Below are 57,671 nucleotides of genomic sequence, written 5' to 3' on the forward strand. Positions count from 1 at the left end.
GAAGACCGGGTCGTCTTCCAGACCTGCGACACGAATCGTAATGGGGTTCGCCCCTACTGCTGTCGATTCCTGGTGCTCCGAGACCGCCACGATGTAGTTGTCGTGGATGCAGGCATCGGTCACCTCAACGACCGCGATGCCCGCCCGAGCACTGCTTCCGATGGCACGCACCTCGTTGCTGTCTATGCAGACATCCGTGCCGTCCTGAACCAGGATGCCATAGGTGATCGCATAGATCTCCTTGAGGATCGAGACGTTGTTGTGGATGATCTCGATCGCGTCGGCGCCATGAGCATAGATCCCGACCCCGGAGGCGTTTTCGACCTTAAACCCGGAGAAGTTGACGTTGCTTGCGATGATCTCGACACCGGTATCCGCACCCATGGCGTCGATGGTCGTGCCGTTGAGGCCGGGACATTCAAGGTAGGAGGCGGTCGTGACGGTCATACTTCGGTCGATCACGACGGCCTCGTTATACGTCCCGTTGTAGACCCACACCTCGCCGCCGACCGCGACATTGTTGATGGCCTCCTGGATGGTCGAGAAGTTGTGGTAGCCGTAGTCGGGCGTTTCATCGTTATACGATGCGTTCACATAGACCCTGCTTGACTGAGGCAGGGAGTCTGCAGCTGCCGGTGCTATCAGCATCACGCAAATAAGCACGGTCAGAGCAAAAGAAAGCGTTATCGGGCGAATTCCCTTCACCCAGCAATTCTCCATTCCGATCACCTGAAACTTGTATTCACGGGAAGCTATCATAGAATAGTATTTAGAAGTATGGAAAATATCCGGGTAAGAAACGGAATTATTAGTGAATAGTATTGATTTTTGTAAGAATTACGGGAAAAAGAAGCGATAAGACATACGTCCCGGGAACAGTTCACTCTCTCTTTCTCCGTCCGCGCGCGGCGCCGCGATACGCGGAATCTCTGCCGGTTGAACCCCCCTCATCCCGCCGCACACCAGATCTGACCGGCATATCCCTCCAGGTATCAAACCTGTTCCGGGGATTTGCTTCACCTGTTTCTCCTGCGATTTATCGTTAATATCCTTTGAAGCGTGTTCAATACGATGTCATCTGTCCGACATCTATTTCCATATGGATAGAATTATATTTCTCGCTCATCCATCTTGATCTATGCTCGGCATCGTCCCGGAGATTGGCCCTGAGGCCTTCTCTCTGGTCATAATCCCGTTATTCATCTTCTTTGCGCGGATCTGCGATGTCACCATCGGGACGATGCGGATCATCTTCGTATCCCGGGGGATGAAGATGATCGCCCCGGTCCTCGGGTTCTTCGAGGTCTTCATCTGGATCATCGCCGTCGGCCAGATCTTTCAGAACCTCACGAACCCGCTCAACTACTTCGCCTACGCTGCCGGATTCGCCACAGGAAACTATGTCGGGATGATTGTCGAGGAACGGCTGGCGATGGGGCTTGCCATCGTTCGTATCATCACCCAGCGGGATTCGACGAACCTCATCGGCTACCTCCGCGGTGCCGGCTACGGGGTGACGGTCCTCGACGCCCAGGGAAAGATGGGTCCCGGCAAGGTCATCATCTCAGTGGTCAAGCGCAAGAACATCACGGATGTGGAGAACGCCATCCACGAGTTCAACCCGAAGGCCTTCTACTCGATCGAGGACGTCCGGCGGGCGGCCGAGGGGACGTTCCCGGTCGTTACGCCGGGCCCGACCCCGTTCCACTTCGGCAGGGGCTTGCGGAAGGGGAAGTGATCCCGGCGGCAGAGAACGATCATCGGTATATGCGACTGGCGCCTCACCGGTCGGGGAATAGCGTGAGTCCAAGTTTCCCGGCGATCCCCCGTACCTCCTTCGGTATCTCGGTCAGCTCTTTCTTCCTATCGTAGACTACAGAATGCACTGTTGAGAGTTTCAGAAGGAGTCCCCGGGGTGAGAGGTGTGCAGAGAGTCCTGCCCGTTCGATCAGGTTCAGGATCCGGCAGTGGAGGTAGAAACAGAGGAACCCGATGAAGATATGGCCGAGGACCGCCGTGGCATCCCGGAGGTAGGGTTTGTCCACCTGGATCAGGCTTTTGAACCCGGTAAAATAGTCGTCGACTGTGTCTCGCGATTTATATAGTCCATAGATCTCCTGCGGCTCTGCCACGATCGAGGAGAGGATCAGGATCCTGCCGGCCCGCTTCAGCCGCTGGTTCAGCGTCTCCCGGTCGATCTGCCCCTTCTCCAGCAGGCGGTAAAGGGTCTTCTCCTCCTCAACCGCGAGGTCGGCATCCTCATAGAGGTAGAACATCAGTCTCCCAACCTCGCGTTTGCCGGTACGGACGAGCTGTTTGTGGTAGAAGAAGTGGTCGGTGAGATGGATTCTAATAGCATACCGGACGCTGTTGCGGCGCTGGAGGATGACGAACGGGATCTTCGCCTCCTGGAGGAGGGTACCTTCCTCCGGGATAGACCTCCGGTCGAGGACGAGGGTCGTCCTCGCGGGATCGATCCCCGAGAGGGAGTCCACGAGGGCGGCAACGTCCCTGACCGGGCCCGGTTGGACCCGGAACATCACCGGGAGGCCGGTGTCCGTCGCGCAGGAGAGCACGATGTTGGCCTGCCGGAGCCAGACGTTCTCGGCGTTGTCGCTGACCTCGGCGATGTTGAGGGTATCCGAGTGGGGAAAGGCAAACGAGAGGTCGTAGGCGAGGTAGTGCGCTGGTGAGGAGAGGTGCCGGAAGACTGCCTCCCGGGCAGCGTCGTCGCCGCCGACTGCGGTGAGAACATGGGAGAGGTTCGCCGGGTCGCAGTCCGGGGCGATCGCGAGGATGTTGTCGAGTTTTCCCCAGGCATCCCCGACCCTGGAGAGCGGGGTATACCCGGCGACCCGGGTGAAGGTGAGTGCGACGATCTCCTGCCAGCAGGCGGGGAACGCCTCCCGGAGAACGGGGAGCATCTCGTCGAATTCTTCTGCCATCAAGGCGGCATTCCCATACTCCTGGATCCTGTGGAGATGTACCGGGTGATTCGGCCGTTTTTCTCCTTTGGCGATGAAGCCATCTTCTTTCGTGAGTCTGCCGAGGTAGGTGCTTATCTTCTTTGCCGATCGGGTCATCCGGTCGTAGGTGCTCGTCGAACGATAGACGTAGGGTTTGTTCTGGATATACTTGATCTCCAGGCACCTCTCACCTCTCCGCCGCTGCTCCTCCAGCCAGGCCCGAACCCACTCTTCCATAGGCGATCATAGTATTAGGGAATAGATCATATAGGTATTTCCGTTCTACACCGAATAATCATAAATATTGGGGGTATACCAGAGGTATATTCCCTAAATTTTGTTGGGCCGGGGATCGATGTCAGGCAGATCTTTACTCCCAGGAAATGGGAGTTTGACCTTTATTCTCTATAAGAAGCGATATATTATGAGGAAATGCAGGTTAATCAAAATGGGATAATATATATATGAAGGTCAGCGACTGGAACATTATGTCGGTTGATCATCCGATCGCTTCTGTGCCGATCGGGCGAGTATCGGTCGGCACAGGTCTATGAGCGTATCTCATGAGGCCCGCGTGAACCGGAGGTTCACGGAGAAACAGATGGAAGTGACCCATACATGGCAAAAAAAATTAAAGGCCTGGCAATGCTCAAGATCGGCGAGATCGGATGGATCGAAAAGGAAGCCCCAAAGTGCGGTCCGCTCGATGCAATCGTAAAGCCGCTTGCAGTTGCACCGTGCAGCTCTGATGTCCACACGGTCTGGGAAGGAGCTCTCGGAGAACGCAGCAACATGATTCTCGGCCATGAAGCTGTCGGAGAAGTCGTCGAAGTCGGCTCACTGGTGAAAGACTTCAAGCCCGGTGACCGTGTCATTGTTCCGGCAATTACTCCGGACTGGATGTCGAGTGAAGCGCAGAGCGGATTCCCGATGCACTCCGGCGGGATGCTTGCCGGCTGGAAGTTCTCGAACTTCAAGGATGGTGTCTTCGGCGAACTCTTCCATGTCAACGAGGCGGATGGAAACCTTGCAATCCTCCCGGATTCCATTCCAGTAGCAGAAGCATCCATGATCGCGGACATGGTCCCGACCGGTTTCCAGGCCGCGGAACTCGCTGAGATCAAACTCGGCGACACCGTCTGCTGTATCGGTATCGGCCCTGTCGGACTGATGGCGGTTGCCGGTTCAAACCTGATGGGTGCGTCCCACATCCTCGCGGTCGGTAGCAGACAGGACTGTGCAAACGCTGCACGGGGTTACGGCGCGACCGATATCATCAACTATAAGAACGGCGACATCGTCGAGCAGGTCCTCGAGAAGACCGACGGCAAGGGTGTCGACAAGGTCTGTATCGCCGGCGGCGACGTACACACCATGGAGCAGGCAATCAAGATGGTCAAGCCCGGTGGAATCATCGGGAACGTCAACTACCTCGGCTCCGGCGACCATGTCTTTATTCCGCGTGTCGAGTGGGGCTGCGGCATGAGCCACAAGTTCATCCACTGCGGCCTGATGCTCGGCGGCAGACGCCGGATGGAGAAACTCGCAAGCCTGGTTGAGGTCGGCAAGCTCAACCTTTCTCCGATGCTGACCCACCGGTTCAAGGGCTTCGACAAGATGGAAGAGGCCCTGCTCCTGATGAAGGAGAAGCCCCGCGACCTCATCAAGCCGGTCGTCGTGATCGAAGAATAAGCAATATCTCAATCCCTTTTTTTTCAATCGGACCGGGGCACCCCCGGGTAGGTTATCCGGTAGACAGCGTTCGCCCGGTCGTCCGAGACCAGGAGCGCTCCATCATGTGCGACCTCAACATCAACAGGCCGCCCCCATGTCTCGCGCCCCTGGAGCCAGCCCTCTGCAAAGACATCGTAGGAGCTGGGCGTCCCGTCCTCAAGCGTGACCATCGTCACCCGGTAGCCGATCGGATCCACCCGGTTCCAGGAGCCGTGCTCGGCGATGAAGATCCGGTCCCGGTACTCCTCCGGGAACGCTTCACCGGTGTAGAACCGCATCCCGAGCGCCGCGACGTGCGGTCCGAGTTCCTGTTCGGGCGGCGTGAACTCAGCACACGACCGCTCCGCTCCGAACTCCGGGTCGGGGATCGACGTCCCATGGCAGTAGGGGAACCCGAAGTGCATCCCGGCCTCCGGCGCCCGGTTCAACTCGTCCGGCGGGGCATCGTTCCCCAGCCAGTCCCGGCCGTTATCGGTGAACCAGAGATCGCCGGTCTCCGGGTGCCAGTCGAACCCCACTGTGTTCCGTATGCCCCGGGCGTAGACCTCGAGACCGGTCCCGTCGGGGTTCATCCGCATGATCGTCCCGAACCGTTCGTCGTCGGGGTCGCAGACGTTGCAGGGCGCGCCCACCGGGACGTAGAGTTTCCCGTCGGGGCCGAACGCGATGAACTTCCACCCGTGTGCGGCGTCATCGGGGAAGGCGTCGCTCACCACCGCCGGGTCGGGCGGGCTCTCGAGGTTCGCCTCGATATCGTCATACCGGAGGACGCGGCCGATCTCGGCGATATAGAGCGACCCGTTCTGGAATGCAACACCGTTCGGGGAGTCAAGACCGCTTGCGACGACGATCACCTCGTCTCCCCTTCCGTCGCCGTCGCGGTCGGGTATGGCGTAGACATTCCCGACACCGCGGCTCCCGACGAAGAGCGTGCCGTTCGGGGACAACGTCATCGACCGCGCCCCGGTGACGTTCCCGGCGTAGACCTCGATGGCGAACCCCGGCGGGAGGGTGATCGTATCGAGCGGCAGGGTCCCGGCAGGGCCGCCGGGCTGTAGCACGACGGCCACGACGATGCTGAGGAAGGCGAGGACCGCAACGGCGGCGAGGATGATAACGGTTCTCCGTGACATGGCAGGGTCATCTCCGGGACCCCGGATGGCAGGAGCGTATATAGCCGTTGCCCCTCCGGGACCCTCACCGCCTGAACCGCTCCCCGGTGTTCATATAGACGATGCCCCCGATGACGATTGCCACAAAGAGGAGCCATGGTATCCCCGCAGCGCCGGGAAGCAGCCCGCCGGCAAGGAGGACCAGGGACGCGGCGATGAGGAGGTTTCCCACGAACCTGGTCAGCGCTCTCTCGTCGTACAACGCCTGCTCCTCTGCCGATGCGGTGTTGTAGCCCGCGATGAGGCCGCTTGCGTTGAAGACCCGGATGATGAGCCCGAATAGAAGCGTGGCCGCTCCGCCGAGTATGTTTGCGACCCACACGGTATCCCGGGATCCTGTTGGCGCCGTTACCGGCAGGCTCTTCCGGTCTTGTGGGGTCGGGGCGCCGGGACCATGGTCATGAGGCTAATAGTTGCGACACCTGAAAGACCACCGTCACAACGGGTGGAACATACGCCACCACCAGAAGTCGGAGCACCGTCCAGGCATCAGCTCTGCTGCACCGCGAATGCCACTGCAGCAACTTCTCCCGTTCGGTACTGAAGGTGGTCAACGCCAGGTTAAGGTTGTTCACCTCCTTCTCCGAACTACGTATCTCATCCGGTGACATGGAGAGGAGGACCGCCAGGGAATCGTTGTACTTCGCGGTTATGGTGGCTATTCTCTCCTCGAGGTCGTTAAGGTAAAGTGAGGAGAGCCGATTCAATCCAACGATCGTTACAATAACCCCTACCAATGCAAGGAGCGAGAACAGAGAGAAACACAAGATAACACCGAAGAAGTCTATGAACACATTCGAGATGCTGCCAGAGAATGCAGAGAAGTCAAGGCTCGCGAACGCTACAATATCGGGTTCGAAGAACGCGGTAAAGAAGGGCAGCAGATTGAAGTAGCTGAGCATCAGCAGCGTAACGCTCACGAGGAATACGTACAGCGGGCGAAAAAGATACTCCTTAACCGGAGAAAGACCCCCGATCTGATCGGGGCAGTAGACTTCGATACTGCTGGATATTGTGGATCGGACACGCTTGATCTCGCCGATTGCGAGGACGGTACCGACGAGCACCCATAAGATGGTCCCGAGCAGGAAGTAGTTGGTGAACGTAACTCCGTAATTGAAGATGTAGTATGGAATCCCCAGCGGGGTTCTCTCCAGGAGATACATAACAGCGCTGATCTCCCCGAGAAAACTGACAGACTCGATAACGATAAACAGCAATAAGAAGAGGGCAATAAATCTGGTGAAGATGGTGCTGTCATGCAGGACCCGCCTCACTGCATGAGGCAGCCAATCACCGCCCGGATAACAGAACTTTTCCGGGATTCCCTCCAGAGAGACCCTTTCCACCCGGCAGAAGAGGTACCGGATACTGATAAGCTGAAACCCGATTGCTCCGCTCTGCGAAGCGATCGCAATGATATAGGAGAGATCAAGAGGGAAATTTTCTGGAAGAGCCATGCTGAACCCGCAATAGGTCAGGAAAATGACGGCAGTAAGGGCAATTGCAAGAGCAATCACGGTTCTGCCTGAGCAAGCCTGAATGATGACCCCTTTCTCCGGGTGAGTTATCCCGGTCACATAAGCCCATCTCCATCCATCCCGTCCGTCTCCTCCGGGATCAGGCTGATATTGACCGGCACATCTGAACTCACGGTGGTGACGTTTGGCTGGTATCCGTCAAGTGTTAACTCGAGCGTATATTCCCTTATAGGGATCCTATCCCAGAGGAACAGCGTCGTCCCCATAACCTTCCCCTCGACCGAGACGTTTGCACCTCGCGGGACGGAGTCTACGGTTATAGCCATGAGTGGTGTCACCGGACCTCCAGCCGGACCAGCCGCCTCTTTTTCGAGGTTTGCCACATAACTCATCGATGAGGAGACATTCAGCGTCGTCAGGCATGGTCTGAACCCCTTCTTCACGAGCTCGAGCTCATGAGTCGCGGGTCGATCGAAGTATACTGTCGCCGGCGTACGCCCCCGGGACTCGCCGTCTAGGAGTATATCGGCCCCGGAGGGAACGGAGTTGATTCGAACCGTATACGCCTGAGGCGTAGCGTTCGATTGAGGTGTGGTGCCAGGTCCCGGTTCCAGTGAATAGAGGTAGATGTTGTAGTTGCCGGTTCGGGCGTCATGCCAGATGATGTTGTTGCCATCAATGTCCGCCCAGACCTGGGCGACGGTATCGTCTGTAATTCGCATTGTCTTCTGTGTCGAGAGGTCATAGGCATAGATATCCTCATCCAGGAACCCGCACCAGACGATGACGTCGCCGGAGATCCGTGGCCAGAGCTGATGGATGGGATCTTCCGTGATCCAGGTGGTATTCCCCGATGAGATGGTATAGCAACAGATATCGTAATTGTGATCCCTCCATTCCGACCAGACGACGTGGTCACCTGAGATTGCCTGGTTCCTTCGCATGGCCGGAGCGCCAGTGATTCGTTCCTGCTCGCCTGAAGTCAGGTTATAAAGAAAGATGTTGTAACCCTCCATCTCGTATTGCTCTGCAAAGACCACCCGATCGCCCGAGATCGATGGATCGATCTCATCGCGGGGGGATGTGGTTATCGGCTCTTCCTGCCCTGTCGAGAAGTTGTAGTAATAGATATTCATATTCCCGTCCCTTCTATCATGCCAGACGATCCCGTTCTCCGAGAGGTCCAGCGTTGATATCGCATCCATCTTCAGGTACAGCGATTCGCTTGTCTGGGACGGCATGGCAGGGAACCCGGTCACCTGGATGATAGTGTCGTTCTGGATATCGTACGCCCGGATGACAGGGATGGAATCACCGGATGGGTCGCTCTGGTTCTCGACCCAACCGATCCAGTTCCCGGAGATCTCTGGATACGTCCTGAATGAGGAGATATCCGCGACTCTCTTCTCGGACCGGTTTGCCATATCATAGAGGTACAGAACCACGGCGCCTCTGCGTTCATTTTCCACCCACAGCATCCAGTTGCCCGACATGCGTGCATGATACTGGTCCTGCGTGCGGTTGGTTATCTGCACGATCTCGGGGGTATCCACACCTTCCCCGGTCCCAGTAACTGTTGTCAATGCAACGTTCCGGCTGTCAAGTTGATAGAGATCATTGGTTTTATCCGACTGTGCACCCTGCACGATTACGGAGATCATGGCTATGAGGAGAAAGAACCCAGCAACACGACGGATTCGAGTCATGCCCATCTACACCGGCGGATTGTATGCGTGTTGCAATATAATACTAACTGTATGGATGCGCGGTGATCTCAACGTGTTCTTGAGCAGGAGTGCCAGTGATGTTGCACGGATTGTGAAACACCCGGGGATCGGCGCTCCCGAGGAACGGTGTGTACACATGGCCGCCCGGTCAGATAACAACAGATCGCCAGGTCCGGGAACCGTCGCGTCAGCCGGGATCCGGGGGTAAGGTATTTAACCATCACCACGTCCAGGGTAGGGCCAGAGGCGATCATATGCTCCCTGTAACGACCCGTTCCCCCGGCTTTCTCGCCTGCTGGTTGATGATAGCCACCTTGCTGCTCTCCTGCTGCACACCTGCTCTGGCGCTCGGGGACCCCGACGACCTGTCATCCCGGACCAATACCTCACCTATCCAGTCTTCTGTAGAGACCAGGACGTTCTATCCGCTAGCCTGGCATAATGCAGGAACCACATGGTACCTGAACGAATCAGATCTCAGTTACACGATCCAGAACCCGACAACGGAGCCTGTTCTGGTTCGGCTCACATCGCAGTATCCCGGCTACAGTCACCCGGTGAATACCACCGTTCGGGTAGAGGCAAACAGCACCCTGGTGCATGACCAGTATATCAGGCTGAATCTCCCCCAGATCCGGGAGGTTGGGACAACAACCACCGCAGCCATCTATTACCGGATCGAATACCAGGATGGTGACACCTGGATCGTTGAAGAGGAGAAGACCAACCCGGTCACGTTCTACCCGATGAACCAGATGGTATGGGCAATTGAGGACCCGGACGGGAAGATCACCGTTTATCATGGATTCATCGCCGCGTTTGTCACCCCTCAATCCGGGGGCGTGATGGACCTGCTGGCGAAGGCAAAAGAATGGGCGAGAAGCGATCTCGATGAGCGGTATGCAAAGTATGGCCTTGAGCGGAGCCTGCGCGGATATTCTGGTAATATAACGTCATACAGTGAGGCAAAAGAGTGTACGGCTCTCCAGGTCAAAGCTATCTATAACGCGTTGAAGTACGACTACAACCTGAGTTACGTGCATACACCCGTTGCGTTCGGTGTGGGCGACATGCAACGGGTCAACACCCCGGATGAATCTCTGGAGAGAAGGAATGCAAACTGCATCGAAGGTGCCGTCCTCGTTGCTTCTGCCATAGAAGCGCTGGGGATGCGGCCGTACATCATCATCACCCCGGATCACGCGTACGTCGCATGGGATACCGACAGCTCCGGAACACAGCGAGAGGCTCTTGAAACGACGCTGATCAATGATTATGATTTCGAGGCGGCGAAAACGCGAGGGAATCAGATTCTGAAGGAAGATTCCGGGAGGACTGTCTTGTATCAATCCCTCTTTGACATGACGATCTCGCGCGAAGACTACAATGAGATGTGCGTTCTTGTGGATATCACCTGGCTGCGGTCCCAGAAGATACTGCCTATGGCGTGAACGCCCCCCCGGTATGTCCCGGGTCGGGGCACAGGTTTATTGGTTCTGCGGGACCACTACGCCTGATGCCGCACGCCGGCAGCAGGAGCAGACCCGTATGATCACGATTGTAGCAGAATGCAACGTAAAACCGGATAAGACGGACGATTTCCTGAAGATTGCCCGGGGTCTCGTTGAAGCTAGCAGGAGCGAGGAAGGAAACGTCTCGTACGATCTCTATGTCGACCTCAAGGACCCCGCGAAGTTCACGTTCATCGAGAACTGGAAGAACCGGGCCGCGATCGACTCGCACAACGCAACTCCCCACTTCCAGGACTTCGGGGAGAGGGCGGGGCCCCTCTTCACCGGGCCGCTCGATATCGCCCTCTACCAGAAAGTCATCTGAGCCCCGCCCCTCACGCGAACCGCCGGATGCCTGCGAGCGGCGGGAGGACCACCGCCTCGCCGTCGACCTCCACCACCGGCTGCAGACTGCCTGCATCGACGCGGTGGAGAATGGGCGAGAGGAAGTCCCGGCCTCGCGTATAGTTCACCACGACGCCGGGGGAGAGCGGGTTAAAGGCCGGCATCACGATGAGGTCCTTTCCCCGAGCCACCCTCTCGCCATAGAGGAAGCAAGGGAACCGGGCCATATCGATCTCGATCGCCGGGTGGTCGTGGCCGATGACCAGCGTCCCGTGGTCGTCGACCTCCCGGTCGCCATGGACCACCGTGTAGCCGCTGCGGTCGTAGCGCTCGACCGATCCGGCGGCGATCGCCGGAAGCATAGTGTCGTGCGATCCGCGGACCAGAACCACCTCGCACTCCGCCCGCAGGGTCGCAAGGACCGTCGAGAACGTCTCTCGCACGTCCCGGCTCACCCGGTCGAAGGAGTGAAAGATGTCCCCGTCGAGGACGAAGACTTCCGGGCTGAACCGCTCCAGGATCGTCTCGAACCGCTCGATGAGCGTCTCCTCCTCGTGGAGCGGAAAGTGGAGGCCCTGCCGGTAGAGCGTCTCGGCAAGCCCGATATGGACGTCGGAGACGACGCAGAGGGAGAGGCCCCGGACGTAGAGGGCGCCCTTGTAGAAGCCGAACCGGGAAAGGAGGTCGGCTTCACCGGCCGGGCTCATGCCGCCGCCCCGTCTTCGATGCTGCTCATCACCCGGCGCTGGAACTCGCGGAGCATCGAGAGCCGGTCCTGTGCGTAGACCGCGTCGGAGACGCCGAGCGTCGCGATCCCGAACGCGAGCGGGCTCGGGGATGCCGTCCGGGTCAGGACGACCTCGATCTCGCCCGTGCCGATCCCCTCGACGATCGTCCTGATGTTCTCCGCCTCGAACCGGTCGTCGATCACCTCACGGTAGGTCTCCCGCATCACGGCGAAATTGTCGAGCCGTTTTGCAAACGATATCAGCATATCGGCGCTCACCTGCTGGCGCCGGGCGCTCCTTCTCTTTCCCATGTAGTTCCTGAGGATCATGAATGACCGGGCCGCGTTGATCCGGAAGACCCTTTTTTCGAGCTGGGTGTTCTCGACGGCCGCTTCGAGGACCTCCCCGCACTCGTCGGCCCGGATGGACCGGAGAATGCCGGCGGGATCGACCTGCTTCTCGAGCGGTATCGAGACCAGAAACCCGGTATCGCTGATCCCGACCGAGACGTTGGTGGTCACGTCTCGTGCAATCCTATATGCGACGATCCGGGAGAACCCGTCGTTGAACCGCAGCCCGTAGTTGGTCATGAAGAAGTAGAGGCGACGGCGGTTCTCCCGGTCGACCTGCTCCTCGACAACGATCCGGCCCGGCGTGGGGACGGCCTCGTCGCCCAGGTAGAGTACCTGCTGCTCGAAGATCGCGCAGATGCTCCGGGCGCTGTTCTCGTCGATCGGGTAACGGGAGAGGAGCAGGTCGACGAGGTCCTCGGTTGCCATCGTCTGCATCGCAGCAAGCATCCTCTCCTTGAACCGGAGGACGTGGAGCCCCAGGTCGAACGAGAGCGGGAGTTTCTCCGAGAACCAGCTCGGTATCGTGGGGCGGTCCGCTGTCGGGTCGACGTAGAGCTTCCCGCCCCGGCGGTAGGCGAACTTGTAGCGCCGCCCCCCGAGGACGAAGACGTCGCCCTTGTTCATCCGCTCGAGGTACTTCTCGTCCAGGGTGCCGGCAAAGACCCCGTCCCGGGTGAGAACGTCACAGGAGAACTCGTCCGGGATGGTCCCGGAGTTCAGGAAGTAGATCATCCGGGCGTTCCTCCCCCGTTTCACGATCGTCCCGGTCTCCGGGTCGTGCCAGACCTTCGCGTAGATCCGCCGCTCCTCGAGCCCTGCGTACTCCCCGGCGAGGTAACGGACGACGCTCATGAGGTCCTCCTCATCGAGGTTCCGGTAGCAGTGCGACCGGCGGATGACCGCGAGCATCGCATCGATCTGCTGCTCCCCCTCGATCGCCATCCCGAAGACGTGCTGCGCAAGGACGTCGAGGCAGTTCTCCGGTATGTGGATCCGGTCCACGAACCCGTCCTGCCCCTCCTTGAGCATCACCGCGCACTCCACGAGCTCGTCACGGTCGAGGACGACGATCCTCCCCTTCACGACCTCGCCGAGGCGGTGGCCGGCACGCCCGACCCGCTGGAGGAGCGCCGCCACGGACTTCGGGGACCCGACCTGGAGGACGAGGTCGACGTGGGGCATATCGACCCCGAGTTCGAGCGATGTCGAGGTCGTCACCACCTTCATCTTCCCGGCCTTGAGCCGCTCCTCGACGAGGAGCCTTCCTTCCGTCCCCATCGAGCCGTGGTGGCACCCGGAGTTCTCCTCCGTATACCATTCGGGATAACGGGCCCGGAGGTTGTGGAGGATTCGCTCGGCGCCGTTTCTCGTGTTCGTGAAGACGAGGGTGTTGTTGTGGGCCTGGATGTGATGGTGGATCGTCGCGTAGAGGTGCCGCGAGAGGTCTTCGGGGGTGGTCTCGATCAGGTCGGGGACCGGGCAGAGGAGGGCGAGGTCGAACTCCCGCGCAAACCGGGTATCGACGATCTCCACGTCCCGCCCGGCGCCGACCAGGAACCGGCCGACCTCATCGAGCGGCTCGATCGTCGCCGAGCAGCCTATCCGGGTAAACCCGCCGCCGGCCTCCTTCACCAGTTCCTCCAGGCGCTCCAGGCTCACCGAGAGGTGGACGCCACGCTTTGAGCCCGCAAGGGAGTGGATCTCGTCGACGACGACCCACCGGACCGTCCGGAGGCTCTCGCGGAACTTCGGAGAGTTCAAGAGGATCCCGAGGGTCTCAGGGGTGATGTTGAGGATATGCGGGGGTTTCCGGGCAATTTTTGCCTTCTCAGCCTTCGAAACGTCCCCGTGCCGGATGGCGTGCCGGACCGGCGTATGCTCGATCCCGCGCTCGCGGGCGATATCAGCGATCCCCTCGAGCGGCGGGGTGAGGTTCTTATGGATATCGTTTGCAAGCGACTTGAGCGGCGAGATGTAGAGACAATAGACGCTGTCCTTGAGCCCTTCGGTCCGCGCCCGGACGAAGAGACCGTCGATGATCGCAAGAAACGCCGAAAGCGTCTTTCCCGACCCGGTCGGAGAACAGATGAGGACATTCTTCTCCTCGTGGATGAGGGGAACCGCCATCCTCTGCGGCGGCGTGAACTGCCCGTTCAGTCGTCGTATGCACCATTCCCGTACGTTCTCGTCAAGGAGGCCGAGGACCTCCTCGTCCGAGCGCTCTTCCTGCCCTGCCGGCCACATCTCCATCCTGTCACCTGCTGTTGTCCCGTGCGTCCCGCCGTGCGCCCCCCGCGTAACGGTGCAGGGGACGGCAGGCTCGCGTAATTCCTGATCTGCCTGGTCTGGCAGGAGTTTTAACCAAATATCAAGCGACGACCCCGGGAGGGCAAAAATAATGCCATATATGAGGTTTTTAGCGGCAATTTTTCGCCTCTCGCGATCCCGCGGTCACGCTGAATTTTGTATATATTCTGTAACCATCCTCAATAGCCTTTTGCGTTGGACGGGATATTGCGTGGAAGCGCCGATGGATAATATCCCGCCAATATTGGCTCCTTACCTGTTTTAACAATTATTATGTCGTATTGCGATCCCTTTGATCCCGGCAGCCACCGGCCTCTCAAAGTAGCAGCCCCGGTTGTTGAGAAAAATATTTACTGGATTTTTCAGTCATTATAATCCCCCTCTAGCGGCAGGTCCAGGGCCTCCGGGTGATTCCACATCCCGGCGCGTTTGAGATATTCTAATGTATCTTCTCGTGAAATGTACCAGAGGAACTACGATGACAAATCACCCGGTTAAGAACATGATGCGGTTGATGTCGACCAAGATCAGGACCATCGCGGACGTGATGTCCGACGAGCAGATCGATGGGTTTCTCACCGAGATCCTGAATGCAAACCGTATCTACACCATGGGCGCCGGGCGCTCCGGGCTCGTCGCAAAGTCGTTTGCCATGCGCCTGATGCACCTCGGCCTCTCAGCGTTCGTCGTCGGGGAGACGGTGACCCCGGCCATGAAGCCGGGAGACGTCATTATCGTCTTCTCCGGGTCCGGCGCGACCAAGACGATCGCGGATATCTCCGAGACGGCAAAGGAGATCGGCGGGCGGGTCTGCCTCATCACTTCGAAGAAAGAGTCCCGGATCGGGCGTATCGCCGACTGCATCGTCGTCATCGAGAGCCAGCGGGACAAAGTGGCCGATGAGTCGGCCGAGTTCGAGATCCGGCAGATGATGGGCGAGCACAAGTCGTTCGCGCCGCTCGGCACCATCTTTGAGACAACCGCCATGGTCTTTGCGGATGCAATCATATCCCGGCTGATGGAGATCACCCAGTGCCGGCCCGAAGACCTCCAGTGCCGGCACGCGAACATCGAGTGAGAAGAATCATGAGCGAACACAGGTATGCCGACCGGGTCCGGTCGGTGGAGATGTCGGGCATCCGGAAACTCTTCGATGCCGGGGGGCCGGATGCGATCAACCTCGGTATCGGGCAGCCGGACTTCGATACGCCCGACCATATCAAGATGGCAGCGATCGCCGCCATCCGGGAGGGGAAGACCGGGTACACCCCGAACGCCGGGATCCCGGAACTGCGGCAGGCGATCAGCGAAAAATTTGCACGGGAGAACAATATCGCCTACCGGCCCGAGCAGGTCCTGGTCACGGCGGGAGGGAGCGAGGCGCTCCACCTCGCGATGGAGGCGCTCGTGGACCCGGGCGACCGCGTCCTCGTCACCGACCCGGGGTTCGTCTCCTACGCCGCCCTCGCGACGATCGCCGGCGGCCGGCCCGAGAGTGTCGGGCTCGATGCGACCCTGCATATCGATGTCGAGCGGGCGAAGGAGCAGATGGACGGGGCACGGGTCTTCGTCCTGAACACGCCGGCAAACCCGACGGGCGCCGTCGAGAGCGAGGAGTCGATCCGCGCCCTTGTCGAGTATGCAAACGACCGGGGCGTCACGGTCATCTCCGACGAGGTCTACGAGCACTTCATCTACGAGAAGAAGCACGTCAGCGCGGCCCGGTTCGGCGAGGACGTCATCACCGTCAACGCCACGAGCAAGACCTACGCCATGACCGGGTGGCGGGTCGGCTACCTCGCGGCACCCGAAGACTACATCCCCGAGTTCCTCAAGATACACCAGTACGCCCAGGCGTGCGCGACGTCGATATCGCAGTATGCGGCGGTCGCCGCCTACACCGGCGACCAGAGCGCCGTCGCGCAGATGCGGGAGGAGTATCGTGCCCGGCGCGACCTCCTGTATGCGGGGCTCACGGGCCTCGGGCTCACCTTCCCCCGGCCGGAGGGTGCGTTCTATATGTTTGTCCCGATGGGAGAGGCCCTCACCGCGAAGGCCGTCGAGAACGGCATCATCATCGTGCCGGGCGGGGCGTTCGGCTCGCGGGCACCTGAATATGCACGGTTCAGTTACGCGGCGCCCCGGGAGACCCTCTCCCGTGCCGTCGGGAGGCTCAGGAGACTGATGGAGTGAGAAGAGAATGGTGAAAGAGTTACTCAGGAAGCTCTCGGACGCTCACGGCGTATCGAGCAGCGAAGGAAGCATCAGGGAGATCATCAAGGCGGAGCTTGCGGGCGTGGTCGATGAGATCCGCGAGGACACGATGGGGAACCTGATCGCCACGAAGCGCGGCGACGATTTCTCCATCATGCTCGCGGCCCACATGGACGAGATCGGCCTGATGGTCCAGTACATCGATGAGAAGGGGTTCATCCGGGTCGTCCCCATCGGGGGATGGTACGGGCCGGTGCTCTACTGCCAGCGGGTGGTCCTGCACGGGACGAAAGGGCCTGTCATGGGCGTCCTCGGCGCAAAGCCTCCGCATGTGATGAAGGAAGAGGAGCGCAAGAAGGAGGTCAAGGTCGAGAACCTCTTCATCGACGTGGGCGCGGCGAGCGAGGAAGAGGTAAGGAACCTCGGGATCGAGATCGGCACCCCGATCACCATCGACCGCGAGTTCGCGGAACTTACCGGCACCCGTGTCACGGGAAAGGCCTTCGATAATCGGGTCGGTGTCGTGATGCTCATCCGGGCCATGCAGCAGGCGAAGTCGCCCCACACGATCCATGCCGTCTTCACGGTCCAGGAGGAGGTGGGGCTGAAGGGCGCCCGCGTCAGCGCCTACGCCTTGAACCCCGACTGCGCCATCGCGACCGACGTCACCATCCCCGGCGACCATCCGGGGATCGAGAAGAAGGATGCGAGCGTCGAGATGGGCAAGGGGCCGGTCCTGGTCATCGTCAGCGCGAGCGGCCGCGGGCTCATCGCCGATCCCCGGATGACCGCGTGGCTCCGGGAGACCGCGGAGAGGAACGGCATCCCCTGCCAGATCGAGGTCGGGACCGGCGGCAACACCGACGCGACGATCATCCACCTCGAACGGGGCGGCATCCCGAGCATCCCGTTCTCGATCCCCGCCCGCTACATCCACTCGCCGGTCGAGGTGGTCGACACCGCCGACATCGAGGCCGGAGTCAGGCTCCTGGTCGAGGCGCTGAAGAGCAAGCCCGCGCTCTGATACGGGTACAACGTCCCTTTTTTTACAGTAGACCGTTGCAGAATCGTCGAAGAACAGGGGTGCCCGAGAGATGGACTCTACGCCCGGGCACATTTCGGTTCATGGTGCAGTGTTTTTTTGTGTTCGCAGGCCGTAACCGTCCGGGCCTGTGAACCCGCTGCGTCATGTGTGGATGTGCCTTCCGATTGACCCCACTCTCAGGCAAACACCCCATGGCGCTAAAAGTATATAATTTTATCCCAACACACGAATAATAATTTTCGTGCGCGTTACGGTCCGTTAGGGCTGCCGTATCCCTCCAACCGGCCTTACTCTTCCACGATGATGACCGTCACCGGGCACGAGTCGGCGGCCTCTATCGCGCAGTCGGCAAGGTCGTCGGGCACTTCTCCCTCCGCGGGGTCGTTGTTGACCCGGTACTGCTCCACGATCGAGCTCAGACCGTCGCTGGGGTCCTCTTCGAAGACGTCCGGGCAGAGCGTCCAGCAGGATTCGCAGCTGATGCAGCCCGGCCTGTCGATGGTAACCTTCACCACTCTCCATACCTCCGTCTCTCTCGGGGAGGGCGCTCTTCTATGTTAAAGGTGACGGGTAACTCACCTATAGCGGGATTGGCATCGAGGCGAACGCAAGAATGCTCTGGCAAGGGAGACGGCTCGTCAGCAGAGCGAGAACAGCAAGGGAGCAGAACGAGAGCAGGATCTCCCGGGCAACGATGCCGGCAACGGCGCTGAGGCAGGAGGGGACCCGGAGAGACGGAGAGTTCTGTTCAGATCTTCCCCGAACATGAGTATCGGAGCATCTTACCAACCAGGGGAAGCCCATCGTCGACGCGATCTGCCGGTGGGATTTTACCATCACATTTATCATGGAGGTACAGAAGAAGCAACCCTCCAAGCGCATGATTTGCATCCTGACGGCATGGGACGGAGAAGACATACTCCACGCCTCATCCCGGGCCTATCGTCTCTTCCGGACCGGATAGCCCCGGATGGATGCAATCAAACCGGGGATTGAGGATGAACGCACGGGGTGAAGAGCCGAAAAGATCCGGTATCACGCCGCTGGTCTATATTGCTGCAGCAGTGGCAGCCATCGGAGGAGTCCTCTTCGGGTACGATACCGGGGTCATCTCCGGGGCGATCCTCTTCATCACCGGGGAATTTAATCTCTCGCCGGTCTTCGAAGAGGTCGCAACCAGTTCGGTGCTCGTCGGCGCGATCCTGGGGGCGATCTCCGGCGGTCTCCTTGCCGACAGGATCGGGCGGCGCCCCTCGATCATCGCCGCATCGGCTGTTTTCCTGGCAGGCACCGGGTTCGTCGTCGCTGCAACGGGCCTGTCCGTCTTCCTCATCGGCCGCGTGCTGATCGGTATTGCCATAGGTGTTGCATCGTTCGTCGTCCCCCTCTATATCTCCGAGATTGCACCTTCGGCGTTCCGCGGCAGCATGGTCTCGCTCAATCAGCTCTTTATCACCCTTGGGATCCTCGTATCCTATGGAGTGGATTACCTCTTCTCTGCAAGCGGCAACTGGCGTGCTATGTTCGCATTCGGTGCCGTGCCGGCCACCCTCCTCCTGATCGGTATGTTCCTGCTCCCGGGCAGTCCCCGGTGGCTCGTGGCTCATCAGCAGACAGACCGGGCAGCCGTCGTTCTCCAGAAGATCCGGGGAACCCGGGACGTATCAGGCGAACTCGATGATATCAGTCGTTCGGTCAGGACACAGAAAGCCGGCAGTTGGTCCGACCTGCTGGCACCGTCGATGAGAATGCCTCTGATCGTCGGTCTCGGCCTGGCTATCCTGCAACAGCTGACCGGCATCAACACCGTCATCTACTACGCTCCGACGATCTTCCAGTTTGCCGGGCTACACTCTGCCGCGGCCTCGATCGCAGCGACTGCAGGTGTTGGTGTCGTGAACGTCCTCGCCACCGTCGCTGCCGTCATCCTCGTTGACCGGGCAGGACGCCGCCCCCTCCTCCTTGTGGGAATCGCCGGCATGGTCGTGAGTCTCGCCGTGCTCGGTGCCGGGTTTGCGTTTGGTGGAGCGGGCCCGGGAGAGGGACTCCTCGGGCTGATCACCGCGGTCAGCCTGACGGCATACGTCGCCTCGTTTGCCATCGGCCTCGGACCGGTCTTCTGGCTGCTGATAGCCGAGATTTACCCGCTCAACGTGCGGGGGCGTGCCATGAGCGTCGCAACCATCGCCAACTGGGCCGCGAACTTTCTCATCACCCTGACATTCCTGACGCTGGCCGGAGTCCTGGGGCGGGTGGGTGTCTTCTGGCTCTACGCACTTGTGGGCATCGTTGCATGGTTCTTTGTCTTCAGGCTGGTGCCGGAGACGAAAGGACTCACACTTGAAGCGATCGAAGAGCATTTCAAAGCCGGCCGGCACCCTCGCGAACTGAAGGGTGCGCCAAAACCATAACTGGATTGCTATGCCCAATACCTCCCTGAACAACCGGTCATCGGTTCCCATACCACCCCGCCGTCGTGAGGGTGCACCCCGTGATGAGTACCGGCCGATCGAAGACTACGGAGTGATCGGGAACGGGCATACCGTGGCGCTCGTCAGCAGTAGAGGCTCCATCGACTGGCTCTGCTTCCATCGGTTCGACTCGCCGTCGCTCTTTGCCCGGATCCTCGACCCCGACCACGGCGGGTACTGGAGCATACAGCCTGAGGAGCCGTTTAAGAGTTCGCACCGGTATCGGGAGGCGACGAACGTCCTTGAAACGACTTTCCGTTGCGCCGATGGAACCGCAGTCCTTCGAGATTTCATGGATATTGCAAGTGTTGCCCGGCTTCGCCGGCTCCCGGCTCCCGGCAGGATCATACGCATCGCGGGGTGCACCGAGGGGAAAGTTGAGATTGCCTGCAACTGTCTGCCCCGTCCGAACTACGCTCGAACGCGCCCGGAGTTCGCCCTTCGGGGGAGCCAGGCGACGTTCGGGGCATACACACTCACCGGACCGGCGAGGTGGCAGGCAGATGATGCGAACGAAGCATTGACCGGCCGGATCACGCTTCACGCAGGTGAGACGGCAGCGTTCACCCTTGCAACAGATGACGATGCCGCCCTGCCGCAGCTCACCCCGGAAGATTCCCTCGAGGTGACGACCGATTACTGGCGACAGTGGAGCGGCAACTGCACGTACGATGGGCCGTATCGCGATATCGTGATCCGCAGCGCTCTCACTCTCAAGATGATGACCTATACGCCATCCGGCGCCATCGTTGCGGCACCGACGACATCGCTTCCCGAAACCTTCGGCGGCGAACGAAACTGGGATTACCGCTTCACCTGGATCCGCGATGCGTCGCTCACGCTGTACGCGCTCCTCCTTGCTGGCTACCTCGACGATGAACAACCGTTCTTCGACTGGCTCGTACGTACGGTCAGGTTGAAAGGCACAGGCATCTCGATCCTGTACCCCGTCGTCCCGGAGAGCAGAACTACCGAGGAGGTGCTCGACCACCTCAGAGGGTATCGGGACTCCCGGCCGGTGAGGATCGGGAACCAGGCGGCGGTCCAGGAACAACTCGACGTCTACGGGGAGATCATGGGTGCCATCCAGTTCGCCTGGAAGATCGGGAAGTATGACCCGACACCGCTCTGGGGAAGAATGTGGGAGATGCTCGATTGGGTGACCCACCACTGGCATGACCGCGATAGCGGGCTCTGGGAGGTCAGGGGCGGTGTACGGCATTTTGTCTACAGTAAAGCCATGCTGTGGTTCGCCCTCAACTGCGGGATCGAGATTGCGGAAGAGATGCGCCTCCCGGGGGATGTTGAAGGCTGGCGCCGCGAGCGCGACATGATCCACGAGGAAGTGCTCGATAAGGGATGGAGTGATACCCTGGGTGCATTCAAGCAGTCATATGAAGATGAACAACTTGATGCCGCGAACCTGCGCCTCTCTACCATCAACTTCATCAAGGGAGACGACCCGCGGATGCTCTCGACGATAGATGCGACGCTCGAACATCTCGTCGTCGACGACCTCTGCTACCGCTACATCGACGCCCCGGAAGGCGTGACCGGGAAGGAGGGGTCGTTCGTTGTCTGCACGACCTGGCTCATCAACGCCCTGATACGTGCCGGTCGCACGAAAGAGGCGCACCGGACATTTCAGAGCCTCCTCGCACGCGCCAGCTCGCTCGGCCTCTACGCTGAAGAACTCCAGCCGGCGACCGGGATCCACCTGGGCAACTTCCCGCAGTCGTTCTCGCACATCGGGATCATCAACGCCGCTGTTTCACTTGCTCATGCAGGATACGTCGGTACGGTCAGCCCGTATCACGCCGCCGCGGCAGATGCGGCAGGGCATGGCGGCGGCAAACCCGGTCCCTGAGATCGGGGCTTAATGCACGTAGCGTCTATCCGGTGATCGAAGGCCCGGATGGTTCAGGGCACCTTATGGACATTTTCAGGGGAGTTGAGCCATACCTGGCGTCGAGAACGGGTGGGAGGACAGGCGGATTTCTCCGGGTACCACGCCCCCGGAGAAGGAGTTTCCCACCCCCGGATGAAGTGTTCTGAAGCGGCCTCCCGGAACGGTATCGGTCCTGTCCCGGGGTGTAAGGAGCGGCGCCAGGCCAAAACGATGAGACCGAGGCCGAAACCTCCTCAAGGGAAGTATAGTCCATATCCAGCAACGCACTTCGGCAAAGTATATCGCTCACCCGGTCTGATGTAAGAGGATCTATGCAGAATTCGGCCTGGATTACCCTGTTCTTTGCCGGACTCCTGGAGACCGGCTGGGCGCTCGGCCTCAAGTATACCGAAGGGTTTACGAAGGTCGTGCCGTCGGTGGCGACCATCATCCTGATGGTCGGGAGTTTTTACCTCCTCTCGCGGTCGCTCACCACCCTCCCGATCGGGACGGCGTATGCCGTCTGGACGGGCATCGGGGCGGTCGGGACGGTCATCGCCGGGATCGTGTTCTTTGGGGAGTCGCGGAGTGTCGCCCGCCTCCTCTGTATCCTCCTGATCGTCGCGGGGATCATGGGGCTGAAGTTCTGTTCAGACGCGTGAGGTGAGGGGCTCGTGCCGACGAGGATGCTGTTTCGCGGTGTTTGAGTCCCGCCCCTCCACGATGCCGGGGGAGGCACCACGAACCTCGTTTGAGGTGCGGCAAGAAGACCGCCTCTCGATCAGGCGCGGCGTGAACCCCCTGCCGGTAGCCTTATCTATAGCCCGCCGGACATAGACCGCGATGCCGGGCGGAGCAACGCGGACAGAAGGATTGAGCCTCTCTGCCGCGATAGCGTTTGCGGTGGGGAACATGATCGGGGCCGGGGTCTTTGTCCTGAGTGGCCTCATCATCGCCATCGCCGGCCCCTCGGCGGTGATCTCCTACCTCCTCTGCGGTCTCGTCGTTGCCTTTTCGGGTCTATCCTATGCGGCGCTCGCGAGCATCTATCCCGAAGACGGAGGCGGGTACCTCTACGTGCGGCACATTCTCGGCTCGTACCCCGGGTTTCTCGCGGGTTTTGCGATGTACGTCAGCATAACGATCGCCACCGCCTTCGTCCTCCTGGGGTTCGGGATCTACGTAAACCTGCTGGCGGGAACAGATCTTGACCCGCGTTACGCCGCCCTTGCCACTCTCGTGCTGCTTGCGGCGCTCAACTTCAGGGGGGCCGCAGAAGCGGGACGGGTCGAGGTCGGTCTCGTCGCCGCGAAGATAGCGATCCTCGTCGGCCTGATCCTGGTCGGGCTTGCCCACGTTCAGGCCTCCGACTTCTCGCCGTTCCTCCCCGGCGGCGTGAGCGGCATGCTCCAGGGGGTGACGATGATCTTTTTTGCCTACATCGGGTTTCAGGTTGTGGCTATGATGGGCGGCGAGGTGAAGAGTTCTGCAAGGAACGTACCGATTGCCACCCTTGCATCCATCGGCATCGTGGCGCTGATATACGTGGGGGTTGTCATTGCACTGCTCGCGGCGCGGCTCCCCTCGTATGGGGGTGAGAGCGTCTTTGATGCATCGGTCGTCTACCTCGGACCCGCAGGCGGGGTTGTCGTCGCTCTCGCGGCGCTCTTCTCGACGCTCTCGGCCGCGAACGCAAACATCCTCGGCGCCTCGCGGATCATCCTGGAGATGGCAAGCGAAGAACAGATCCCCGGGAGGTTTGCCCGGGTCCGGAACGGTCAGCCGGCGAGCTCCATTCTGCTCGGCGCTGGCCTTACAGCCATCCTCATCCTCGCCGGGAACCTCTCGTTCATCGTGGAGCTGACCAACGTCACAATCCTTGCGGCGATGCTGCTCGTGAACGTCAGCGCGTTCATCCTGGCAAGGCGCAGGACGCTGGTCTCGTCGGAAAAGAGCCTCTTTGTTATCCCGTTCGGCCCTCTCTTTCCGCTGCTGGGCGCCGCATCCTGCGCGGCGATGCTTGTCACCCTCGCACCGATGGTCCTCGGGCTCGGTATCGCCATCCTGCTGGCAGGCTCAATCCTCCTCCTCATCGAGGACGTCCCCGAAAGGGAGCTGATTGTCCGGGAGATACGTCTCCTGCTCCGCCGGCCCGTGGAGCGGGATAGCGAGGACGCAGCCTGATCGCGTCGCCGCGGGTGCTCGTCGTCCGATCGGGAGGCGGCCGCCCTGACGGAGACCACACCCCCCGCCTCGCCGGCGGATTGCCTTTCCGGAGCGAGGCCTCCTATCCTCCTCCCCGTTCAGGGTGCCGGCGCCGGTCGCGAGGAGGACGGCACCAATGAGAAATGAGGCAGTTATGCGAGTGTCCCTGAGAGATCCTCGTGCCGGGCGGTTGACCGTTTTTTTATCGTCCGGGAGCGCACTCGTCTTCCAGGGCCGTGAGGAACGCGAGAAGGAGCGCATGCCTCTCCCCGGCAAGCTCCCGGGCGCTCTCCGTGTACATGCGGTCCTTGAGGTTCAGGAGTTTCTCGTGAAAGTGGCCGGCCGCGTCCGCGATGCCCCGTCCCTGTTCTCCCGCCTGCATGAACGTCCTTGCGATCCCGACCGCGCCCATCGCGTCCAGGTTGTCCGCGTCGGAGAGCACCCGGGCCTCGAGAGTCGCGGGGTCGATGCCGGAACTGTAGCGGTGCGCCCGGATGGCGTGGACAATGCCCGCGATGCACTCAGCCGGGTAGCGGACAGACTCCAGGTACGCCGTCGCCATCCGTGCCCCTTCTTCTTCATGGGGGACGCCCGTCTCCTCCTCGATGGGCCGGGCGATGTCGTGGAAGATTGCGGCCGGGACGAGGACCGCCATCTCCGCGCCTTCGCGGGCGCCGATCTCTTCGCAGAGGCGGGCGACCCGGAGGGTATGGTCGAACCCATGGGCCCCGGATGCCGGGAGGGCTGCCCGGACGTGGTCGAGCATCGCGGCGGTCTGGTTGTTCATGAGAGATCTCTCTCTGGTTATGAGAGAAATCTATCCCTTTAGGCACGGGATATCCGGGTGCCCAACGGATTATGCAGAAAAAGAGGGGTTAGTCCCGCCGCAGAACAGCAGCGGCCCCTGCGACAAGGCCGGCGAGCGCCAGAACCGCTTCAAAGCCCGGTGCCTGCGTTGGCTCTGCAGCAGCCGGGGCTGTGGTGCCCGTGGCAGATGCGGTTGTTATCGGTGCCGGTGGTTCTGCAGCGCTGGCCGACAGGCTGCTGGTTGAACCCGCCTCGACCGCAACCAGGGCGAAGGTGCTGAAGTGCGAGACGCTGGCCGTGACCGTGCGAGTCGCCGCATCGACGGTCGCCGGAACGTCAACCCACTCCCCCTTCGCCGTATCGTAGAACTGCACCTTCAGGTCGGACCCCTTCAGATTCTCCCACTCCTCTTCGGAGAGGACGAATACCAGATCTATTGCGGGGTCAAACGTTGCCCCGGCGGGCGAGCAGTCGTAGACGCTCCCCGCAAAGGCGAACCGGGCGTTCTCCGGCTCCGGTAAATCTGCCGACGAGGCGGGTTCGATGGAGATCTCATGGACCGGCGAGCCTTCTGCATCCAGCACAAGGACGTTCTGTGGGATCACGAGCGATGCGATGCCGTCTGTTGCGGTGATATCCACACCGCGAAGCACCTTCCCTTCAGAGGAGGTCAGGATGGTGCCTGCGCCGGCAGTGAACGTGAACTGCGAGTTGCCCCCGCCCCCGCCGCTCCACGAGGACTGTGTGGGCGTCGGCGTCGGTGTGGCGTACTCAGCGACTAGGATGGCAGTGGCTGCATACATGTTGTCGCCGTTCGAGCCGGGGTCGTAACTCTGGAGCCGTGCTTCGTTCTCGCCGTCGAGGACGGCATCGGTCACGTCGTAGGCAGAGAACCCGAGTTGCGGCCCGGCCTGGTAGTCCGTCCAGAACCCGGGATACTCCTGATCGTTGAAGAAGAACTTGCTCTTTTCTTCGTCATTGGCCGAGAAGAGGATGGCGGTTACCCGGGCTCCCTGGAGATAGGCGGTCTCGACGTTGCTGAAGGGCGCATACGCGGTCGCCTCCTCAGAGTTCACTGCATAGGAGGCGCGGGCATAGAGCATGTCGAACTCGTCGTTGATCCGGATCTCCTTCTCGGTGGTTGCAGGGTCTTCATACACGACGACGAGGTAGGCACCGTAGATGCTGTAGTCGTTCCCATCTTCAGGGATGATGGTCATGCTGGTGCCCGCCGGATCGAACGCCCCGGTCACGTCGTAGACGTACATCCCGTAGGGGTAACTGTAGGCGCCAAAGTTCTTGATGTCCTGGTAGGTCGCTATCGGCGTGACGGCGTGCCCGTTCATCGAGACGGTGAAGGCCGGATCGACCCCCATCTTGTTGTAGGTGTAGCCCTGGTAGAGCCGTGCGCTGACCACCGTGGCGCCGGTGGGGACGGGGAGATCGGCCGCAGTCCACCCGTAGGTCTGCGCGGTCCAGCGGGCCCCGTTGTAGGTGGTGTTCCCGGCGGAGTAGACGACGTCGTACCGGCCCGTGAAGGATTCCTGTGTCGTCAGGTCGTCGCCGTCGGTGTAACGCTTGCCCTTGTAACCGTTGTAGACGACGGTCTTTGTGATCCCGGCGGTGTTGTTCGTCTCGTTCTCTTCAATGACGACGCCGGCGTCATCGACGGTGACGGTGATGACCACGGCGTCGCCGAAGGCGCGGATCGTGGAATCCGTGATCTCGACCGTGGTCGTGGCGTTCACGGCAAGGCCGGAGACGTTCACCAGGACGGTGTGGTTGCCGACGAGGAACCTGACATCAAACGCTCCGGCGGTCTCGTTGCCGACGTTCGCCACGGTCGCGGTGACGTTGTTCGGCTCGTGGGCAAAGACCTCGCCGCTGTTGGGTGCGATGCCGGTGACCGTCAGGTCGGGCCGGGGTCTCTCTGTGTACTCAGTGATCAGGATGGCAGTGGCCGCATACAGGTTGTCGCCGTTCGAGCCAGGGTCGTAACTCTGGAGCCGTGCCTCGTTCTCGCCGTCTTCCATGACATCGGTCACGTCGTAGACCGAGAACCCGAGCTGCGGTCCGGCCTGGTAGTCCATCCAGAACCCGGGATACTCCTGGTCATTGAAGAAGAACTTGCTCTTCTCTTCGTCATTGGCCGAGAAGAGGACGGCAACTGCCCGGGCTCCCTGGAGATAGGCGGTCTCGACGTTGCCGAAGGGCGCATACGCGGTCGCCTCCTCAGAGTTCACTGCATAGGAGGTGCGGGCATAGAGCATGTCGAACTCGTCGTTGATCCAGATCTCCTTCTCGGTGGTTGCGGGGTCCTCGTAGACGACGACGAGGTAGGCACCGTAGATGCTGTAGTCGTTCCCGTCTTCAGGGGTGATAATCATGCTGGTGCCCGCCGGATCGAACGCTCCGGTCACGTCGTAGACGTACACCCCGTAGGGGTAACTGTAGGCGCCAAAGTTCTTGATGTCCTGGTAGGTCGCTATCGGCGTGACGGCGTTTCCGTTCACCGAGACGGTGAAGGCCGGATCGACCCCCATCTTGTTGTAGGTGTAGCCCTGGTAGAGCCGCGCACTGACCACGGTGGCGCCGGCGGGGATGGGGAGATCGGCTGGGGTCCACTCGTAGGTCTGCGCAGTCCAGCGGGCCCCGTTGTAGACAGCGTTCCCGGCGGAGTAGACGACGTCATACCGGCCCGCAAAGGAAGCCTGTGTTGTCAGGTCGTCGCCGTCGGTGTAGCGTTTACCCTTGTAACCGTTGTAGACAACGGTCTTTGTGATCTCGGCGGTGTTATCCGCCTCGTTTGCCTCGAAGACCGCGTCGTCCGGATCGACGGTGACGGTGATGGTCACAGTGTCGCCGAAGGCACGGATGGTGGGATCGGTGATCTCGACCGTGGTCGTGGCATTCGCGTCAAGACCGGTGATGGTGACCGCGGTTTCATACCCGCCGATCTCAAACAGCACATCGAACGTGCCTGCAAGTTCATCGCCGGCGTTCTTCACGGTTGTGGTGACGTTGTTCGGTTCATGGGCAAATATCTCATCGCTATTCGGCTTGATGCCGGATACAATGAGGTTCGGTGCGGTATCTGCAGATGCAGCGGGTGCGAGGAGCATCATGCAAAGAAGAATCACCATGAGGTGCGGGATGTATCGTTTCATTCTCTCACCGTTGTTACGGTTATCTATAAAGTAGTACTAAATAAAACATATGGATCTGAATATAGTAAATAATCAGATTATATTATATAATCGTTTGAATACATCCCTGCCCGGAGATTCTCGCTGCTCCGGGTCGTTGCTCTCAAAAAAAAGGTTATGACTCCGCCAGATCCACCCGGATCTTCTCCACCGTATAGGGAGGAATCAGGAGATCTTCGATCACCTTCGACGCGAGGCCGGCTTTCAGCCTGATCTCGTACGTCCCGATCTCGAGGTAGGGGATGAGGCAGGGGGTCTTCAGGCCGGTGTCCCGGCCGTAGAGATAGATCGTCGCCCCTGCCGGGGTGGTATTCACCATAAGCGAACCGTAGGTGTAGGGATCAAGGGTGAAGGTAAGTTTTTCGTCGGGCTTTGCATCGTTGGGAACCAGCCAGATCGCTTCCTCCTCCGGATGGTAGCCATTCCTCGACACCATGATCCGGTGCGGGCCCCCGGAGAGGTTCTCGACAAGATACGGCGTGCAGAAACCGGTCGGGTATCCGTCGATATAGATATCAGCCCCGGACGGGACCGAGTCGACCTGAACGGTTCCGGTTGCCGGGAGCAGGGTGGGTACGGTGACCTTCGTCTGGAGCCCGCTGGGTGCGATCCGGTGCGAGAGGTACGCGCCCTCGTCAAGGATAGTGATGTACGGGTTCGCCTCATCGGTCGTGATGTTGCAGGGGATCGTAAAGGGAGGATACCGGCCGTCGACGGTCACGCTCTTCCCCGCATACGCCGCTGACTCGATGGTGACGTTCTTCACCATCGAGTGGATGTTCTGGTGGAACGCGACCCGGTTGACGGCATCGGGATAGACCCAGGCGCTCGCCGAATCGATCCACGCGACAACCTTCCCACCTTCGCTCTGGGCACGCTCCTTCCGGACCTTGATGGTATGCTTCCCCTCTTTCAGCCCGTAGATGACCTTTGGGGTCGTAAATCCCGTCTTTTTCCCGTCGACGTAGATCTCCGCGCCGGCAGGCACCGACTCAACGTAGACACCACCAGGCGTGTTCTCCTCCAGCAGGTCTTCGCTCCCCTCTATCTTCAGGCGGTTCATCGTCTGCCCACCCCCCGCGGGGAGGTCGACATAAAGGTCAGTCTCCCCGTCGACGGCCACCTCCTGCTCGACCGGCTGGAAACCATCGAACTCGACCCGCACCAGGTGCGTGCCTGCTGCAACAGCCGTGAGCGTCACCGGTGTCGTCTTCCCGAGGTAGGTGCCGTCGAGGGTGACCAGGGCACCGGGAGGATTCGATCGGACCCGGAGCGAGGCGGGCCCAGCCTCCTCGCCTGCAGTGTCTGCCGCAGGCCCGGTCGGTGTCACGATCGGGGTTGCGGCCGGGGTCACAATGGCCTGCGCCTCGACCGGCGCGGCAGGGCCGAAGAAAAGCGAGGCCACAAAGGTGACGATCGTGTTGAAGAATGCGGCGAGCGGGTTTTCGCCCCCCTCCGGCCGGACGTCCTCGCTCGCCGCCGCATCCCGCCCGAGGGCATAGAGACCGAGCGTGGTGATGCGGCAGGTGGCGCTCGTGCCCGACGGATCGGTCTCCGTCCTGACCGCCCGCCACGTTCCGTCACCAGGATCGAGCCGGATGAACGATCCCGGCGTCCCGTTGCAGTCCGCTTCCAGGACCATGGGGATGTCGGAAGACGCGTTCTCAGGACCGATACGATAGATCCAGGTGTGATCCGGGGGAAGCCCCGCTCGGGATGGGGTCAGCCGTTCCATCGTTATGGCTGCGACCGGCGCCCCGTCGCCGTCCAGGAGTTCTGCACCCTCGCTGATGTGGAGCATGGCCGCGCCATCGGGCGTCCCGATGTGGCTGGCCTGCACCCGGCCATCGATGACGGAGAGGGGATACGCCTGATGCCCGGGAGCCGCCGTGTGGTTTGTCGGAGCAGCCCGGGCGGGTGCCGGAGAAGCGGCACCACCCTGGCCGAGGACCAGGAAGACGTTCCTGCTCTCGAGATAGTCACCCTTTGAGCCGGCCATGTAACTCTGAATCTCGGCCCTGTTCTTGTCCCCGCTCAGGTAGGGCCGAACATCGAGATCGGCGATGCTGATGGCCGACGACCCACCGTAGAGCAGGTTGAACCACTCCCAGTCGTTGAAGGCGATGCGGTTCTCATCTGTATCGGTCCCGGACGCCGCCGTGGCGACGACGAGCAGGCGAGCCCCGTTGGCCCCTGCCGCCTCGATCTCTCCCGGTATCAGGATGCTCGTCGTTGAGGTCTCGGTCGTTGTCCCGAACTCTGGAGACGCGAGCAGTGTGTCGCAGCCCTCGTAGAGCCAGTAGGTGATCTCGGGCTCCCCGATCTCCCGGTAGATGACGGCAAGGCCGACGCCGTAGAGGGCGAACGCTTCATCGCCGCTCCCACCGTTCCTGACGCTGACCCGGAGGTCACCGGATGCGGTCGTCACCGCCGAGAGGTCGTAACACGCGGTGCTGATCAGGTAATCGTATACTCCCGTGCCCTTCCTGTCGGTGTAGACCGCATCAGCCTCGATCGGCTTTCCGTCTGCAGAGAGGAGGAACTTCGGCTCGACCCCGGTCCGTGTCCGGGCGTCGTGGCCCCACGTCGAGTAGAGGTAGAGGCGGGCCACCTCGACGGTGGCGCCGGCGGGGATCTCCACCGGGATCGTATACTCCTTCACGTCTCCCGGGGTGAGGAGGCCCGAGTAACCGCTTTCGTTCAAGAAGAGGAACCCGCCTGGCAGCGTTCCCGTCCTGTAGAGCGTGAGGGTTCCCCCTGAGTAGCCCTCGATATCCGAAGCGGCGGTCCCGCCGGACGAGGTTGACCCTCCCGATTCCCCGCCTGTGGCGGGCGAGAGGTCGAAGGAGACCTCTGCCGTCTCGCCCTCCTCGACGGTGACGGTCCCGGAGGCGTCCCGATATCCTGCCTTCTTCACCGTGACCGTGTGCTCGCCGATAGGGATGCCGGCGAGCGTCGTATCGGTCACGCCACCCTGCTTCGTTCCGTCAAGGTAGATTTCGGCTCCTTCGGGGTCCGAGACGACCTGGATACTTCCGGTGATCGGCGTCAGGGAGAAGTGTACCGCCGTGGTGCTGCCGCCCTCGACGGTCACCCACTTCTCGTCGGACTCGCGGTATCCTTCCCTGACCACCCTGACGGTGTACTCACCGACCGGGACGTCCTGTAGCGTCGTGTTTGTGGATTCTCCGGTCTCTTCGTCGTCGAGCAGGATTGCCGCACCTGCCGGGCTCGAGGTGACGGAGATGGCGCCCGTCCGGTCGCCCCGGTAGGCCACGGTGAGCATGGCGAGCGGGATCTTGAAGAATTCAGCACTTCCACGGTAGACGAACGCATTTCCATCCGATATCTCCACGGTATCCGTGACATCCCATGACTGCGAACCGGCGTAGGAGCCCTGTACCGCTTCTGCGTCCAGGTACTCGCGGTTAAACTCATACTCACCGTTTGTACTTGCTATATGGACGATTGAGAGACGGGCGTCTGACCACGCGTCGGGGATATCGCCCGCGGAGAAGATGGATTCGCCGGCATAGGCGGAGTCCTGGTAACTGCAGACATCGTGGCCCTGGTTGACCCAGTACCGGATCTCGTCCGTATCACCGTCGTCGTAAGCGACCAGGAGGGTGATGAGTTTGATCCGGCCGTCGGAGGTGCCCGTATATCCGGCATTCTTATCCGTCTGCACCTCAACGGCGACACGGTTCCCGTTGATGGCGTCGGCAACATCATACCAGATCAGGTAATCGCTTGAGACCCGGTTGCAGTGGCCGTTGACCATGACCGGGCCGGCGCCACCCTCGCCCGGGAAACCGTAGGGAACGTTCAGTGTCTCCGTCCCGAGCGTCCGTTCATAGGTGCCGTCACCGTTGCCGTCGAACCTCACCCGTGCCGTCAGTTCATAGTTACTCTGCTGGTTCCCGCAGTAGACTGCAACGTAGAGATGCGCCCACGCTATCCCGGTGTGCTCCGGGAGGAGAAACGTCTTCACCTGGGTGTTCGGCTGGCCGATCGGCTGACCGGCAACGCCGTAGAACGAATCCCACCAGAGATCGCCGGAGACGGTTCCATGCTGCACGGTATCAAGCGGGATCCCGCCGATGTAGGTGTCAGCGGATACGGTGGTCGGCAACAGGAAGAGGAGCAGCATGCCGACCGCGATGAGGGCATGCTGCCGGGATAACGGAGTACAGGGATTATTCATCTGTTGTTCACCTGGATCTGATCGACTCGCGGTCCTGGGCCAGGCGCACGGACAGCGGGCGCAGGACAGCCTGAATACATCTGTGTGCAATATATCCCATAGAGTAAAAAGAGTTTTCGCAATCGTAACACGGCTACAGACGCCTGATCGCCTCCACCGGGTTGAGCCGTGCTGCCTTCAACGCCGGATAGATGCCAGCGAGCAGCGAGAGGAAGACCGCGATCAGCATCCCGGCGACCAGGATCTGCGGCGTGACCAGCGTGATATCGGCCTCTGCAAACCCGATGAAGTTCTCCCCGAGCCGGTCGATGATCAGGCCCCGTCCGACCGTGTTGATGACCGCAGCAAATCCGATCCCCATCAGATCGCCGATGATCCCGCCGAGGAGCCCGATATAGAGACATTCGAGGAGGATCAGTCCGATCACGTTGTTCTGAGATGCGCCGACCGCCATGGCTATGCCGATCTCCCGCGTCCGCTCAAAAACTGAGATGATCATGGTGTTCACGATCATGAGGGCGCCGACGATCAGCGAGATGCCGGTGAAGGAGGAGAGGACGAGGATGACGACGTCCATGAGGTTGTTCACCGATTCAATCTCTTCGAACGCTCCATCGGCGTTCAGGCCGAGCCCTTCGATCTCTTCGACGACGGAGAAGACATGCTCGGGGCTGTCCACCCGGACATAGACCGCGTCGTAGGCGTCCCGCTCGCCGGCGAGAGCCTGGACGGTCGCGGCATCCATGAGGAGCGCTGAATCGAGCGGACCGTCCTGCTCCTGGAGGATCCCGACCGCCACGACCTCACTCTCGCGGTCCTCCGGAAGCCCCGACTCGCCATACTCCCGCGCCAGCACGCCAAAGGCATCACCCGGCCGGATGCCTTCATAGCGCAGGAGCCGGTCGGCGAGGTCGCGCCCGAGTACCGCTTCGGCGCTCCCGGCACGAAATCCCTCGCCCTGGTGCAGGACCGGGTCGAAGACCGCGACGATCTCATCCCACCGGCCGCCGATGACCCCGAGGTAGGTCTGCTGTCGTGTGGCGAAAGCATCCTTCACCACCGGCGCCGAGGCCTGGACGTGGGGCAGGGCTGCTATCGCGGCCACCTTCGATGCGGTGACGGGGACGATCGTCCCCCCGTGGAGACCGGCGCTCACCTCGATCAGCGTCAAATCGGACTGTTCCTCGATCATCGCCACGGACTGGGAGCGGATCCCTTCACCGAGCGAGACGATGCCCACAACAGCGGCAACCCCGATCGCGATGCCAAGTGCGGTGAGCAGCAGGCGTGCGCGTTTTCGCAACACCTGCCGGGCTGCGATCCACGCATAATCGAGCCATTTTGCCATCATGCCACCACCCGACCATCAACCATCCGGACCGTCCGGTCAAAGAGCGACCCGGATTCCCGGTCGTGCGTCACGACGACGAACGTCGTCTGCCGGTCGCGGTTCAGCTCGCGGAGCAGGTCGAGAATCTCGGCGCTGGTCTTTGAATCCAGGTTTCCGGTCGGTTCGTCGGCGAGGACCAGGAGCGGATCGTGGACAAGCGCCCGGGCTATCGCCACGCGCTGCTGTTCGCCGCCAGAGAGTTCGGATGGGTAGTGGGTGGCGCGTTCGAGAAGACCGACCCGTTCGAGGATCATCCGTGCCCGCTCCGTCCGCTCGGCCTTCTCCCGGTAGTTGAAGAGGAGCGGGTATGCCACGTTCTCCTCGGCCGTCAGGTTTGGTATCAGGTTGAACTGCTGGAAGACAAACCCGAGGGCCGTTCGCCGCAGATCTACGAGGGCGTTCCGGTCGGTGTAGTCGACCGGCCGGCCACCGATGGCGACGCTACCGGACGTCGGTGTATCGAGGCAGCCGAGGATGTTCATCAGCGTGCTCTTGCCGCTGCCGCTGCGGCCGATGACCGCGGCGAACTCTCCTCTCCCGACCTCGATCGAAACGTCGTCGAGCGCCGTCACCGTCGTCCCGTAACGTTTGGTGAGCCGTTCTGCGGCAACGATCGCGGTCATGCCTGCTCCTCTCCGAGGTCGACCCAGAGGAACGCGTTCGTCAACAGGAGGTAATCACCGTTGTCGCGGACGGTGACGACGTTCTCCCGTGACCGCAGGTAGGGAGCGATCTCCCGGATGTCGGCGCCGACCTGGGACTGCTCGGTGGCGTCGAACGCGTCGGTCCACTCCTTCCCGTTATACCCCGGGAAGATGGCTTCCAGGATACCTTCGATGAAGGCGGGGAGGCGGTCGCCGGTCTTCCGGTTGACGGAGACGGCGTTCTTCTCCGGCACGTCTGTCCGGGTGTAGCCGCCGGAAGGGGCGACGAGGTGCAGGGTCGCCGAACGGACGGCTCCCGTATCGATGGCGCCTTCAAACTCGATCCTGCTCGTAGCCATCCCGGTCTCGACGCCGTAGCTGCTGTAGAGCATGTCGCACCCCTCTTTCACCCAGAGCATACCCCGCGGGGCGGACGGGCTCTCGTAGACGACCAGGAGCCCGACCCCCTGGACGACGAACGAGGCGTTCTCGTCGGCCGCGTTCGTGACCGTTACGGCAGTCGTGCGTTTTCCGGGTTCAGCGACCGGGTAAACGTCCATTCCTGAGAAGAAGTCGTTCGTGCTGACGAAGCCCTTGCTGTCGACGTAGCGCTCCGCACGGCCAAGTTCCTGCTGCTCCCCTCCCCGGGCGAGAACCCGCATGGTCGGGTAGACGGCCTGCTGCCCGGCCCTGCTCCATGCCCAGTAGACGTAGACCCGGGTGTCGGTGATCCGTGCGTCGGCAGGGAGCAAAGGCTCGAATGCGACGGTATAGGAGTCGCCGGGGTCGAGCGTCCCGCTGTAGGTGCTGTTCCCGAGAGTGAAGGCATACCCGCCGGTGATCGTCCCGGTCATGACGGTGACCAGGGGCTTGTCCCCCGCATAGGATGCCGATGCCGGACCGGCGAGCAGGGTGACGAGGGCGATGGCGAGGAGGACGGTCCTACGGGAAGTCATACGAACCCCCTGCGGTGTTCTTCCCGGTTGCCTGTTCCCCGGCCTCATCCAGGACAACCCGCACCTGGTGCGTGCCCGGGGTCGTGTAGAGCGGGATGGTGACCGTCGTACTGCTTCCTGCCGCCACGCCGCTGTCCACCCGTTTGTAGGCCGCTTTTTCGCCGTCGAGATAGACCGTTACCGAGAAGGCCGGGGCATCGCTTCCCCCGCTGTTCTCGATCTGGACCGGGAGGAGGTATGCGGCGTAGCCGCCGTCACCGGCCGATGCGGCGCCGGTGCAGAGGCATCCCACGAGGACTGTGGCGATGAGGAGAACGGGGACGAGCCCGGGGCTGCCGTGGGAACGCGAACGGCTGAACCACGCGACCGCGCAGAGACCGGCGACCACCGGCACGATGGAGAGCGGGGCCCGCGTGGGCTCTGCTGCTTCCGCATCGACGCGGTAGGGTGCCCCGATCGAGACGGCAAGGTCGGGGAGGGAGCCTACCGTCAGGTCGACCGACGCCCGGTTGTTCGTGGGATCGGCGTCGCCCGTCTCTGCTATCGCTGCGGTGAGGGTAAACGCGCCGCCGGATGCCGGCCAGGTGACCGTTGCTTCGGCGTTGCCGGCTGGATCCGGCGTCACGCTCTCCGTACCGATAACCCTGTCGTTCAGGGAGAACATGACGGCGACCGGGGCAGCCGGGGGTGATCCGTAGTTCTTGATCTTCGCGACCGCGGTCGCCGTCTCCCCGGTGTAGGCGTTCTCGGCGCGGACCTCTTCAACGGCGAGATCGGGAAGCGGATCGGCGCCGGACCGCACCAGGGTCAGCACGGCGAGGCAGGGGTGGATGTAGTCTTCGCCCTCGATCACTGCTCCCGATGAGGCGATACGCCCGTCGCCGTCCAGGTCTCTCCCCCGCTCGAAGAGGACGGTGTTCGTGCAAAGAAGAAGGTTGGTGACGTCAAACCGCTCGGCATCGACGTACCGTGACTCGATCCCGGCGCCGATGGAATCGAACGAGCGTTCGTTGCCGATATCGGCCCTGGTTGACGGGGAGCCGAGGTCGTGACCGTTCATGGATAGGTAGTCGGGTTGGCCCCGGTTTGAGGCGAGGAGGACGACCATGAGTTCGGCAGCCGTCATGCCGGAGCGGTCGGCGTGGCCGAAGGAGACCGATGCAGTGTCTTTTCGGGTGGGGTTGCTCCCCGCCCATCCCTCTCCGTGCAGGTTCTCGTTTCCGTCGGCGATCCAGTACTGGGTGATCGGTCCGCCCGCCTCCTCGACGACGGCAACCACACATACGGCATAGATGCGCCCGTCCAGCCGGTTTCCCGCCTCCCCGCGGCTCGTGGCGACGATGATGGTGTTCGTGCCGGCGCGGAGGTTCCCGGCCGGGTCGGTGCCGATCCAGTAGATCCCGTGGCTTGAGGCAGCGATATCGGGGTTCGTATCGCGGGTGCCGGAGAGAGCGAACCGGACCGGTTCTGCGTTGTTCACAGTCACGTCTGCCCATCCGGTGTACTGTTCGGTGCCGCCCCATACCCCGGTGTATACCCGTGCATAGACCGGAGAAGCCGGGAGATCAAAGGTGCATTCCATTGGCGGGTCAGCGAGGCCATAAGTGCCGAAGGTGAGGACTTCTCCCCGAACAGTCCCCTGGGCAGAGAGTGTCAGAGGTATTCCCTCAAACTCATACAGTGCCGAGGCCGCAGGCGTGCAACAGAGAAGGAGAACGATGGAAATAGCGATCAAGGGGATGAGACGTGGAATTTTCATACGAGTTTGAGTTCTCTCGTACAAAGTATTATCTTTTTCGAAGAACGTTTCAACTCGTGAGACTCGTCCTGTACTTCCTCTGATGATTCATCCCCGTACCGGACGTTCGAAACCTCCCCCCGGGATCTCCATCACCGGCCGCAAGCAGTCCGTGAAGAGGGGGTCGACAATCCCCGGCTGCGGGTCATCCACGGGGCTGTTCGCCCGGTGAATCCCCGACAGAAGAGGTGCCTCCGATAAACCCCACCACCAGACCCACAAAACCTGATGTGAACGGCACAACCGCGCGGTCGAACCCCGACTCCACCAGGATATCCCGGAACCGTGGAACCGTGGTGAAAGCGGGCATATTCGCCTCGCGTTGCGCGACCATCCCCCGGATAACGTCGTCCGGAGTTCCCCTCCGTTTCATGCCCCGGCACCAGATCTCTCTCTGCATCTGCTCCTCCCGGTCGTCCCCGGCGCGGAAGATGTCCCCGCAGATGAACCGCCCTCCCGGCGAGAGCGCCGCTAGAGCCCGGCGGACGACCATGACCCGGTCCTCTCTTGAGACGTGGTGGAGGCAGAGGGAGGTCACGATCGCATCGTAGCGACCTTCCGGCCATGCATCCCGCAGGTCTTGCGCAAGGAATCGGACCCCTTCGAGTTCCGGTTTTGCGGCTGCCATCTTCAGCATCTCCGGGGAGAGGTCTATCCCGATCACCTCCGCACCGGGGCACTCCTCCCTGACCATCGCGGTGAGAATCCCGGTCCCGCAGCCCAGTTCAAGGATTCGCCGTGGATGAGGAGGCAGATAATCAATGATAGTGGCAAGGAGGAGGGGTTGGGCGGGAACGACGGCCCTGATGAGGCGGTCGTACCCTTCCGCATCCATGACTCCGTGATCAGGGTCTGGTTCGGTCATCCTTGGTCCTCCAGTATGATCTATTCTGATGTTCCATTGAAAAACTCCCCAATAAAAGGTAAATAATGGTATTATTTCATACGTAATCTGCATAAACAATTATTAAATATTACCCCTACAGACGATACTCCATGGATGCAGAGTCCCATTCCCACTGCAAATACTATAATATCGAAAATGACTTCTCCATCGCCGACCTTGCCGCCTTCCACGGCCACCTGGGTCCATACATTGTCCTCGGGTACCGGATCGGGAAGTACGTGCGGAGCAACTTCTGCGACGACCCGTTCCGGATGAAGGCTGAGGTGCGGTGCGCCGGGGTCCCACCCCAGTCCTGCCTGGCAGACGGGGTCCAGCTCGGGAGCGGGTGTACGCTGGGGAAGCGGAACATCGAGATCATCCCCTCGGAGACCGTCAGTTGTGTCTTTGAGGCGGACGGGAGAAGGATCGTCATAACGCCGCGCCCGTTCCCCCTCCCGAAGAAGGATATGGACTACGAGGCTGCGATCGAGGCCGTGGCCGAGGAGATGTACTCCCAGCGCGGCGACGAACTCTTCGACATCTCCTGAAGAGCCATGACTCCGCCCGACCCCATTATCCGGCTTGAAGACGTGTATACCGCCTACGAAGGGGCGGACCGCCCCACCCTGATGGATGTCTCTCTCTCGATAGAGAAGGGCGAGTTCGTGGTGATCGGCGGCCCGAACGGCGCCGGGAAGACCACGTTGCTTGAGACGATCAACGGGATGCTCCCCATCACCCACGGGAAGGCTACCGTATGCGGGCAGGACGTGCGGAAGAACGGGGTGCAGGTCCGGTGCCGGGTCGGCTACCTCCTCCAGAACTTTGCCTTCGATCCGCTCACCCCGTTCACGGTCGAGGAGGTCGTCCTGATGGGACGCTTCGGGAGGATCGGGCTCTTCCGGAAGCCCAAAGAGGAGGACTACGAGGCGGTGCAGGACGCCCTCTCCCTGCTCGGCATCGAAGACCTCGCCACCCGCCCCATCGGGAAGCTCTCCGGCGGGCAGCAGCAGAAGGTGCTCATGGCCCAGAACCTGGCCCGCAACCCCGAGGTCCTCCTCCTGGACGAGCCTTTCTCCAACCTGGACATGTTTGCCCGCGAGGAGATCAACCGTCTCCTTGCCGGCCTGGTCAGGGATGGGATGACGGTGTTGATCGTCTCGCATGCCTTCGACGACCTGCCCGACAGGCCGGTGCGGGTCGTGGTGATGCAGGAGGGGACGATCGTCGTCAGCCGGGAGTGCTCCCCCGGAGAGGTCGAAGAGGTCGTCCGGAACGCCGGAAGAGGGGCGCTCCATGCTTGAGTTCCTCATCCAGAACAACATCGTCTGCCATGCCGTGGAGGCGATGCTCTTCGCCTCCATCGCCTGCGCCATCTTGAGCGTCATCATCACCCAGGTTCAGATCTCCTCCATCGGGTTCACCATGGCCCATGCCGCCTTTGCCGGCGCAGCGGTGGGGATGTTCCTCTCCCTCAACCCGACCGTCTGTTCCATCGTGGCCGGGATCAGCGTCGCCTTCCTCATCGGCCCGCTCTCCGATAAGGCGCGGCTCTCCCCTGATACGTCGCTCGGGCTGTTGTTCGGGATCTGCATGGCCGTGGCCATCTTCTTCATCGCCTACATGCAGACCCTTGGGCGTGGGTTCTCCGCCATGGGCCTCCTCTTCGGGGATGTCATCTCCCTCTACCGCGAAGAGATCTACCTCCTCGTCGTCATCTGCATCGTGGCGATCGCCTTCGTCCTGGTCCTCTACAAGGAGATCACTGCGATCATTTTCAACAAGCGGATTGCGGAGTCGGTCGGGATCCGGGTGAAGCCGGTCTACTACGCGATGCTCTTTATGATCGCGCTCACCGTTGCCCTCTGTCTCCCGATCATCGGGGGCCTCCTCCTCTACGTCTGGTTGGTCATCCCGGCGGCGATCGCGCTCCAGTTCTGCTACCGGCTCTCCTCGATGTTCGTGGTCGCCCCGGTCGTCGCCGCAGTTGTCAGCGTATCCGGAGCCCTCATCGGCCTGGAGTACTCCCTCCCGGTCGCCCCCCTGACCGCCATCATCTTCTCCGCCGTCTTCTTCGCCGCGGTGATCCTCTCACCCAAGCGGCGCGTCACGTTTCGAAAAACTTAAGATGTTTGTCGCAACTAGTCTCAATATGAAACTATTTCGTATCATCTTTTTCCTACTCATTTTGGGTTTGGTAGCACCAGGTGCGCATGCCCTCAGCGTCGTCTCCACGACCACCGTCCTCTGGGACCCCGCCCAGTACATCGGCGGCGAGAAGGTCGAGGCCATCTACATCGCCGATCCGACCATCTGCCCCCACATGCAGGCAGACATCATCCCGAACCGCATCCAGATGCAGAAGGAGTTTATCCGCGATGCCGATCTCTTCATCGCCCATAACGGGTCGGTCGACCAGTCCTACGTGATGCCGTACGTCACTGACTTCATGGCCGCGAACAACTACGGGGCGGTGGCGTGGGTGACCCTGGAGAATCCCTCCATGACCTGGAACACACCATCGGGGGCAAAAGACCTCGCCCGTGAGGTGGCGGGATGGCTGATCGCCGCCGACCCGGCAAACCAGACCTACTACGAGACGCGGTTGACCGAGTACCTTGCTGATATCGATGCTGCAGACCTCTCCGCTGAAGAACGGGAGGCAATTCCCGGCCAGGATGCCGTGGTGATGGTCTGGCAGCAAGATGCCGCGGTCGGGTGGCTCGGGCTGGAGATGGTATCCCTCTATGCGCCGGAGTTCTACCAGGGCGGCAAGTTCACCCCGCAGAAGGTTGTCGATGATATCAACGCCAACCCCGCGAAGTACCAAAACGTGCAGTACGTCATCGAGAACATGCAGTCGGGTGAGCTGGCAAAGGGGCTTGAGGAGGCGCTTCGCGACAACGGGGTGCCTGTGGAACGGGTCATCTTCACCAACTTCCCCAAGTCGCTCCCGGGCGTCGACTCTCTCCCCGATGTCATCCGCTACAACAAGGGTCTGGTCACCCCGGTCGAGGTCGCATCGGCAGCGGATGAGACCGCCCCGGCCGGGGTCAGTGCTCCGCTCCCCGCGGTACTCTCGGTTGTGGCTATCCTGGGAGGCGGCGCCCTGCTGCTCCGCAGGCGGTAAGGATGAACGTCGACCTGAACCCCATCGGCTATGTCTCCTCGCCGTACCTGAAGAAGGAAGATGCCCCACGGCAGGGCAGGCTGACCGACACCGAGGCGGAGATCGTCATCGACGACCGATACCTCCCCGGCCTGCTCAGGGTCGAGGAGAAGAAGCACCTCTTCGTGCTCTGCTGGTTCGACCGGGCCGACCGGAGCGTGCTCCGCGCGACGCCCCCACACAACCCGGTGGAGCACGGCGTGTTTGCAACCCGTTCCCCAAACCGGCCGAACCCGGTCAGCCTCTCGCTCGTCGACGTCGTCGGTATAACGGGCAACACGATCCGGGTCCGGGGGCTGGATGCCCTCGACGGGACGCCGGTCCTCGATATCAAACCCTACTCGCAGGAGATCGACTGCCCGGAGTGATTGGACGCGGCCGGGACTCCCGGCCGCCTGTGCATCAGGAAAGGAGTGCAGCGTTTTTTTACAGTCCTGCGTATTGAGTGCTACAAATATTGAGTTACATCATATTTAGTGAAATTTTAAGGTAAGGATCCAATTATTTATTAGATTGCAGGCACAGGTTCTTCATATCGCAGGGTGCGGTAGTTTCCAAGACGCCGATGCCCCGGGAGAGCCATGTACGACAGTATCATCCAGACAGTGACGCTCGCTGCCGGCCTGCTTGCCGAGATGGTCCCGATGATGATCATCGGGGTCTTCCTCGCCGAGGTCCTCGTCGCCCTGAATATCGCCAGGAAGATTGCGGCTATCTCCCGCCCGCTCACCTCGTTCGCCCACTTGAACGAGGAGTGCGGCACCAGTTTCCTCATGGCTTTTGTCTCCCCGCCGGCCGCGAACGCGATGCTGCTGGACTACCACACAAAAGAGATCATCACCCGCAAAGAACTGATCATTGCGGCGACCATGAACTCATTTCCGACGGTCGTGATGCACTGGCGCTACCTCCTCCCGGTCTACGTCCCGCTCCTCGGCATCCCCGGCCTCATCTACTTCGGCCTGCTGATGCTCGTCGGCCTCGCAAAGACCGTGGTCATCATGCTCTACGGTCGGGCGGTCCTCATCCCCCCAGCATGCACGCCGGCCATCTCCGCGGCGGAGCCGGCTGTCACGCTCCGGGAGGCGCTCGGGACGGCATGCACATCCTCAAAAAAGATCCTCAAGCGTCTGCTCTCGGTCACCGTCCCCACCATCGTCATCGTCGCGTTCCTCATCAACGCGGGCGTCTTCGACTGGCTCGCCGCGTGGATGCAGGGCGCAGGAGGGGTCTTCCCCGTGCCCCCGGAGGGGTTCGCCATCATCGCGGCCCAGTTCGGCAGTTTCGTCGCGGGCGCAAGCGTCGCGTCCACCTTGCTCGCCGCGGGGGATATGACCTGGCAGCAGATCGTCCTCACCCTCCTCGTGGGAAACGTCCTTACCAGCATGACGCGGAGCATTCGCTGGCTCGGCTCTTCATACATCGCGATCTTCGGGATGCGGACCGGGGCCGAGATCATGCTCGTCTCGACGGGGCTCCGGAACGGGATCATGGTGGTGCTGGTCGCGGTGCTGGCCTACGGCCTGGGCTGGGGATGAGGGTGCGGCGTGGCCCCGCGGGCTTACCGGCCCTGCACCTCCCGCACCGCCCGTATCTTCGGATCTCCGTCCCGCCAAGGAGCCCGGCAATCGCCTGCACGTAGGGCTCCTGCCGGGTGCAACTCGGCGACGCACGGGGGTCGCTCCGCTGCCCCCGCTGCCCCATCCCCGCGTGGCCGGTGGCGATGTAATGCAGGAAGTCCTCCTTCGGGAGATTCCACCGGCAATTGACCTTCAGCCGGACGAAGTCGGGGTTCTTCGGGTTCGGGAAGAGGACTGCTCGCGTTCCGGGGAGTGGAACCGGGTCCCCACCGTTTGATGCAGCGAGACTGAGAACCCGCCGCCAGAGCTGGTCGCAGGCAGCCTCCGGGCACGTCCTGCAGTAGCGGTTCGACGGCGGCGTGCCGTCGCCGGTGTAGTGGCGGCAGAAGTGCGGATCCATGACGGTTATGCCTCTGTGCGGTCATTCAAGGAGCCGCACACCACGATCCCGGAGGCCGGCCAGGTCCGATCGTTGCACGTCACCGGTGTCGCACCACCGTTTTTGTGCGACATACGATGGCGTTTAGTGTCGCACAAAAATTGTTGTGGGTCATAGGTGTCGCACTAACACTGTTGTGCGTCATGGGTGTCCCACAACCGCCCCCAGGTATGGTTTGTGGATATCAGGGTATTCACAACCGGTCCCCCTCGGTGATGGCAAGCAGGCGCGGGAAGACATAGGTCGCGGCACGCCGTCCCCCACCCTCGACGAGGACGGCGATGATCCCCTGTTCCCGGAGCTGCTGGAGGATCCGCTCCGCAGCTCTGCGTGGTATCGCCGCCTGCTCGAAAAACTCAGCTGAACTGAAGACCGGTGTTTTAAAGAGCGCATCGATCGCGGCGACCGCATACTGCGACCGGGTCACCTCCGGTACCGTCTGTTTCATCTCGTCGTAAAGGTCAAGGATCGCCTTTGCCTTCCGGCCGTTCGTACCGGCCTGCTCCTCGATAGCGTGGAGGAAGAACGCTATCCAGCCGTTCCAGTCACCGTCGCGGGAGACCGCGAGCAACCGCTCGTAGTAGACCGGCCGGTTCCGCTCGAGATACGCGCTGATGTAGAACATCGGGCTTCCGATCAACCCCTTCTCGTAGAGGATCAGCGGGACGAGCATCCGCCCGATACGCCCGTTGCCGTCGCAGAACGGGTGAATGAGCTCAAACTGCGCTTTCAGGACGGAGAGCTGGACGAGCACGTCCTTCTCCTCCTGCTGCAGGTAGGCCTCCCAGTCGGCGAGCGCCCCGAAAACATCCTCCGGCGCCGGCGGGACGAAGATCGCGTGCTCGATGTGGGCGTCCCGGCCGATGAAGTTCTGGATATCCCGGATGCACCCCGGCTCCCGATCCATGCCCCGGCTGCCGGAGAGAAGGATCCGGTGCAGGTCGCAGATGAGGGCGGTGTCCAGCCGCCGGGTCTTGAGGGCCTCGACTGCGGTATTCAGGGCCTCCCGGTAGTTGATGATCTCCTGGATATCAGCCCGAGCCACACCGTCGATCGGCTCCTTCGGGTTTGCCTCAAACCGCAGGACGTCTTCAAGCGACGCCTGCGTCCCCTCGATCCTTGACGACAGCACCGCCTCCTGCGTCAGGAGCGGGGAGAGCAGGAGCCCGGGGTTCGGAATCGCCTGGAGGATGCCGTCGTATCGGGCAAGAGCGCGGTTCGCCGACGCTATCCGCGGGATATGGGACTCCCAGTCGATGCCGGGAGGGGGCAGCGGCTCCGGGACGTAGGGAGAGACCGTCATGCTGCCCCTTCCCCGCCGGGGCCAGGACGCCTGACGATATGCCGGAGTTCCTTCATACACTAACCGATCGTGCGAAAGGGTATTAACCTTGATTGTTTGGAATCCCGGCGTCTGCTACAGGCCCGGCGGTGATCAACGGGGCGTGCCACCGCACCGGTAAAGCCCCTCGGCGTACGACTCGATCAGGTCACGCATCGCAAGGCAGTCCCGCCACGCCCGCGGGATCGCAGCCGCCCCGTAGTAGGCCCCGGCGAGTTGCCCGTAGATCGCCCCGGTGGTGTCGGCGTCGTCGCCGAGGTTCACCGCGAGGAGGCACCCCTCATCGAAGGTGCTGGACCGGGAGAACGCCCAGAGCGCCGCTTCGAGCGCGCTGACGACGTAGCCGCGCCCCCGGATCGCCGGCGGATCCTTGTGGAGAAAAGACCCCGCCGCGACCGTGTCGATCTCACCGGCAAGCGGGTGCTCCTCCCAGTAGCCCGGGACCGGGGCGTAGCGTGCCGCGAGCAGGGTTTCTTTCGGCGCACCCGTGAGCGCCCCGGCGATGAGCCCCCCGAAGTAGCGGCAGGCATCCACGACAAGCGGCAGCGCGTGGGTCGTCCGCGAACTCTCGCCCGAGAGTTCGATCGCCCGGGCGGGGTCGGCGGCGTAGAACATGGGCACGGGGCAGAGCCGCATCAGCGACCCGTTCCCCGCGGATCGCTCATCCGCCAGCCCCGGATAGGGCTCGTGGCTGAGCATAAACCGCTGGAGAGCCTTCCGGGTCGTCGTCCCGATATCGAAGCAGGTCCCGGTACTGGAGAGGTGCCCCTCCGTAAACCAGCGGGAGTAGCGCTCCAGCTGGTCGATGGGGTCAAACCCCCTCCGCTCGATCAGGCTCTCGGCGAGGCAGAGGGCGAGGGACGTGTCGTCGGTCCACTCCCCGGGTTTGAGGCCGAACGGCCCGCCGCCGACCATCCCGGTGACGGGCGTAAACGTCCCGGGCGGCCGGAACTCGACCGTCGTCCCGAGGGCATCCCCGGCGGCGAGGCCGAGCAGGCAGCCGCGGTAGCGGTTGATTCTGTCCATGACGTTCCTCTTGCCGTCGGTGGGGAAGAGGGTTTGGGTCTCCCCTGACCCAAATAACAATCCTCATCCCCCCTCCACCCCCTATCTCTCGTAAGGAGAGTTCACCGGATGTCCCCCGCCGTTCTGTACCGCCAATCGCCAGGAGAAGGTCTCGACGCGTTCATCGCCGGTTTCCGGAAAGCCGCCGGCCGCGACCCGTTCGGTACCGTCTTCATCGTCCCGACCTCAAGCCTCGCCCGGGAGGTCGCCCGCCGCCTCGGGGAGGAAGGGGTTCCTCTCGTCACTGATGCGGTCACGACCCTCGCCGGCTTCACCCGGAAGGTCTTTGCCGCTCATGCCACATCGAAGACCCCGATCCCCGCGGCCGGAACCCGGCTCATCCTCGCCCAGCTGCTCGCCGCCGGGGAGTACCCGCTCCTCTCCGGTGCCGGGTCCGTCGACGAACTCGCGACCCTCTTCTCGGTCCTCACCATGCGGAAGGTCGACTACCCGACCGCGCTCGGCGAGATGCAGAGCGAGAAGAGCGCCGAGATTGCCGCCCTCTACCACGCCTACCTCAGGTTCCTCGACGACCGCCGCCTTGTCGACGAGAGCACCCTCACCGCCCGGGCGGTCGGGCTTCTTTCGGGCGACTTCCGGACGGTCTATGTCTACGGGCTCTTCGAGCCGATGCCGCTCGAGCGCGACCTCCTCCTCGCCCTCCGGGAGTCCGCGGACGAGTTCCATTACTCGATACCCTATGCCGCAAACCCGGCGGTCTTCGCGGACGACGGCGGGTGGCTGCACCCGGACGCGGTCGTTTCGGGGGACGGCCACTCCGCGCTCTCCGGCCTCTTCTCCCGCGGCCCGCCCGGGGACTGCGGCGTCCTCATCCGCGTTGCCGAACGGCGGGACCGGGTGGACGAGGTCCGGGCGATCGCGCAGGAGATCCGCGACCTCCTCGCCGCCGACGTCCGGCCAGGCGATATCGCGGTCGCGTTCCCCGACCTCGACGGGGCCGCGCCCTGCGTCGACGAGGTCTTCCCCGACTTCGCTATTCCCTACACCATCTCCGCGGGCCGGCCGCTCTCGGCATCGCCGCTTGTCCAGGCGCTGCTCCTGGTCCTCACCGTCCCGGCCCGCGGCTACCGACGATCCGACATCATCGGACTCGCGACCTCGCCCTACCTGCCGGGCGGTCGCGGGTGCGAACTCGACCTCCTCTCCCGGGAGGCCCGGATCGTCGCCGGAACGGCTGCCTGGGACGAACGGCTCGCGGCGCTTGCGGCGGGCCTCGACGAGGAACGGGCGCGACCGGATACGCCGGAGGCCGCCGTCCGAAGGATCACCGCAAAGATCGCCTCGATCGAGGCAGCGCGGGCCGGGATCCGCCAGCTCTTTGCCGACCTTGCAACCCTCGAAGGGACGAAGACGATCCAGGAGCACCTCGCCGTATACCGCTCGCTCCTCGATGCGTGGCAGGCCCCGGTGATGCCCGCCGGGGGGGACCGCGACCTGCTGGAGGGCGAGGCTCGGGACCTTGCCGGGCTCATGAGGACCCTTTCGACGCTCGAGGCACTCGACCGGCTCATCCCGGGCGAGAAGGTATCGCTCGCTGAGTTCTCCTCCCTCCTCGGCATCCTCGTTTCCGGGACCCGGGCCGGCCGGCGGCGGAATCCCCGGGCCGTCCAGGTCCTCGGCGTCCGCGAGGTCCCACACCTCGCCGTCCCCTGCCTCTTCATCGCCGACCTCGTCGAGGGCGCGATGCCGCGGCTGACCACCCGCCTCCCGTTCACCACCGATGCCGAGACCCGGCGCCTCGGCACCCGTTCAAAGGACGACGTCCTCCGCGAGGAGCGCTACCACTTCATCGCGGCGCTCCTCTCCGCCCGGTCCCGGGTCTACCTGAGTTACCCCGCGACCGACGGCAGCACACCGCTGGTCCGTTCCGGGTTCGTGGACGCCGTCCGGGAGGCCTTCTCCCCGGAGGCATGGGGGAGCAGCGACTTTCCGGACTCACGGCTCGCGGCAGCCCGGCGGGCCGGGGCGCTCCTCGCCCGCGGGGAGGTGCCGGCAGAGATGCCCCCGGGGATCACGACCAGCGAGGCCGTCCGCCGGCTCAACATCGAGAACTACCACCGGCAGGGCGGCTACGACTCCCCCTACGACGGCCTCCTCTCCGGCGACCCGGCGATCGTCTCAGCGCTCGGTGAACGGTTCGGGGAAGATGCCGTCTTCTCCCCGACGGCGCTCGAGACCTACGCCGACTGCCCGTTCCGGTTCTACCTGGAGCGAGTCCTCGGTCTTGCACCGCTGCCCCCGGCCGATCCCGACCTGACCGCACAGGAGCGGGGGAACCTCGTCCACCGGGTCGCCTACCGGTTCTACTCCGGCTGGCGACGCGACGGGAACGGTCCGGTCACCGAGACCGGCCTCCCGGATGCCCTCGAGCGTATCCGGGCCACCGGCAGGGAAGAGGCCGACCGGTTCACGTTCACGAGCCCGGCCTGGGCCGCGGAAAGGGAGCACCTCCTCGGGTCGCCCGCTGCCGGCCCGGGGCTGCTTGAGCGGTTCCTCCGGCACGAGACAGCGATGGCGGCCTCCGGCCTCGTCCCGCAGGCCTTCGAGGTCTCGTTCGGCCTCCCGGTCTCGCCAGGCGAGGTCGACGCCATCTCGAGCCCCGATCCGGTCGCGGTCCCGCTCGGCGGCGAGACCCTCCGCCTGCGGGGGAAGATCGACCGGGTCGACGTCCTCCCCGACGGCCGGTTCTCGATCACCGACTACAAGACCGGGACCTCCCACCACGCTCTCAAGGACGTCCTGGCAGGGAGAGCGCTCCAGCTCCCGCTCTACATCCGGGCGATCGAGACCCTGACCGGGATGCAGGGGGTCGCCGGCACCTACTACACCATCCGGCGCGGGGAGATCCTGAACCGGCCGGTCTTCTGGGACGGGGCGATGGGCGACTGTTTTGCTTGTTTCCCGTCCTCGCGGCAGAGCGGCGTCGAGGACGTCCGGGCGCTGGTCGAGGGCTCCCTTGCCCTGACCCGGGACTACCTCGCCGGGATACGCGGCGGACGGTTCCCGCCCCGGTCGGATGCCGGCCCCTGCCCGACCTACTGCGGGTTCCAGACAATCTGCCGGTTCGACAGCCTGCGGCTGCTTGCCGCCGGCGGGGAGGTGAACGCCGATGGCACTGACTGATCGCCAGAGGCAGGCCGCGCTCGACCATACGAAGAGCAAGTGCGTCACCGCCGGGGCCGGGACGGGAAAGACCCACGTCCTGGTCCGGAAGTATATCAGCCTCCTCGAGGGCGGCGTCGGCGTCGGGAGCATCCTCGCCCTGACCTTCACCGAGAAGGCGGCCGCGGAGATGAAGGTCCGGGTCCGGCGGGCCCTTGCGGAGAAGGAGGGCGAAGCGTGGGACGCGGTCCGCGATGAGTTCCTCTGGGCGAAGGTATCGACCTTCCACTCCTTCTGCGCCTCGGTCCTCCGCGAGTTCCCGCTCGAGGCGCACGTCGGGCCCGATTTTGCCGTCCTCGACGAGCGGGAGGCGTTCCGGCTCCGCGAGGAGGTGATGGACGACCTCATCTACGGCGACCCGCCCGATGGGTCCCGGGAGGCGGTGATCGGCGCCCTCCAGGCGGTCGGGGCCTATGAGTTGAAGAACTACCTGGAGGCGCTCGCGAGGCGCCGCGAGGACGCAGAGGCGTTCTTTGCCGCCCTCGCCGGGAGCGAGGAGGCGGTGCTCGATGCCTGGCGGGCGATCGTGGAGGAAGAGCGGGCGAAGGCTTCTATCGCGTTTCGTGGCCGGGCCGGCCCCTCGCTTGAGGTGCTCGGGGGCCTTGCCGCCCGCTACCCCGGCGAACGGGACCCGGGCGAGGCCTACCTCCGGGCCGTCGAGCCGCACCTGGAAGGCGAGACCGCGAGTGCGGTCCTCGCGATCGCAGAGGTCCATACCGACCGGCGATTCCGGGCAAGCATGGGGCAGAAGAAGAACTGGGCCGGAAACGACCTTGAAGACCTCCGGTCGGCCTACCGGCGCCTCAACGACTGCATCAAGGACCACGAGGCTGCCCTCTCGCTCGCCTTCGACCCCGCGGACCCCTTCACCCGGGCGACGCTTGAGTTTCTCCACGACCTGGGTGCAGTCTTTCACGCCTTCACCGGGGCGGTGGAGGCCGAGAAGCGGCGGCGTAACGCGCTCGACTTCGACGACCTGGTCAACCGCACCCGCCGGCTCTTTGCCGACCATGATGAGATCGCGGCGCACTTCAGGGACCGGTTCCGGTTCATCCTCATCGACGAGTTCCAGGACACCGACCCCGTCCAGATCGCCATCATCCACGCGATCCTCGGCCGGGAGCCGGGGAACCTCTTCGTCGTCGGCGACCCGAAACAGTCCATCTACCTCTTCCGGGAGGCCGACGTCGCCCAGTTCCGGCACACCCGCGAGATGATCGAGCGGGACCTCGGCGGGGAGACGATCGCGCTCGACGTCAACTTCCGGAGCACGCCCGCGGTCGTCGGATTCACGAACGCCGTCTTCGGCGCCCTGATGGCGGAGTGCGACCGGCCCTGGGAGTTCCTCTACGAGCCGCTGACGCCGGGCCGGACCGATGATGCCGGGTCGGTCGAGGTCCTCCTCTGCCCGAAGGTCAAAGACCGGGCGGCCGGCCGCCGTGCCGAGGCGGAGATGGCGGCGCGGAAGGTTCGGGCTATCGTCGAACGGGGAGAGAAGCCGGTCTACCGGGACGGGGAGAGCCGGCCGGCCGGCTACGGCGATATCGCCGTCCTCCTCGAGCGGCGGACGAACCTCGCCTACTACGAGTGGGCGCTTGCGCGGTACGGCGTCCCCTACCGCGTCCACGCGGGCCTCGGGTTCTACGAGCACCAGGAGGTCTACGACCTCTACAACATCCTCCGGTTCCTCGTAAACGACCGGGACGACGTGGCGCTCTACGGCCTCCTGCGGTCGCCCTACTTCGGGTTCTCCGACGCCCGGCTCTTTGCGATCGCCGGGCCGGAACCCTCCCTCTGGGAGCGGCTGCAGCGGTCCGGCGACCCGGACGCGATAGCGGCGGCGACGACCCTCCGGGGCTGGCTCTCCGTCGCCCGGCGGCTCCCGCCCGCCCGGCTCGTCCGGCGGATCGTCGACGAGTCGGGTGTCGCGGCCGTCTTCGGCGGGATGGCCGGGGGCGAGCAGGCGGCCGCGAACGTCGAGAAACTGATCGCGATCGCGCGGGAGTCCTCCTCCACGCTCGCCGACCTGGTCGAGGAACTCGGGCGCTCCATCGACGACGGCCAGCGCGAGGGGGATGCGCCCCTCGACCTAGCGGCCTCGGACTCGGTCTCGATCATGACGGTGCATGCCGCAAAGGGGCTCGAGTTCCCGGTCGTCGTCGTCCCTGACCTCGCGGAGGCGCCACGGGCCAACGGGGCGACCATCATGGTCGAGGACGGGCTCAGGCTCGGGGTGAAACTGCCGAACCCGGCAACCGACCACGAGCGCGAGGAGACGCCCATCCTCCGGGTCCTCAAGGCCGAGTACCGGCAGAAGGAGGAGGCGGAGCGAAAGCGGCTCTTCTACGTCGCGGTGACCCGGGCACGGGACCACCTCATCCTCTGCGGCGAGGCGCCGATCGCGGTCCCGGAGACCCTTCCAGCCGGGAAGACCCGGATGGCCTGGCTCGCCCACTGCCTCGGGCTCTCTGCGGAGGCCTGTGCCCGGGGCGAAGCCGTCCTGGAGGGGCTCCGGATTCCGCTCACCCTCGACCTGGCGGCGATCCCGGTCGATGTGGAGGAGACCGTCCCGGTCTGCATCACGGTCCCGGACGACGTCCCGGCGGAAAGAGTGGCCGGCCAGGCCGACGGGACAGAAGAGCACGTCTACTCGGCGAGCGAGATCGAGCGCCACCTCCGAAGCCCAAGATCCCGGGTGCCGCGGTTCTCCGCCGCTCCGGACGCGATAACCCGCGGCCTCGCCCTCCACGAGGTCTTCTCCGGCCGGGACCCCGCCGCGGTGCTATGGCGCTACGGCATGGACCCCGGCCGGGCGGGGGAGTTGCAGGACCGCTACGAGCGGTTCCTGGCCTCACCCCTGATGCAGGGGCGTATCGGCGACCACTGCGAGGTGCCGTTCGCATCGAGGGTGAACGGCGTCCCGTTCGAGGGGTCCATCGACCGGCTGGTGCAGCGGCCGGACGGCGCCTGGATCCTGGTCGACTACAAGACCGGGGCGCCGGGGGGCGTCGAGGAGTACGCGGTCCAGATGACGGTCTACCGCCACGCCGCCACCCGGATCCTCGGCCGACCGGTGACGCCCTACCTCTACTTCGTCGAGGCCGACCGCTGGGTGGAGGCCACGATCGACGAGGAACGGGTCTTTGAGACGATCGAGCAGGCGGTCCGGGGGATTGAGGAAGAGAGTTTCTGACGGCGGGAGTGCCGGGAACGGGCCGCATCGCGGGCCCGTACAACCCCAGATCTCGCGGGCCCACCCCTCAGTCGAATAGACCCATCGCCAGATAGTCGTCGTCCGAGAGTTCGTCCCAGAGTTCGAGGACGACCGAGCCGTCGCCCAGGACGTCGCCGGGGATGACCCAGTCGGAGTCGACCTCCCTGACCTCTTTAACCCCCGTCGGGGTTCGGACAAGCACCTTCATCGCGGTATCCCCGGTGCGGCCGGACCGGGTGCCCGGCCGGCCGTACCTACCAGAGAGTGATCCCGGTCGGGCAAAAAGGTTCCCCGTCCGCTCCCGGATCACCGGAGCCGGAAAATGCGGCTCATCGCTCTTCCCGCAGCCGCTCAAGCGCCTTCCTGACCGCTGCCTTCACGGCGGGGTTCCTGTCCCGCTGCGCCTTCGTGAGGACCAGCCGCGCCCGCGGATCGCCGATCGCTCCCAGCGCATCGGCAGCGCTCTTCCGGACCCCGGGGTCCAGGTCGCGCAGGCATCCCGAGATCGGGTAGACCGATCGCGGGCTCCCGACGGCCCCGAGAATAGAGACGATCCGGCGCTTCGTCGCCCCATCGGCACCGGAGAGGGCAGCAACCAGCGGCTCGACCGCAGGCAGCCCGATGCCTGTCAGCGCCTGCGCAGCGCTCTCCCGCTTCTTTTGGTCCTTCGCCGACCTGAGCACCGTGATCAAGTCGGCAACCCGCCGGTCGGCCGCGTCCGCTCCCGGTCCGGGACCCGCGAACTCTTGCATATCCAGCGCCTGTCCCGGCAGGCGTGCGGAGGGTGCGTCCCGCTCTCCCATGAGGAGGAGGGACCGCAGCGCCTGCGGGTCCCTCCCGGCGATGACCAGGAGCCAGCGGAGGCTTGAAGCGTTGATCGTCGGCTCTTCGCCGTAGGCCTCCCGGAGGAGGAGGAGCCATTCCTCGTCCGTGATACCACCCGACCGTGTCGCAAGGAGCCTGCCGAGGCGCTCCCGGGCCTCTCCCCGGATCGAGTCGACGATCTTCCTGACGTGGATCGTCCCGAAGTCGTCAGTGACGATGCAGTCCCGGGCCCGGTAATAGGACCGCACGGTCTCCTCCGACCGCTGCTCGAGTTCGAGGACCTCGTGGTTCTCCGGGTCGTAGAGTTCCAGTGCAATGCCGAGCCTCAGGGCGATCTCCTGGATCCAGGCGAGGTCGTTCTGGTAGGCAAACGAGTCCTCGGCCGCGACGAAGTTCCGGGGGAGTGCGACGAAGTGGTGGAAGACCGGCCGTTTACCGGGCCGGTTACGCAGTATCCGCCCCATCCTCTGGACGAGTTGCAGCCGGGTCCTGGCCGATGCGACGTTGATCCCGATCTCGGCGTCGGGGACGTCGATGCCCTCGTCAAGCATCTTCGGGGCTATGAGCACGCCGGTCGTGCAGTTCCGGAACGCGGCGAGGGTTTTCCGGACATCCTCCCGGTCCATGCCCGAATGGACGCGGTAGGCGGAGACGGTCCCCTTCACCGCCCGGTAGATCCGCTCGCAGGTCGCGATATCCATCGAGAAGACGACGCACTTCTTCTGGTTGCCGAGGCGCCGGATCAGGTCGATGGCCTGCTCTATCCGGGGAGACGAGCGGTGGATGATCCACCGTCGCCGGTAGACGAGACCGATCAGTTTCAGCCACTCTTCGGGGACGCTGGTCTCCGAGTAGCGGGAGTTCCTCATCAGGTTCACGAAGTCGGCGAGGCTCTCGAACCTGCTGAACCGGTGCCCGGAGAGGACCTGGATGAGCCTCTGGTGGCGTGCGTTGATCTGGTTGAGCAGTTTCATGATCTGCTCGGAGAGATCCCTGAACTCCTCGTCCTCTGCGATATCCAGGAACGTCCTGTGGACGTAGAGGTCGAACTCAGGCACGACCCCCTCGTCGCGGGCCTCTTTGAGGGTGAAGGTGTAGACCGTCCGGCCGAGGTGCCGGTCGAGGACCTGCCCCCGCTCGGACCCTTCGACCGTCGCCGAGAGCCCCATCTTCCAGCGGCACGAGAGGTCGAGCGCTCTCCGGAACTGGAGCCCTGCGCCGTGGTGGACCTCGTCGACGATGAGGAGGTCGGTCGAGTATGCGCCAGGGTTTCTGTAGACCTTCTGGAGCGTCTCGAACTCGATGACGAACCGGCCGTCGTACCCGAGGGGCCGCCTATAACTCCCGCCCGGGTCGCCCACGAACCCCAGTTTGTCGATGGCTTCCCGCCGCCACTGGTCGAGCAGCGCCCGCGAATGGGCGAGGACGAGCACTCGCAGGGACCCGTGGAGGCTGAAGAGTTTCTCGGCAGCGGCGAGGCCGACCATCGTCTTTCCCGTCGCGGTGGCCATCTCGAGGATACCCCTGCCGCCCGCCTCAAGCCAGGCCGAGAGAGCCCTCTTCTGGTGGTCCCAGAGCGAGTAGAGCAGCATCGGCCGTGCGGCGAGGCGGGCGAGTTCGTCCTCTGGCCGAAAGAGGCTCTCTTGAAACTCCTTCAACCGTCCTGACCCCGCCAGCCGGGTGAAGAGTTCCATCGCGAAGACCGAGCTCCCGACCGAGAAGAGGGAGGCGATCTCGTCGATGACGCCGGGTTCCATCCGCAGTTCGAGGGCGATCTTCTTCAAGACCTGGATCTTCTGGATCTCGGGGTAGGGGTGGAGGGCATCGACCGAACCGACCCGGAAGGTGGTGAAATCCGCTTCCATGCTGCGCGCTGCTGCCGGGTCCCGCTCCCCGACGATCCGGTAGGCGGCGCCGGCGACCCAGGCCTCGAGGTCCCGGTAGTGCCCGTTGTTCGGGTCGAGCCGGAGGACGAACCGGGCGTCGTGGTGATACCGGTTCTCGTAGTAGTTGAGCAGCTCCTCGTCGGCGATGCCGAGTGCCGCAGCCTCCGGGAGGGGGTCGAGGGTCGCCGCCCGGAAGTAGTCGAAGGTGAACCGCTCGGGATGCGCCAGATAGTCGATCTCGTCCTGACGGAGTCTCTTCATACGTATGCTCGCCGTCGGTTGCCGCCGGAACCCTCTCAGTTCGAGGGCCAGCGAAAGATACTTGGGGATTCTCGGATATGAACTCTACTCTCCTGCCGGAACGGTCATGCGACGCGATTCCGGCACGCTTTTATTCTCACCGGTGCCAGCCTCCGGCATGAGTGAACTCTTGGTGGGCATGCCGGCACCCGGGTTCTGCCTCCCGGACGCGGACGAAGAGGCGGTCTGTCTCGCGGGACTACGGGGTGCCTATGCGGTCGTCTACTTCTATCCCAGGGACAACACGTCGGGATGTACCCTCGAGGCCCGGTCCTTCTCCGACGCGATGGAGGCGTTCTCCCGCCGGAACACCCCGGTCTTCGGCATCAGCCCGGACTCGACGAAGAGCCATAAGCGGTTTGCCGAGAAGCAGAACCTCTCCGTCCGCCTCCTCTCGGACCCCGACCACCAGGTGATCGAGGCCTACGGCGCCTGGGTCCCGAAGAAACTCTACGGGAAGGAGTATATGGGGGTCGAGCGGAGCACCTTCATCGTCGGCCCCAAAGGGAAGATCGCCGCCGTATGGCGGAAGGTGAAGGTGAAGGGGCACGTGGACGAGGTCCTGGCGAAGCTCGAGAGCCTCACCGCCGGGGCCTGACGGGTCGTACTTCCCGTTCGGGACAGGCGAGTTCGCAGGCGCGGCAGTGGTCGATCCGGTCTCTCCCTGCGGTCTTGTCGGCGTCCATCCGCGCCATGCACCGGCCCCGGCTATATTTGCCGGTGGAGAAGGCGTCCATCGGGCAGGCACGGGTGCAGGGGGCCTCGCAGCCGGCGCAGGGGAGGTCGCCCTCCGGCAGGTCCCGGTCGGGAGCTTCCAGGTCCATCCAGACCGCCCGGAACCGGACCCTCGGCCCGTAACCGGGGACCAGGACGAGGTTGTTCCTCCCCATCCTCCCGATGCCTGCCATGCAGGCTGCGTCCTTTAAGTAGATTCCGCCGTCCTGGAGCCGGTAGGGGATGACCCGGGCCCGGACTCCATACTCTTCCTGCAGAAAGCGTGCAAGGTCTCTCCCGATCCTCGCGAGGAGCCGGTCGCCGGGTGTCCCCCGGTCCGGTTCCCAGAGGTCGAGGTCGGGGTCTTTCGGGTCGTGGTAGAGGCCGAGGACGATGTAGGTCCCCCGGTCGGCCTCTGAGCCACGCGCTCCGTCCGCGACCGCCGAGGGGCAGTCGACGAGCCTTGCCGCCGGGACGGCGCCCGCCACGTCCGCCCCGAGCGCGAGTGCTCGCCTGAGGGCCGTCTTGATGATCTCCGGGTCGCCGGGCATGGCTGAAAGTCTGGAAGCGGGAGGTGAAGAAGGGATCGGTACGGGCCGTGATCAGACCGCGGCAGAACCTGCCAGGAGCACACCGTACCAACGGGAATACTGGCGTCCTCTTTTTCGACCGGCGGGGACCGATGACGGCTACTGCCGGGAACCCGAGCATGAGCGACAGGCTCTGCGTCCCGCCGGGTCACCCACTGCACGCCGGTGGACAGATTTTGACACTCTCCCCGGGCTAAAGCCCGGAGATTCTTGGTTCGGCGGCTGGGGCTTGCAACGCCGGAATCGGGGGTGCACCTGCCCTGATCTCCGCAAGCATGGATTCTACTCTCACCCGCACGGCCCCGGGGTAGAGCCGAAGCACTTTGTCCCGGGTGACGTGGCGCGAGATTTATGTAGGGTGAGCGTGCTGGGATGTCCTTGATCCGTCGGGACGGTCTCACCAACAGGAGGGACCACCGGGATCAGGGGGGCCGGTGCCGATGGGACGGAATCTCCCGGCGGGCACCGCAGAAGCCCATGAATTGGAGGTATTGCCATGGTGGAGACAAACATCATCGCTGAGCCGGGAAAGCAGGAGATCATCATCACGCGGGAGTTCGATGCACCGCGCGATCTTGTCTTCAAAGCCTCCACGGACTCAGAACTGGTAGCACAGTGGTGGGGGCCAAGGGGCACCACGACCACGGTCGAGAAGATGGACGCCAGATCGGGCGGCACCTGGCGCGTCGTCCAGCGCGATGCTGAGGGCAACACGTTTGCGATGCACGGCGTGTTCCACGACGTTACCCCGCCCGAGCGGGTCGTCGACACCGTCGAGTATGAGGGCATGCCGGGCCATGTCGTGCTCGAGACGGAGACGCTGGAAGACCTTGGTGGCGGCAGGACGAAGATGACGGACCACCTGGTCTTCCAGACGGTTGAGGATCGCAACGCGATGCTCCAGCCGGGTATGAAGGAAGAGATGGCTTCGACCACAGAACTTCTTGCGGAGGTTCTGCAGCGCCAGATCTCGAAGAAGCAGGCGGCGCCGGCACGGTAGACCCGTGCCCTCTCCCGGGGCGTGATCCGGGATTTCCTCACCAGAGCCAGGCCAGCAGGAAGATGGCGACGAGCAGCAGGCCGTCCTGGAGCGCGACAGAGATGAGCATGATCTCCGTGCCCCGTCTCGGCCCGAAGATCGCCACGTAGAACGACCCCAGCCACCGCAGGTAGGTGACGATGCTCGTGAGCAGGTTCGCCACAAGCAGCGTGATGACAACATCCCGGCCCGTGATATCGCCCGCCGCGAGCAGCGCGGATGCAAGGCTCGCCGCGGCGACGTAGGACCCGAACTTCGCCGCGATGATCGCGAGGCCCTCCGGCGGT

The 57,671-nt window shown here is 62.9% G+C and carries 46 protein-coding genes (1 of these 46 running past the window's edge); 21 read left to right on the plus strand and 25 right to left on the minus strand.

Features of this window, described 5'->3' with window-relative positions; translation table 11 throughout:
• Positions 1 to 651 (minus strand): hypothetical protein (locus V6K60_RS06900; RefSeq protein WP_332449780.1); only part of this gene is annotated, 651 nt, incomplete at its 3' end.
• Between the two features lie 487 nt (positions 652 to 1,138).
• Between V6K60_RS06900 and V6K60_RS06905 the strand changes: the two genes are divergently transcribed.
• Entirely contained in the window at positions 1,139 to 1,738 is a 600-nt protein-coding gene (locus tag V6K60_RS06905) for a DUF2179 domain-containing protein (protein WP_332449781.1), read from the plus strand.
• 43 nt (positions 1,739 to 1,781) lie between these two features.
• Here V6K60_RS06905 and V6K60_RS06910 read toward each other — a convergent pair whose 3' ends face one another.
• Positions 1,782 to 3,203, minus strand: a complete 1,422-nt coding sequence (locus tag V6K60_RS06910) for a hypothetical protein (protein ID WP_332449782.1) — start codon at positions 3,201 to 3,203, stop codon at positions 1,782 to 1,784.
• Positions 3,204 to 3,584: 381 nt separating this feature from the next.
• On the opposite strand from V6K60_RS06910, the gene V6K60_RS06915 reads away from it, so the two are divergent.
• A complete protein-coding gene (locus V6K60_RS06915) occupies positions 3,585 to 4,658 on the plus strand; it encodes an NAD(P)-dependent alcohol dehydrogenase (RefSeq protein WP_332449783.1) in 1,074 nt (357 codons plus the stop codon).
• A 23-nt stretch (positions 4,659 to 4,681) separates the two neighbouring features.
• Here the strand turns inward: V6K60_RS06915 and V6K60_RS06920 are convergent, their stop codons facing one another.
• The 4 genes from V6K60_RS06920 to V6K60_RS06935 form a co-directional block, all read right to left on the minus strand.
• Positions 4,682 to 5,833, minus strand: coding sequence for a PQQ-dependent sugar dehydrogenase (locus V6K60_RS06920; RefSeq protein WP_332449784.1), 1,152 nt, complete (start codon positions 5,831 to 5,833; stop codon positions 4,682 to 4,684).
• Positions 5,834 to 5,897: 64 nt separating this feature from the next.
• Entirely contained in the window at positions 5,898 to 6,194 is a 297-nt protein-coding gene (locus tag V6K60_RS06925; RefSeq protein WP_332449785.1) for a DUF3784 domain-containing protein, read from the minus strand.
• 76 nt (positions 6,195 to 6,270) lie between these two features.
• Positions 6,271 to 7,452 (minus strand): hypothetical protein, encoded by a 1,182-nt coding sequence (locus V6K60_RS06930; protein ID WP_332449786.1) that lies wholly within the window; start codon positions 7,450 to 7,452, stop codon positions 6,271 to 6,273.
• Positions 7,449 to 9,059, minus strand: a complete 1,611-nt coding sequence (locus V6K60_RS06935; protein WP_332449787.1) for a PEGA domain-containing protein — start codon at positions 9,057 to 9,059, stop codon at positions 7,449 to 7,451. The genes V6K60_RS06930 and V6K60_RS06935 overlap by 4 nt, the downstream gene beginning before the upstream one ends.
• 323 nt (positions 9,060 to 9,382) lie before the next feature.
• Here V6K60_RS06935 and V6K60_RS06940 point away from each other — a divergent pair, with 323 nt between their 5' ends.
• Together V6K60_RS06940 and V6K60_RS06945 are read left to right on the plus strand one after the other, a co-directional pair.
• Positions 9,383 to 10,531 carry a hypothetical protein gene (locus V6K60_RS06940; RefSeq protein ID WP_332449788.1) on the plus strand — a complete coding sequence of 383 codons (1,149 nt, stop codon included), beginning with the start codon at positions 9,383 to 9,385 and terminating at the stop codon, positions 10,529 to 10,531.
• Between the two features lie 97 nt (positions 10,532 to 10,628).
• Positions 10,629 to 10,916, plus strand: coding sequence for a putative quinol monooxygenase (locus V6K60_RS06945; protein ID WP_332449789.1), 288 nt, complete (start codon positions 10,629 to 10,631; stop codon positions 10,914 to 10,916).
• A 10-nt stretch (positions 10,917 to 10,926) separates the two neighbouring features.
• On the opposite strand, the gene V6K60_RS06950 is transcribed toward V6K60_RS06945, so the two are convergent.
• Positions 10,927 to 11,643: a metallophosphoesterase gene (locus tag V6K60_RS06950; RefSeq protein ID WP_332449790.1), complete on the minus strand. Its 717-nt coding sequence runs from the start codon at positions 11,641 to 11,643 to the stop codon at positions 10,927 to 10,929.
• Positions 11,640 to 14,267: an ATP-dependent helicase gene (locus V6K60_RS06955; protein ID WP_332449791.1), complete on the minus strand. Its 2,628-nt coding sequence runs from the start codon at positions 14,265 to 14,267 to the stop codon at positions 11,640 to 11,642. The genes V6K60_RS06950 and V6K60_RS06955 overlap by 4 nt, the downstream gene beginning before the upstream one ends.
• 535 nt (positions 14,268 to 14,802) lie before the next feature.
• Between V6K60_RS06955 and hxlB the strand changes: the two genes are divergently transcribed.
• From hxlB to V6K60_RS06970, 3 genes are read left to right on the plus strand one after another with little or no spacing between them, the layout of a single operon-like run.
• Positions 14,803 to 15,402 (plus strand): 6-phospho-3-hexuloisomerase, encoded by a 600-nt coding sequence (gene hxlB, locus V6K60_RS06960; RefSeq protein ID WP_332449792.1) that lies wholly within the window; start codon positions 14,803 to 14,805, stop codon positions 15,400 to 15,402.
• Between the two features lie 8 nt (positions 15,403 to 15,410).
• A complete protein-coding gene (locus V6K60_RS06965; protein WP_332449793.1) occupies positions 15,411 to 16,517 on the plus strand; it encodes a pyridoxal phosphate-dependent aminotransferase in 1,107 nt (368 codons plus the stop codon).
• A 7-nt stretch (positions 16,518 to 16,524) separates the two neighbouring features.
• A complete protein-coding gene (locus V6K60_RS06970; protein ID WP_332449794.1) occupies positions 16,525 to 17,562 on the plus strand; it encodes a M42 family metallopeptidase in 1,038 nt (345 codons plus the stop codon).
• A gap of 308 nt (positions 17,563 to 17,870) precedes the next feature.
• Here the strand turns inward: V6K60_RS06970 and V6K60_RS06975 are convergent, their stop codons facing one another.
• Positions 17,871 to 18,098 carry a ferredoxin gene (locus V6K60_RS06975; RefSeq protein WP_332449795.1) on the minus strand — a complete coding sequence of 76 codons (228 nt, stop codon included), beginning with the start codon at positions 18,096 to 18,098 and terminating at the stop codon, positions 17,871 to 17,873.
• A 64-nt stretch (positions 18,099 to 18,162) separates the two neighbouring features.
• Positions 18,163 to 18,420, minus strand: a complete 258-nt coding sequence (locus V6K60_RS06980) for a hypothetical protein (RefSeq protein ID WP_332449796.1) — start codon at positions 18,418 to 18,420, stop codon at positions 18,163 to 18,165.
• A gap of 161 nt (positions 18,421 to 18,581) precedes the next feature.
• Between V6K60_RS06980 and V6K60_RS06985 the strand changes: the two genes are divergently transcribed.
• The 4 genes from V6K60_RS06985 to V6K60_RS07000 all read left to right on the plus strand — a co-directional run bounded on the left by V6K60_RS06985 (position 18,582) and on the right by V6K60_RS07000 (position 24,126).
• Positions 18,582 to 19,994: a sugar porter family MFS transporter gene (locus tag V6K60_RS06985; protein ID WP_332449797.1), complete on the plus strand. Its 1,413-nt coding sequence runs from the start codon at positions 18,582 to 18,584 to the stop codon at positions 19,992 to 19,994.
• A gap of 10 nt (positions 19,995 to 20,004) precedes the next feature.
• Positions 20,005 to 21,921: a glycoside hydrolase family 15 protein gene (locus V6K60_RS06990; protein ID WP_332449798.1), complete on the plus strand. Its 1,917-nt coding sequence runs from the start codon at positions 20,005 to 20,007 to the stop codon at positions 21,919 to 21,921.
• A 353-nt stretch (positions 21,922 to 22,274) separates the two neighbouring features.
• On the plus strand, positions 22,275 to 22,604 hold the full coding sequence (locus tag V6K60_RS06995) for a DMT family transporter (protein ID WP_332449799.1): 330 nt from the start codon (positions 22,275 to 22,277) through the stop codon (positions 22,602 to 22,604).
• A gap of 181 nt (positions 22,605 to 22,785) precedes the next feature.
• Entirely contained in the window at positions 22,786 to 24,126 is a 1,341-nt protein-coding gene (locus V6K60_RS07000; RefSeq protein WP_332449800.1) for an APC family permease, read from the plus strand.
• A 223-nt stretch (positions 24,127 to 24,349) separates the two neighbouring features.
• Here V6K60_RS07000 and V6K60_RS07005 read toward each other — a convergent pair whose 3' ends face one another.
• The 8 genes from V6K60_RS07005 to V6K60_RS07040 form a co-directional block, all read right to left on the minus strand.
• A complete protein-coding gene (locus V6K60_RS07005; protein ID WP_332449801.1) occupies positions 24,350 to 24,934 on the minus strand; it encodes an HD domain-containing protein in 585 nt (194 codons plus the stop codon).
• An 88-nt stretch (positions 24,935 to 25,022) separates the two neighbouring features.
• Entirely contained in the window at positions 25,023 to 28,121 is a 3,099-nt protein-coding gene (locus V6K60_RS07010; RefSeq protein ID WP_332449802.1) for a DUF3344 domain-containing protein, read from the minus strand.
• Between the two features lie 154 nt (positions 28,122 to 28,275).
• Positions 28,276 to 32,364, minus strand: a complete 4,089-nt coding sequence (locus tag V6K60_RS07015) for a DUF3344 domain-containing protein (protein ID WP_332449803.1) — start codon at positions 32,362 to 32,364, stop codon at positions 28,276 to 28,278.
• Between the two features lie 133 nt (positions 32,365 to 32,497).
• Positions 32,498 to 33,715, minus strand: coding sequence for an ABC transporter permease (locus V6K60_RS07020; RefSeq protein ID WP_332449804.1), 1,218 nt, complete (start codon positions 33,713 to 33,715; stop codon positions 32,498 to 32,500).
• Entirely contained in the window at positions 33,712 to 34,377 is a 666-nt protein-coding gene (locus tag V6K60_RS07025; RefSeq protein WP_332449805.1) for an ABC transporter ATP-binding protein, read from the minus strand. Before V6K60_RS07025 ends, V6K60_RS07020 begins: the two co-directional genes overlap by 4 nt.
• Positions 34,374 to 35,354: a DUF3344 domain-containing protein gene (locus V6K60_RS07030; RefSeq protein ID WP_332449806.1), complete on the minus strand. Its 981-nt coding sequence runs from the start codon at positions 35,352 to 35,354 to the stop codon at positions 34,374 to 34,376. The genes V6K60_RS07025 and V6K60_RS07030 overlap by 4 nt, the downstream gene beginning before the upstream one ends.
• Positions 35,341 to 37,113: a DUF3344 domain-containing protein gene (locus tag V6K60_RS07035; RefSeq protein ID WP_332449807.1), complete on the minus strand. Its 1,773-nt coding sequence runs from the start codon at positions 37,111 to 37,113 to the stop codon at positions 35,341 to 35,343. Before V6K60_RS07035 ends, V6K60_RS07030 begins: the two co-directional genes overlap by 14 nt.
• A 184-nt stretch (positions 37,114 to 37,297) precedes the next feature.
• Positions 37,298 to 38,017: a class I SAM-dependent methyltransferase gene (locus tag V6K60_RS07040; RefSeq protein ID WP_332449808.1), complete on the minus strand. Its 720-nt coding sequence runs from the start codon at positions 38,015 to 38,017 to the stop codon at positions 37,298 to 37,300.
• Positions 38,018 to 38,148: 131 nt separating this feature from the next.
• Between V6K60_RS07040 and V6K60_RS07045 the strand changes: the two genes are divergently transcribed.
• The 6 genes from V6K60_RS07045 to V6K60_RS07070 all read left to right on the plus strand — a co-directional run bounded on the left by V6K60_RS07045 (position 38,149) and on the right by V6K60_RS07070 (position 42,745).
• Positions 38,149 to 38,586 carry a formylmethanofuran dehydrogenase subunit E family protein gene (locus V6K60_RS07045; protein ID WP_332449809.1) on the plus strand — a complete coding sequence of 146 codons (438 nt, stop codon included), beginning with the start codon at positions 38,149 to 38,151 and terminating at the stop codon, positions 38,584 to 38,586.
• Between the two features lie 6 nt (positions 38,587 to 38,592).
• Complete coding sequence (locus V6K60_RS07050; RefSeq protein WP_332449810.1) at positions 38,593 to 39,342, plus strand: metal ABC transporter ATP-binding protein; 750 nt, start codon at positions 38,593 to 38,595, stop codon at positions 39,340 to 39,342.
• Positions 39,335 to 40,165, plus strand: coding sequence for a metal ABC transporter permease (locus tag V6K60_RS07055; protein WP_332449811.1), 831 nt, complete (start codon positions 39,335 to 39,337; stop codon positions 40,163 to 40,165). The genes V6K60_RS07050 and V6K60_RS07055 overlap by 8 nt, the downstream gene beginning before the upstream one ends.
• Positions 40,166 to 40,232: 67 nt before the next feature.
• A complete protein-coding gene (locus V6K60_RS07060) occupies positions 40,233 to 41,168 on the plus strand; it encodes a metal ABC transporter substrate-binding protein (RefSeq protein WP_332449812.1) in 936 nt (311 codons plus the stop codon).
• Positions 41,169 to 41,170: 2 nt separating this feature from the next.
• The gene (tsaA, locus tag V6K60_RS07065; protein WP_332449813.1) at positions 41,171 to 41,575 is read left to right on the plus strand and encodes a tRNA (N6-threonylcarbamoyladenosine(37)-N6)-methyltransferase TrmO; all 405 of its coding nucleotides are present in this window, start codon (positions 41,171 to 41,173) and stop codon (positions 41,573 to 41,575) included.
• A 213-nt stretch (positions 41,576 to 41,788) separates the two neighbouring features.
• Entirely contained in the window at positions 41,789 to 42,745 is a 957-nt protein-coding gene (locus V6K60_RS07070) for a nucleoside recognition protein (RefSeq protein ID WP_332449814.1), read from the plus strand.
• On the opposite strand, the gene V6K60_RS07075 is transcribed toward V6K60_RS07070, so the two are convergent.
• From V6K60_RS07075 to V6K60_RS07085, 3 genes are all read right to left on the minus strand, one after another.
• The gene (locus tag V6K60_RS07075; protein WP_332449815.1) at positions 42,696 to 43,187 is read right to left on the minus strand and encodes a hypothetical protein; all 492 of its coding nucleotides are present in this window, start codon (positions 43,185 to 43,187) and stop codon (positions 42,696 to 42,698) included. The genes V6K60_RS07070 and V6K60_RS07075 overlap by 50 nt on opposite strands.
• A gap of 232 nt (positions 43,188 to 43,419) precedes the next feature.
• The gene (locus tag V6K60_RS07080; RefSeq protein WP_332449816.1) at positions 43,420 to 44,529 is read right to left on the minus strand and encodes a Fic family protein; all 1,110 of its coding nucleotides are present in this window, start codon (positions 44,527 to 44,529) and stop codon (positions 43,420 to 43,422) included.
• A gap of 132 nt (positions 44,530 to 44,661) precedes the next feature.
• Complete coding sequence (locus V6K60_RS07085) at positions 44,662 to 45,594, minus strand: ADP-ribosylglycohydrolase family protein (protein WP_332449817.1); 933 nt, start codon at positions 45,592 to 45,594, stop codon at positions 44,662 to 44,664.
• Positions 45,595 to 45,702: 108 nt separating this feature from the next.
• Here V6K60_RS07085 and V6K60_RS07090 point away from each other — a divergent pair, with 108 nt between their 5' ends.
• Both V6K60_RS07090 and V6K60_RS07095 read left to right on the plus strand, forming a co-directional pair.
• The gene (locus V6K60_RS07090) at positions 45,703 to 48,777 is read left to right on the plus strand and encodes a PD-(D/E)XK nuclease family protein (protein WP_332449818.1); all 3,075 of its coding nucleotides are present in this window, start codon (positions 45,703 to 45,705) and stop codon (positions 48,775 to 48,777) included.
• Positions 48,764 to 52,009 (plus strand): UvrD-helicase domain-containing protein, encoded by a 3,246-nt coding sequence (locus V6K60_RS07095; protein WP_332449819.1) that lies wholly within the window; start codon positions 48,764 to 48,766, stop codon positions 52,007 to 52,009. The genes V6K60_RS07090 and V6K60_RS07095 overlap by 14 nt, the downstream gene beginning before the upstream one ends.
• A gap of 67 nt (positions 52,010 to 52,076) precedes the next feature.
• On the opposite strand, the gene V6K60_RS07100 is transcribed toward V6K60_RS07095, so the two are convergent.
• Together V6K60_RS07100 and V6K60_RS07105 are read right to left on the minus strand one after the other, a co-directional pair.
• The gene (locus tag V6K60_RS07100; protein ID WP_332449820.1) at positions 52,077 to 52,238 is read right to left on the minus strand and encodes a hypothetical protein; all 162 of its coding nucleotides are present in this window, start codon (positions 52,236 to 52,238) and stop codon (positions 52,077 to 52,079) included.
• Positions 52,239 to 52,359: 121 nt separating this feature from the next.
• Positions 52,360 to 55,002, minus strand: coding sequence for a HEAT repeat domain-containing protein (locus V6K60_RS07105; RefSeq protein WP_332449821.1), 2,643 nt, complete (start codon positions 55,000 to 55,002; stop codon positions 52,360 to 52,362).
• A gap of 157 nt (positions 55,003 to 55,159) precedes the next feature.
• Here V6K60_RS07105 and bcp point away from each other — a divergent pair, with 157 nt between their 5' ends.
• On the plus strand, positions 55,160 to 55,639 hold the full coding sequence (gene bcp / locus V6K60_RS07110; RefSeq protein ID WP_332449822.1) for a thioredoxin-dependent thiol peroxidase: 480 nt from the start codon (positions 55,160 to 55,162) through the stop codon (positions 55,637 to 55,639).
• Here the strand turns inward: bcp and V6K60_RS07115 are convergent.
• On the minus strand, positions 55,623 to 56,306 hold the full coding sequence (locus V6K60_RS07115; protein WP_332449823.1) for a hypothetical protein: 684 nt from the start codon (positions 56,304 to 56,306) through the stop codon (positions 55,623 to 55,625). The two genes, bcp and V6K60_RS07115, sit on opposite strands and share 17 nt — an antisense overlap.
• A gap of 535 nt (positions 56,307 to 56,841) precedes the next feature.
• Here V6K60_RS07115 and V6K60_RS07120 point away from each other — a divergent pair.
• A complete protein-coding gene (locus V6K60_RS07120; RefSeq protein ID WP_332449824.1) occupies positions 56,842 to 57,345 on the plus strand; it encodes an SRPBCC family protein in 504 nt (167 codons plus the stop codon).
• 37 nt (positions 57,346 to 57,382) lie between these two features.
• On the opposite strand, the gene V6K60_RS07125 is transcribed toward V6K60_RS07120, so the two are convergent.
• Positions 57,383 to 57,671, minus strand: partial view of a nucleoside recognition protein gene (locus tag V6K60_RS07125; protein WP_332449825.1) — the 3' end only. 725 nt of this gene lie beyond the right edge of the window; 289 of the gene's 1,014 nt are visible here — the last part of the coding sequence; its start codon lies beyond the right edge, outside the window; the stop codon is at positions 57,383 to 57,385.

Source organism: Methanoculleus sp., assembly GCF_036677455.1.
In the GTDB taxonomy this organism is placed as follows: domain Archaea; phylum Halobacteriota; class Methanomicrobia; order Methanomicrobiales; family Methanoculleaceae; genus Methanoculleus.

Bases quoted from the DNA above. Each gene is read 5' to 3' on its own strand.
- V6K60_RS06905 (WP_332449781.1), top strand. From the start codon at position 1,139: ATGCTCGGCATCGTCCCGGAGATTGGCCCTGAGGCCTTCTCTCTGGTC.
- V6K60_RS06910 (WP_332449782.1), bottom strand. From the start codon at position 3,203: ATGGAAGAGTGGGTTCGGGCCTGGCTGGAGGAGCAGCGGCGGAGAGGT.
- V6K60_RS06915 (WP_332449783.1), top strand. From the start codon at position 3,585: ATGGCAAAAAAAATTAAAGGCCTGGCAATGCTCAAGATCGGCGAGATC.
- V6K60_RS06920 (WP_332449784.1), bottom strand. From the start codon at position 5,833: ATGTCACGGAGAACCGTTATCATCCTCGCCGCCGTTGCGGTCCTCGCC.
- V6K60_RS06935 (WP_332449787.1), bottom strand. From the start codon at position 9,059: ATGACTCGAATCCGTCGTGTTGCTGGGTTCTTTCTCCTCATAGCCATG.
- V6K60_RS06940 (WP_332449788.1), top strand. From the start codon at position 9,383: ATGATAGCCACCTTGCTGCTCTCCTGCTGCACACCTGCTCTGGCGCTC.
- V6K60_RS06945 (WP_332449789.1), top strand. From the start codon at position 10,629: ATGATCACGATTGTAGCAGAATGCAACGTAAAACCGGATAAGACGGAC.
- V6K60_RS06950 (WP_332449790.1), bottom strand. From the start codon at position 11,643: ATGAGCCCGGCCGGTGAAGCCGACCTCCTTTCCCGGTTCGGCTTCTAC.
- V6K60_RS06955 (WP_332449791.1), bottom strand. From the start codon at position 14,267: ATGGAGATGTGGCCGGCAGGGCAGGAAGAGCGCTCGGACGAGGAGGTC.
- hxlB (WP_332449792.1), top strand. From the start codon at position 14,803: ATGACAAATCACCCGGTTAAGAACATGATGCGGTTGATGTCGACCAAG.
- V6K60_RS06965 (WP_332449793.1), top strand. From the start codon at position 15,411: ATGAGCGAACACAGGTATGCCGACCGGGTCCGGTCGGTGGAGATGTCG.
- V6K60_RS06970 (WP_332449794.1), top strand. From the start codon at position 16,525: ATGGTGAAAGAGTTACTCAGGAAGCTCTCGGACGCTCACGGCGTATCG.
- V6K60_RS06980 (WP_332449796.1), bottom strand. From the start codon at position 18,420: ATGGTAAAATCCCACCGGCAGATCGCGTCGACGATGGGCTTCCCCTGG.
- V6K60_RS06985 (WP_332449797.1), top strand. From the start codon at position 18,582: ATGAACGCACGGGGTGAAGAGCCGAAAAGATCCGGTATCACGCCGCTG.
- V6K60_RS06990 (WP_332449798.1), top strand. From the start codon at position 20,005: ATGCCCAATACCTCCCTGAACAACCGGTCATCGGTTCCCATACCACCC.
- V6K60_RS06995 (WP_332449799.1), top strand. From the start codon at position 22,275: ATGCAGAATTCGGCCTGGATTACCCTGTTCTTTGCCGGACTCCTGGAG.
- V6K60_RS07000 (WP_332449800.1), top strand. From the start codon at position 22,786: ATGCCGGGCGGAGCAACGCGGACAGAAGGATTGAGCCTCTCTGCCGCG.
- V6K60_RS07005 (WP_332449801.1), bottom strand. From the start codon at position 24,934: ATGAACAACCAGACCGCCGCGATGCTCGACCACGTCCGGGCAGCCCTC.
- V6K60_RS07010 (WP_332449802.1), bottom strand. From the start codon at position 28,121: ATGAAACGATACATCCCGCACCTCATGGTGATTCTTCTTTGCATGATG.
- V6K60_RS07015 (WP_332449803.1), bottom strand. From the start codon at position 32,364: ATGAATAATCCCTGTACTCCGTTATCCCGGCAGCATGCCCTCATCGCG.
- V6K60_RS07020 (WP_332449804.1), bottom strand. From the start codon at position 33,715: ATGATGGCAAAATGGCTCGATTATGCGTGGATCGCAGCCCGGCAGGTG.
- V6K60_RS07025 (WP_332449805.1), bottom strand. From the start codon at position 34,377: ATGACCGCGATCGTTGCCGCAGAACGGCTCACCAAACGTTACGGGACG.
- V6K60_RS07030 (WP_332449806.1), bottom strand. From the start codon at position 35,354: ATGACTTCCCGTAGGACCGTCCTCCTCGCCATCGCCCTCGTCACCCTG.
- V6K60_RS07035 (WP_332449807.1), bottom strand. From the start codon at position 37,113: ATGAAAATTCCACGTCTCATCCCCTTGATCGCTATTTCCATCGTTCTC.
- V6K60_RS07040 (WP_332449808.1), bottom strand. From the start codon at position 38,017: ATGACCGAACCAGACCCTGATCACGGAGTCATGGATGCGGAAGGGTAC.
- V6K60_RS07045 (WP_332449809.1), top strand. From the start codon at position 38,149: ATGGATGCAGAGTCCCATTCCCACTGCAAATACTATAATATCGAAAAT.
- V6K60_RS07050 (WP_332449810.1), top strand. From the start codon at position 38,593: ATGACTCCGCCCGACCCCATTATCCGGCTTGAAGACGTGTATACCGCC.
- V6K60_RS07055 (WP_332449811.1), top strand. From the start codon at position 39,335: ATGCTTGAGTTCCTCATCCAGAACAACATCGTCTGCCATGCCGTGGAG.
- tsaA (WP_332449813.1), top strand. From the start codon at position 41,171: ATGAACGTCGACCTGAACCCCATCGGCTATGTCTCCTCGCCGTACCTG.
- V6K60_RS07070 (WP_332449814.1), top strand. From the start codon at position 41,789: ATGTACGACAGTATCATCCAGACAGTGACGCTCGCTGCCGGCCTGCTT.
- V6K60_RS07075 (WP_332449815.1), bottom strand. From the start codon at position 43,187: ATGGATCCGCACTTCTGCCGCCACTACACCGGCGACGGCACGCCGCCG.
- V6K60_RS07080 (WP_332449816.1), bottom strand. From the start codon at position 44,529: ATGACGGTCTCTCCCTACGTCCCGGAGCCGCTGCCCCCTCCCGGCATC.
- V6K60_RS07085 (WP_332449817.1), bottom strand. From the start codon at position 45,594: ATGGACAGAATCAACCGCTACCGCGGCTGCCTGCTCGGCCTCGCCGCC.
- V6K60_RS07090 (WP_332449818.1), top strand. From the start codon at position 45,703: ATGTCCCCCGCCGTTCTGTACCGCCAATCGCCAGGAGAAGGTCTCGAC.
- V6K60_RS07095 (WP_332449819.1), top strand. From the start codon at position 48,764: ATGGCACTGACTGATCGCCAGAGGCAGGCCGCGCTCGACCATACGAAG.
- V6K60_RS07100 (WP_332449820.1), bottom strand. From the start codon at position 52,238: ATGAAGGTGCTTGTCCGAACCCCGACGGGGGTTAAAGAGGTCAGGGAG.
- V6K60_RS07105 (WP_332449821.1), bottom strand. From the start codon at position 55,002: ATGAAGAGACTCCGTCAGGACGAGATCGACTATCTGGCGCATCCCGAG.
- bcp (WP_332449822.1), top strand. From the start codon at position 55,160: ATGAGTGAACTCTTGGTGGGCATGCCGGCACCCGGGTTCTGCCTCCCG.
- V6K60_RS07115 (WP_332449823.1), bottom strand. From the start codon at position 56,306: ATGCCCGGCGACCCGGAGATCATCAAGACGGCCCTCAGGCGAGCACTC.
- V6K60_RS07120 (WP_332449824.1), top strand. From the start codon at position 56,842: ATGGTGGAGACAAACATCATCGCTGAGCCGGGAAAGCAGGAGATCATC.